49 protein-coding genes, 2 tRNA genes, 1 pseudogene and 1 riboswitch (1 of these 53 cut by a window edge) are annotated in these 56,769 nt (G+C 66.0%); of the genes and pseudogenes, 38 read left to right on the forward strand and 14 right to left on the reverse strand.

The window, feature by feature from the left end; all coding sequences use genetic code 11:
* On the reverse strand, window positions 1–439 hold the 5' portion of the coding sequence (locus AC1DKN_RS14860; protein ID WP_028277864.1) for a vitamin K epoxide reductase family protein. Its footprint begins 233 nt before the window's first position; only the first 439 of its 672 coding nucleotides appear in the window; its start codon is at window positions 437–439; its stop codon lies off the left edge, out of view.
* 483 nt (window positions 440–922) lie between these two features.
* Between AC1DKN_RS14860 and AC1DKN_RS14865 the strand changes: the two genes are divergently transcribed.
* From AC1DKN_RS14865 to AC1DKN_RS14960, 20 genes are all read left to right on the forward strand, one after another.
* Window positions 923–4,195 (forward strand): Rne/Rng family ribonuclease, encoded by a 3,273-nt coding sequence (locus AC1DKN_RS14865; protein WP_476871698.1) that lies wholly within the window; start codon window positions 923–925, stop codon window positions 4,193–4,195.
* A gap of 148 nt (window positions 4,196–4,343) precedes the next feature.
* A riboswitch (TPP riboswitch) is annotated at window positions 4,344–4,441 on the forward strand.
* 69 nt (window positions 4,442–4,510) lie between these two features.
* Window positions 4,511–6,073: a bifunctional hydroxymethylpyrimidine kinase/phosphomethylpyrimidine kinase gene (locus AC1DKN_RS14870; RefSeq protein ID WP_476871725.1), complete on the forward strand. Its 1,563-nt coding sequence runs from the start codon at window positions 4,511–4,513 to the stop codon at window positions 6,071–6,073.
* Between the two features lie 402 nt (window positions 6,074–6,475).
* Window positions 6,476–6,784, forward strand: a complete 309-nt coding sequence (rplU, locus tag AC1DKN_RS14875) for a 50S ribosomal protein L21 (protein WP_018773353.1) — start codon at window positions 6,476–6,478, stop codon at window positions 6,782–6,784.
* Window positions 6,785–6,845: 61 nt separating this feature from the next.
* On the forward strand, window positions 6,846–7,109 hold the full coding sequence (gene rpmA, locus AC1DKN_RS14880; protein WP_009372867.1) for a 50S ribosomal protein L27: 264 nt from the start codon (window positions 6,846–6,848) through the stop codon (window positions 7,107–7,109).
* 117 nt (window positions 7,110–7,226) lie between these two features.
* Complete coding sequence (obgE, locus tag AC1DKN_RS14885) at window positions 7,227–8,816, forward strand: GTPase ObgE (RefSeq protein WP_079555434.1); 1,590 nt, start codon at window positions 7,227–7,229, stop codon at window positions 8,814–8,816.
* Window positions 8,806–9,993, forward strand: coding sequence for a glutamate 5-kinase (gene proB / locus AC1DKN_RS14890; RefSeq protein ID WP_476871699.1), 1,188 nt, complete (start codon window positions 8,806–8,808; stop codon window positions 9,991–9,993). Before obgE ends, proB begins: the two co-directional genes overlap by 11 nt.
* A 26-nt stretch (window positions 9,994–10,019) precedes the next feature.
* Entirely contained in the window at window positions 10,020–11,405 is a 1,386-nt protein-coding gene (locus tag AC1DKN_RS14895; RefSeq protein ID WP_476850134.1) for a glutamate-5-semialdehyde dehydrogenase, read from the forward strand.
* An 80-nt stretch (window positions 11,406–11,485) separates the two neighbouring features.
* The gene (locus AC1DKN_RS14900) at window positions 11,486–11,725 is read left to right on the forward strand and encodes a hypothetical protein (protein WP_230011093.1); all 240 of its coding nucleotides are present in this window, start codon (window positions 11,486–11,488) and stop codon (window positions 11,723–11,725) included.
* Window positions 11,726–11,780: 55 nt separating this feature from the next.
* Window positions 11,781–12,464 (forward strand): nicotinate-nucleotide adenylyltransferase, encoded by a 684-nt coding sequence (nadD, locus tag AC1DKN_RS14905; protein WP_476850133.1) that lies wholly within the window; start codon window positions 11,781–11,783, stop codon window positions 12,462–12,464.
* 7 nt (window positions 12,465–12,471) lie between these two features.
* A complete protein-coding gene (locus tag AC1DKN_RS14910; RefSeq protein WP_476871700.1) occupies window positions 12,472–13,743 on the forward strand; it encodes a hypothetical protein in 1,272 nt (423 codons plus the stop codon).
* Between the two features lie 64 nt (window positions 13,744–13,807).
* Entirely contained in the window at window positions 13,808–14,209 is a 402-nt protein-coding gene (gene rsfS / locus AC1DKN_RS14915; RefSeq protein WP_018773346.1) for a ribosome silencing factor, read from the forward strand.
* A 162-nt stretch (window positions 14,210–14,371) separates the two neighbouring features.
* A tRNA-Ala gene (locus AC1DKN_RS14920) sits at window positions 14,372–14,444 on the forward strand.
* 157 nt (window positions 14,445–14,601) lie between these two features.
* Window positions 14,602–14,677 (forward strand) — tRNA-Ala (locus tag AC1DKN_RS14925).
* 219 nt (window positions 14,678–14,896) lie between these two features.
* Entirely contained in the window at window positions 14,897–15,718 is an 822-nt protein-coding gene (locus AC1DKN_RS14930) for an amino acid ABC transporter substrate-binding protein (protein WP_230008769.1), read from the forward strand.
* Window positions 15,719–15,754: 36 nt separating this feature from the next.
* A complete protein-coding gene (locus AC1DKN_RS14935; RefSeq protein WP_230008768.1) occupies window positions 15,755–16,420 on the forward strand; it encodes an amino acid ABC transporter permease in 666 nt (221 codons plus the stop codon).
* Window positions 16,407–17,204 (forward strand): amino acid ABC transporter ATP-binding protein, encoded by a 798-nt coding sequence (locus tag AC1DKN_RS14940; RefSeq protein WP_476871701.1) that lies wholly within the window; start codon window positions 16,407–16,409, stop codon window positions 17,202–17,204. Before AC1DKN_RS14935 ends, AC1DKN_RS14940 begins: the two co-directional genes overlap by 14 nt.
* An 83-nt stretch (window positions 17,205–17,287) precedes the next feature.
* Window positions 17,288–17,647 carry a zinc ribbon domain-containing protein YjdM gene (locus AC1DKN_RS14945; RefSeq protein ID WP_476871702.1) on the forward strand — a complete coding sequence of 120 codons (360 nt, stop codon included), beginning with the start codon at window positions 17,288–17,290 and terminating at the stop codon, window positions 17,645–17,647.
* Between the two features lie 20 nt (window positions 17,648–17,667).
* Window positions 17,668–18,783 carry an NAD(P)-binding domain-containing protein gene (locus tag AC1DKN_RS14950; RefSeq protein ID WP_476871726.1) on the forward strand — a complete coding sequence of 372 codons (1,116 nt, stop codon included), beginning with the start codon at window positions 17,668–17,670 and terminating at the stop codon, window positions 18,781–18,783.
* Between the two features lie 100 nt (window positions 18,784–18,883).
* Window positions 18,884–20,029, forward strand: a complete 1,146-nt coding sequence (locus AC1DKN_RS14955) for a class I SAM-dependent methyltransferase (RefSeq protein ID WP_476871703.1) — start codon at window positions 18,884–18,886, stop codon at window positions 20,027–20,029.
* A gap of 155 nt (window positions 20,030–20,184) precedes the next feature.
* Window positions 20,185–21,387, forward strand: coding sequence for an ROK family transcriptional regulator (locus AC1DKN_RS14960; protein ID WP_476871704.1), 1,203 nt, complete (start codon window positions 20,185–20,187; stop codon window positions 21,385–21,387).
* A gap of 18 nt (window positions 21,388–21,405) precedes the next feature.
* Here the strand turns inward: AC1DKN_RS14960 and AC1DKN_RS14965 are convergent, their stop codons facing one another.
* On the reverse strand, window positions 21,406–21,603 hold the full coding sequence (locus AC1DKN_RS14965; RefSeq protein WP_018773338.1) for a hypothetical protein: 198 nt from the start codon (window positions 21,601–21,603) through the stop codon (window positions 21,406–21,408).
* Between the two features lie 431 nt (window positions 21,604–22,034).
* Between AC1DKN_RS14965 and AC1DKN_RS14970 the strand changes: the two genes are divergently transcribed.
* Complete coding sequence (locus AC1DKN_RS14970; protein ID WP_476871705.1) at window positions 22,035–23,024, forward strand: methylenetetrahydrofolate reductase; 990 nt, start codon at window positions 22,035–22,037, stop codon at window positions 23,022–23,024.
* A gap of 58 nt (window positions 23,025–23,082) precedes the next feature.
* Window positions 23,083–25,425, forward strand: coding sequence for a 5-methyltetrahydropteroyltriglutamate--homocysteine S-methyltransferase (gene metE, locus AC1DKN_RS14975; protein WP_476871706.1), 2,343 nt, complete (start codon window positions 23,083–23,085; stop codon window positions 25,423–25,425).
* A gap of 193 nt (window positions 25,426–25,618) precedes the next feature.
* Here metE and AC1DKN_RS14980 read toward each other — a convergent pair whose 3' ends face one another.
* The gene (locus AC1DKN_RS14980) at window positions 25,619–26,125 is read right to left on the reverse strand and encodes a DUF2004 domain-containing protein (protein ID WP_026537142.1); all 507 of its coding nucleotides are present in this window, start codon (window positions 26,123–26,125) and stop codon (window positions 25,619–25,621) included.
* Between the two features lie 110 nt (window positions 26,126–26,235).
* Here AC1DKN_RS14980 and AC1DKN_RS14985 point away from each other — a divergent pair, with 110 nt between their 5' ends.
* Entirely contained in the window at window positions 26,236–27,633 is a 1,398-nt protein-coding gene (locus AC1DKN_RS14985) for an aldehyde dehydrogenase family protein (protein WP_476871707.1), read from the forward strand.
* A gap of 113 nt (window positions 27,634–27,746) precedes the next feature.
* Here AC1DKN_RS14985 and AC1DKN_RS14990 read toward each other — a convergent pair whose 3' ends face one another.
* The gene (locus AC1DKN_RS14990; protein ID WP_476858332.1) at window positions 27,747–28,667 is read right to left on the reverse strand and encodes a LysR family transcriptional regulator; all 921 of its coding nucleotides are present in this window, start codon (window positions 28,665–28,667) and stop codon (window positions 27,747–27,749) included.
* Window positions 28,668–28,984: 317 nt separating this feature from the next.
* Between AC1DKN_RS14990 and AC1DKN_RS14995 the strand changes: the two genes are divergently transcribed.
* From AC1DKN_RS14995 to nrdF, 7 genes are all read left to right on the forward strand, one after another.
* A complete protein-coding gene (locus AC1DKN_RS14995; protein WP_476871708.1) occupies window positions 28,985–30,412 on the forward strand; it encodes an NAD(P)/FAD-dependent oxidoreductase in 1,428 nt (475 codons plus the stop codon).
* Entirely contained in the window at window positions 30,409–31,170 is a 762-nt protein-coding gene (locus AC1DKN_RS15000; RefSeq protein ID WP_476871709.1) for a DUF1365 domain-containing protein, read from the forward strand. Before AC1DKN_RS14995 ends, AC1DKN_RS15000 begins: the two co-directional genes overlap by 4 nt.
* On the forward strand, window positions 31,167–32,624 hold the full coding sequence (locus tag AC1DKN_RS15005; protein ID WP_476871710.1) for a class I SAM-dependent methyltransferase: 1,458 nt from the start codon (window positions 31,167–31,169) through the stop codon (window positions 32,622–32,624). Before AC1DKN_RS15000 ends, AC1DKN_RS15005 begins: the two co-directional genes overlap by 4 nt.
* Before the next feature lie 408 nt (window positions 32,625–33,032).
* Window positions 33,033–33,278 (forward strand): glutaredoxin-like protein NrdH, encoded by a 246-nt coding sequence (gene nrdH / locus AC1DKN_RS15010; RefSeq protein ID WP_018773329.1) that lies wholly within the window; start codon window positions 33,033–33,035, stop codon window positions 33,276–33,278.
* Between the two features lie 167 nt (window positions 33,279–33,445).
* Window positions 33,446–33,850: a class Ib ribonucleoside-diphosphate reductase assembly flavoprotein NrdI gene (gene nrdI / locus AC1DKN_RS15015; protein ID WP_476871727.1), complete on the forward strand. Its 405-nt coding sequence runs from the start codon at window positions 33,446–33,448 to the stop codon at window positions 33,848–33,850.
* 62 nt (window positions 33,851–33,912) lie between these two features.
* The gene (gene nrdE, locus AC1DKN_RS15020) at window positions 33,913–36,033 is read left to right on the forward strand and encodes a class 1b ribonucleoside-diphosphate reductase subunit alpha (RefSeq protein ID WP_026537148.1); all 2,121 of its coding nucleotides are present in this window, start codon (window positions 33,913–33,915) and stop codon (window positions 36,031–36,033) included.
* A gap of 90 nt (window positions 36,034–36,123) precedes the next feature.
* Window positions 36,124–37,098, forward strand: coding sequence for a class 1b ribonucleoside-diphosphate reductase subunit beta (gene nrdF / locus AC1DKN_RS15025; RefSeq protein ID WP_223916933.1), 975 nt, complete (start codon window positions 36,124–36,126; stop codon window positions 37,096–37,098).
* A 767-nt stretch (window positions 37,099–37,865) separates the two neighbouring features.
* Here nrdF and AC1DKN_RS15030 read toward each other — a convergent pair.
* Window positions 37,866–39,077 (reverse strand): serine hydrolase domain-containing protein, encoded by a 1,212-nt coding sequence (locus AC1DKN_RS15030; protein ID WP_476871711.1) that lies wholly within the window; start codon window positions 39,075–39,077, stop codon window positions 37,866–37,868.
* Window positions 39,078–39,762: 685 nt separating this feature from the next.
* On the reverse strand, window positions 39,763–40,536 hold the full coding sequence (locus AC1DKN_RS15035) for a DUF6994 family protein (RefSeq protein ID WP_476871712.1): 774 nt from the start codon (window positions 40,534–40,536) through the stop codon (window positions 39,763–39,765).
* 732 nt (window positions 40,537–41,268) lie between these two features.
* Here AC1DKN_RS15035 and AC1DKN_RS15040 point away from each other — a divergent pair.
* The 5 genes and pseudogenes from AC1DKN_RS15040 to AC1DKN_RS15060 all read left to right on the forward strand — a co-directional run bounded on the left by AC1DKN_RS15040 (window position 41,269) and on the right by AC1DKN_RS15060 (window position 44,596).
* Window positions 41,269–42,393, forward strand: coding sequence for an EcsC family protein (locus AC1DKN_RS15040; RefSeq protein ID WP_476871713.1), 1,125 nt, complete (start codon window positions 41,269–41,271; stop codon window positions 42,391–42,393).
* 130 nt (window positions 42,394–42,523) lie between these two features.
* Window positions 42,524–42,628: pseudogene (locus tag AC1DKN_RS15045) on the forward strand (IS5/IS1182 family transposase); the annotation flags it as partial.
* Between the two features lie 16 nt (window positions 42,629–42,644).
* Complete coding sequence (locus tag AC1DKN_RS15050) at window positions 42,645–43,049, forward strand: hypothetical protein (RefSeq protein WP_476871714.1); 405 nt, start codon at window positions 42,645–42,647, stop codon at window positions 43,047–43,049.
* A gap of 797 nt (window positions 43,050–43,846) precedes the next feature.
* Window positions 43,847–44,104: a hypothetical protein gene (locus tag AC1DKN_RS15055; RefSeq protein ID WP_476850104.1), complete on the forward strand. Its 258-nt coding sequence runs from the start codon at window positions 43,847–43,849 to the stop codon at window positions 44,102–44,104.
* A gap of 66 nt (window positions 44,105–44,170) precedes the next feature.
* On the forward strand, window positions 44,171–44,596 hold the full coding sequence (locus AC1DKN_RS15060; protein ID WP_277523299.1) for an acyl-CoA thioesterase: 426 nt from the start codon (window positions 44,171–44,173) through the stop codon (window positions 44,594–44,596).
* Window positions 44,597–45,389: 793 nt separating this feature from the next.
* Here AC1DKN_RS15060 and AC1DKN_RS15065 read toward each other — a convergent pair.
* The 3 genes from AC1DKN_RS15065 to AC1DKN_RS15075 all read right to left on the reverse strand — a co-directional run bounded on the left by AC1DKN_RS15065 (window position 45,390) and on the right by AC1DKN_RS15075 (window position 49,867).
* Window positions 45,390–45,992, reverse strand: a complete 603-nt coding sequence (locus tag AC1DKN_RS15065) for a hypothetical protein (protein ID WP_476871715.1) — start codon at window positions 45,990–45,992, stop codon at window positions 45,390–45,392.
* Between the two features lie 588 nt (window positions 45,993–46,580).
* A complete protein-coding gene (locus AC1DKN_RS15070; RefSeq protein WP_476871716.1) occupies window positions 46,581–47,150 on the reverse strand; it encodes a hypothetical protein in 570 nt (189 codons plus the stop codon).
* Window positions 47,151–47,458: 308 nt separating this feature from the next.
* Window positions 47,459–49,867 (reverse strand): alpha/beta fold hydrolase, encoded by a 2,409-nt coding sequence (locus AC1DKN_RS15075; protein WP_476871717.1) that lies wholly within the window; start codon window positions 49,865–49,867, stop codon window positions 47,459–47,461.
* A 69-nt stretch (window positions 49,868–49,936) separates the two neighbouring features.
* Here AC1DKN_RS15075 and AC1DKN_RS15080 point away from each other — a divergent pair, with 69 nt between their 5' ends.
* Window positions 49,937–50,569: a TetR/AcrR family transcriptional regulator gene (locus AC1DKN_RS15080; protein ID WP_476850100.1), complete on the forward strand. Its 633-nt coding sequence runs from the start codon at window positions 49,937–49,939 to the stop codon at window positions 50,567–50,569.
* 26 nt (window positions 50,570–50,595) lie between these two features.
* Window positions 50,596–51,456 carry a 3-hydroxyacyl-CoA dehydrogenase gene (locus tag AC1DKN_RS15085; RefSeq protein ID WP_476871718.1) on the forward strand — a complete coding sequence of 287 codons (861 nt, stop codon included), beginning with the start codon at window positions 50,596–50,598 and terminating at the stop codon, window positions 51,454–51,456.
* A gap of 85 nt (window positions 51,457–51,541) precedes the next feature.
* On the opposite strand, the gene AC1DKN_RS15090 is transcribed toward AC1DKN_RS15085, so the two are convergent.
* The 3 genes from AC1DKN_RS15090 to AC1DKN_RS15100 form a co-directional block, all read right to left on the reverse strand.
* A complete protein-coding gene (locus tag AC1DKN_RS15090) occupies window positions 51,542–52,348 on the reverse strand; it encodes an SDR family oxidoreductase (protein WP_476871719.1) in 807 nt (268 codons plus the stop codon).
* A 252-nt stretch (window positions 52,349–52,600) separates the two neighbouring features.
* Window positions 52,601–52,981, reverse strand: coding sequence for a nuclear transport factor 2 family protein (locus AC1DKN_RS15095; RefSeq protein WP_476850097.1), 381 nt, complete (start codon window positions 52,979–52,981; stop codon window positions 52,601–52,603).
* A 271-nt stretch (window positions 52,982–53,252) separates the two neighbouring features.
* Window positions 53,253–54,866, reverse strand: coding sequence for a phospholipase D family protein (locus AC1DKN_RS15100; RefSeq protein ID WP_476871720.1), 1,614 nt, complete (start codon window positions 54,864–54,866; stop codon window positions 53,253–53,255).
* A gap of 182 nt (window positions 54,867–55,048) precedes the next feature.
* On the opposite strand from AC1DKN_RS15100, the gene AC1DKN_RS15105 reads away from it, so the two are divergent.
* On the forward strand, window positions 55,049–55,354 hold the full coding sequence (locus tag AC1DKN_RS15105) for a hypothetical protein (RefSeq protein WP_476856884.1): 306 nt from the start codon (window positions 55,049–55,051) through the stop codon (window positions 55,352–55,354).
* A 139-nt stretch (window positions 55,355–55,493) separates the two neighbouring features.
* Here AC1DKN_RS15105 and AC1DKN_RS15110 read toward each other — a convergent pair whose 3' ends face one another.
* Both AC1DKN_RS15110 and AC1DKN_RS15115 read right to left on the reverse strand, forming a co-directional pair.
* Window positions 55,494–56,012: a DUF2087 domain-containing protein gene (locus tag AC1DKN_RS15110; protein WP_476871721.1), complete on the reverse strand. Its 519-nt coding sequence runs from the start codon at window positions 56,010–56,012 to the stop codon at window positions 55,494–55,496.
* Window positions 56,013–56,155: 143 nt separating this feature from the next.
* Window positions 56,156–56,769, reverse strand: a 614-nt coding sequence (locus AC1DKN_RS15115; RefSeq protein WP_476871722.1) for an HNH endonuclease signature motif containing protein, incomplete at its 5' end; no start/stop codon positions are given.

Raw genomic sequence — 56,769 nt, forward strand, 5'->3', positions numbered from 1 at the left:
ACAGGGCCTGGGACCAGAGCCAGACCACGAACGCGAAGCCCAGCGTCACGCCCGCCTGGAGCCCCAGCCAATACCACCGGGAAAACCGGGCGCCGGCGAGGATACCCATGGCCGTGGTGATGATCACGGCGAAGGCGACGATTCCGATGAACATATTGGGGAAGCCGAACACGGAACTCTGCGGTGTCTGCATGACCTGGCCGCAGGAGATCCACGGGTTCACGTCGCAGACCGTGACGTGGTTCGGGTCCTTCAGGACCTCCAGCTTCTCCAGCACCAGGGCCCCGGATGCGAGCCAGCCGATGACGCCGGTGATCAGCAGGAGCCAGGCGAACGGGCGGTCGCGGGTCATCGTGGGAAGGGGCCGCGCCGCGGGGGCCGGGCCGGAACCCGGTTGGTGCACGGTCGCGTCGCCGGCGGTGCTGGAGATGCTGGGCATGGAAATTGAGTCCTTTTTTAGTCGTCTTGACCGGGTGCTTCTTGCCCCGATTGTAACGCCGGAGGCTGAGCAGCGCCGGAGAACGGCCCCGCCCGCCACGCCCGGCCGCGCCTGTTGCACTTCCGGCCCCGCCTGCCCCTGCTTTCACGGCTCCTGTGAGACAATGATCGTGGCTGGAACCCGATCCACATCCGGATTCCGGTCCGGCGATTTTGTTTCAAGACCGCCAATGATGAGCAGGGAGCTGCGGATCCTCTGATTCCAGCTGTCCCGCAATGCCATTGGACGGCACCTGGTTGTGGCGTGTAGGTCAACGGGTTCCAAAACAATCTCGCCGGCCCTCCAGGGCTGCCGCACCCCACTGCCGGTGCGAACCTGAGGGTATCCAATTGACTTCTGTCAATGCCTGCGGGTGTTGACGCATATTTGCCCCCAAGGGGCGCCGAATGTGGCGGCGCATCAGGGGCAGGAGTGTCGCCACATATGGATAATGACCAGGTAGTAGCCGGAAACGAAGAACTAGTAGTCACCGGGGAAGCGCAGGGAACTGCGGAAGCAGAGGCTCCGGTAGCGCCGAAGAGGGCCGTACGGACCCGCCGGAAGGCGCCCGTCGCCAAGGTCAACGCCGCGGAGGCGGCCGAGGCTGTCGCCGAAGCCGCGGCCCTGGCCGACGCGGCCGGTTCAGATGAACCCGTCCGGGGCCGCCGTAAGCCGGCCAACGTCGAAGCAGCCGGATCTAAAACTGTTGAACCCGAAGCTGCTGTATCTGAAACTGCTGCCGCCGGGACTGCGGCCAAGGCGCCCGCGCGGCGCACCCGGACCCGGAAAGCTGTAGCAGCCCCGGAACCGTTGCCTGCCTTCGCCGGCGATGCCGAAACCGGCGCACCTGCCGCGGCAGAGGCCCCCGCAGCAGCTGGCACTGACGCAGCTGCCGCCGCAGAAGCCCCCGCACAAACGGCCGCAGAGACGGTTGCGGAAAAGCCGGTCCGGCGCCGCGTCAGCCGTGCCAAGGCCGCCCCGAAGACCGAAGACGCACCCGCAGCAGTACTCCCGGCCGAAGAGGCCGCCGCTGCGGAAGCACCCACCGCGGAAGCCGCCGCAGCCCAGCCCGAAGAGCCGGAAGCCCGGCCCGAGGAAAGCCCGGCCGCGTCGCTGTTCATGGAACCGGGTGCCCTCACTTCCGTCATCTTCCAGGCCCCGGACCTGAGCACTGTGGTGCGTCCGGCCCCCGTTGCCGCCGCAGCAGCTGAGCCCGAGGACGAGGAAGGCGACGAGGACGAGGACGCCGGCAACCGCCGTCGGCGCCGCAGCCGCGGCCGGCGCGGCCGCACCCGCACCTCTGCCGAGTCCGACACCGAGTCGGAAGGCACCGAAGAAGAGGGCGACGAAGGCTCCGAGGTAATCCTCGAAGACGGTGTGACCTCCCGCCGCCGCCGCCGCCGTCGCCGTGGAGACCAGGACCTCGAGCTGACCGGCGGGGAAGGCGACGATCCGCCCAACACGGTGACCCGCGTCCGTGCGCCGCGTGCCATGGCCGAGGCGCCGGTGAACAACCGCGTCACATCCGTCAAGGGCTCCACCCGCCTGGAAGCCAAGAAGCAGCGCCGCCGCGAATCCCGCGACACCGGCCGCCGCCGTACCGTCATCACCGAGGCCGAGTTCCTGGCCCGCCGCGAGTCCGTGGACCGCCAGATGATCGTCCGCCAGCGCGACGACAGAATCCAGATCGGTGTCCTTGAAGACGGCGTCCTGGCCGAGCACTTCGTGTCCAAGACCCAGCAGGACTCCCTGATCGGCAACGTCTACCTGGGCAAGGTCCAGAACGTGCTGCCCTCCATGGAGGCCGCTTTCGTGGACATCGGCCGCGGCCGCAACGCCGTGCTCTACGCCGGTGAAGTGAACTGGGAATCCGTCAACCTCGAGGGCAAGCAGCGCCGCATCGAGAACGCGCTGAAGTCCGGCGACTCCGTGCTGGTCCAGGTCACCAAGGACCCGGTCGGCCACAAGGGCGCCCGCCTCACCAGCCAGATCTCGCTGCCCGGCCGGTACCTCGTGTACGTGCCCGGCGGTTCCATGACCGGCATCTCCCGCAAGCTGCCCGACGTCGAACGCAACCGCCTCAAGCGGATCCTCAAGGACCGCCTGCCCGAGGACGCGGGCGTCATTGTCCGCACCGCGGCCGAGGGAGCTTCCGAGGAAGAGCTGACGCACGACATCAACCGCCTCCGCGCGCAGTGGGAAGGCATCGAGAGCCAGTCGACGTCCACCAAGATCCTCGCCCCCGAGCTGCTCTACGGCGAACCTGACCTGACCATCAAGGTGGTCCGGGACGTCTTCAACGAGGACTTCTCCAAGCTGATCGTCTCCGGCGAGGAAGCCTGGGACACCATCGAGGCCTACGTCACCTACGTCGCGCCGGACCTCGTGGGCCGGCTCGAGAAGTGGACCAAGGACACGGACATCTTCGCGGCCTGGCGCATCGACGAGCAGATCCACAAGGCCCTGGACCGGAAGGTCTTCCTGCCCTCGGGCGGTTCGCTCGTGATCGACCGCACCGAAGCCATGACCGTGGTGGACGTTAACACCGGCAAATTCACCGGCTCCGGCGGCAACCTCGAGGAAACCGTCACCAAGAACAACCTGGAAGCGGCCGAGGAAGTCGTCCGGCAGCTGCGCCTGCGCGACATTGGCGGCATCATCGTGATCGACTTCATCGACATGGTGCTCGAATCCAACCGCGACCTCGTGCTGCGCCGCATGGTGGAGTGCCTGGGCCGGGACCGGACTAAACACCAGGTGGCCGAGGTGACCTCGCTGGGCCTCGTGCAGATGACCCGCAAGCGGATGGGCACCGGGCTGCTGGAAGTCTTCGGCGAACAGTGCGAAACATGTGCGGGCCGCGGCATCGTCACCCACGACGAGCCGGTGGAGCACCGCCGCGCCAACACGGTCGCCGCGGAGCACTATGTGCCGCGCACCGAGGCGCAGCCTGCTGCCCGCCCGGAACGCAAGAGCCGTCGCCGCGGCCGGGGAGGCCAGGGCGGAGAGACCGCGCCGGCCGCACCCGCGCCCGTCCACGCCGAACCCACCGAGGCCGAACGCCACGCCAAGGCCGAGGCCACCCGTGCCGCGCTGGCCAACATCGCTGCCGCAGCGCACGCCGCGCACCTGCACGACGGGGAGGCAGCCGCAGCCAGCGACGCCGGGGCCCGCCAGGCCGCCGTCGACGCCGTCACGCAGCTCGCAGCCGCCGACGAGGCAGCCGGCCGCCCCGCAACGGTGCTGACGTTTGGCGGCGAGCAGGTGGCCCTGCCCTTCGTCGAGCACGCGGAGGACGCGCCGTCACCGGCCCTGACCCTGGACCTGCTGACCGAGGCCTTCGCAAACCTGGGCGAAGCCGAGGCCGGCAAGCCGGACCAGGCCGCCGGCCTGGCGGCCGGTCAGGCAGCAGCTGTTGCCGCACCGGAAGCCACGGCGCCCGAGGCGCCGTCGGCCGTCCGCGCTGCGGAGGCGCCGGCGTCACGCACAGCTGACACCACGACGCTGCGCGGCCGCCGCGGGCGCCGCAACCGGAGTGCCAGCCGCGCCCAGGGCGCAGCCAACGAAACCTCCGTGGAGCACCGCGAGGCAACCCGGCCGGCCGCGGCCGGATCGGTCCACGAGGCCAAGGCTCCCGCTGCGGCCGGGCCTGCGTCCATCCCGGCCGGCAACGAGCCGATCATCCTCGGCGTCGGCGTGCCGGCGTCGGAGCTGTAGTCCTCCGCGACTGACCACGTCCCCGTCCGGTCATTATTTCGACTGGTCGGGCCGCGGGTCCGGGTCATGGCAGACGTAACATACGTCCGCCCGGGCCCGGGCCCGCTCGTGCGTTAACGGGTCCTCCGGGTGGCAAGGGCTAGGCTGGAACACTGACACGGGGTGCCGGGCATCGGGCCGGCTGAGATCCAGACCCGTTGAACCTGTCCGGTTAGCACCGGCGAAGGGATGTCTTCCTTGTCCGCGAAATCGAATCCGTCCGAGTTCCTCCCGCCCAATTTTCTGCACAACGAGTCTCTGCCGGCCCCGCCGCGCATTCCCCGCGTGCTGGCCATCGCCGGCTCCGATCCCTCCGGCGGGGCCGGAATCCAGGCCGACCTGAAGAGCATCGCGGCGAACGGCGGCTACGGCATGGCCGCCATCACCGCCCTGACAGCGCAGAACACGCAGGGCGTGCGCGCCGTCCACGTCCCCCCGGCGGCGTTCCTCACGGCGCAGCTGGACGCCATCAGCGACGACATCGGCATCGACGCCGTCAAGATCGGCATGCTCGGTGACGCCGCCGTGATCGACGCCGTCCGCGGCTGGCTGGAAAAGGTGCGCCCCGCCGTCGTGGTCCTGGACCCGGTGATGGTCGCCACCAGCGGTGACCGGCTCCTGCAGGAATCGGCCGAGGCCGCCCTGCAGGCCCTCCTGCCGCTGGCGGACCTCATCACGCCCAACCTCGCCGAACTCGCCATCCTGCTCAAGGAACCCGTCGCTGCCGAGTGGTCCGAGGCCCTGGCGCAGGGCAAGCGGCTGGCCGCCCTGACCGGCACCACCGTCCTGGTTAAGGGCGGACACCTCCAGGGCGCCGGGCCGGGGGACGGGCATGCCCACGACGCCGATGCCCACGACGCCGATGCCCACGACGTCGACGGCCACGGCGCCGGCACCGGCTGCCCGGATGCGCTGGTCAACACCGGCGGCCTGCTCGGCCAGGAAACGGTGGTGGTGCCGGGGGAGCGGATCGCGACGCGCAACAGCCACGGCACCGGCTGCTCCCTGTCCTCGGCCATGGCCACCGTGCAGGCCAGGGTGGGGGACTGGGAAGCGGCGCTGCGGGAAGTCAAGCCGTGGCTGCTGGGCGCGCTCCGCGGAGCCTCGGCCCTGGACGTCGGCTCCGGCACCGGCCCGGTCCACCACTTCCACCACCTGCAGCACCTCCAGGCCGGGCAGGGTCCGGCGGCGGGGGAGTTCGCCGCAGCCCTGCGCGCAGGAGCCGCGGGCGATCTTGAGGCGATCTACGCCCTCGACTTCGTCCGCGGACTGGCCGACGGCACCTTGCCCGAGCACGAGTTCGCGTACTACCTCGCCCAGGACGCCATCTACCTCAACGGATACTCGCGGGTCCTGGCCCGGGCCGCGGCGATTGCCCCCACCGAGGCCGAGCAGCTGTTCTGGGCCCGTTCGGCGCAGACCTGCCTGGAGGTCGAATCCGAGCTGCACCGTTCCTGGCTCAGCACCCGCCCCACGGCCTCCACCCTGGGCCCGGTCACGAAAGCGTATGTGGACCACCTGCTGGCCGCCTCGGTCTCCGGCAGCTATGGCGTCCTCGTGGCGGCGGCGCTGCCCTGCTTCTGGCTCTACGCCGAGGTCGGTTCCACGCTGCACCGGGAGTTCCTGGCCGGCGGCGCCCCCGGGGAGCACCCCTACGCCGGCTGGCTGCGGACCTACGCCGACGAGGACTTCGCCGCCGCGACCCGGCAGGCCATCGCGTACACGGACACGGCGGCCGGGCGGGCATCGGAGAGCGAGCGGCAGGCCATGGCCCTGGCTTTCCGGCAGTCATCGCGCTACGAAGTGGACTTCTTCGACGCGCCGCGGCTGTACGCCTGACGCGAGCTGGTCCGGACTACCGGTACGATGGTGGGGCACGGTTCCGGAAGTCGTTGCGGCAACACAGCTCAAGATGGTCAAGATCCCGGCCAAGAACATTGGCAGGGACTTTGCATCAAGATGTTGTGGCGCCTATCACGGACTACCCGCCGGAACCAGCCTCATTTGCGGCCGAAGGCAAAATTAGCGTATTCTAGATCTTCGGTGCTTACGCCAACACTTGGGTTATGACCCTGAGAACGGTCCGCTTGGAATTCCAAATGGATTTGTTCCGGGGATAGCTCATGGGTTCCCCCGAGGAATCCACCGGCGTTGAGGCACAGCGTGAGCCGGTCCAAAGAATTTGGCCCCTGGTTCCGCACGCAAATCTAGTAATAAACGTCGAGAGAAGTGAGTTCCCCAGTGGTGTACGCGATTGTCCGCGCAGGCGGCCGCCAAGAGAAGGTTTCCGTTGGAGACTTCGTTACCCTGAACCGCGTCCCCGGTGGAGCCGGCAGCACCTTTGAGTTGCCCGCACTGCTCCTGGTGGACGGTGACAAAGTCACGTCTGCTGCTGCGGACCTGGCCAAGGTAACGGTTACGGCTGAGATCCTCGAAGACCTCCGTGGTCCGAAGATCGTCATCCAGAAGTTCAAGAACAAGACCGGTTACAAGAAGCGTCAGGGCCACCGTCAGGAACTGACCAAGGTCAAGATCACCGGTATCAAGTAACTCTTCGTTACTGTTCAGGTTCCAGCAGATTCCCCAGAATTTTTGAAGGCAGGCATTTCAAATGGCACATAAAAAAGGCGCGAGTTCCACTCGCAACGGTCGTGACTCCAACGCCCAGTACCTCGGCGTCAAGCGCTTCGGTGGCCAGGTAGTTTCCGCAGGCGAGATCATCGTCCGCCAGCGCGGCACCCACTTCCACCCGGGCGCCGGCGTAGGCCGCGGCGGGGACGACACCCTGTTCGCCCTGACCCCCGGTGCTGTCGAGTTCGGCACCCGCCGTGGTCGCCGCGTTGTGAACATCGTGGCTGCTGCAGCTGCAGAGTAACAATAAGTTCTAAATCGGTGGGGCGGGCCATTAGGTCCGCTCCACCGGTGTTTTAACCGCATTACAATCATCTTGGGCGCCTTTGGGGGTCCGGGGAACAGCACTGAGGAGATCCACGTGGCGAGCTTTGTAGACCGGGTAGTACTGCACGTATCCGGCGGTACCGGCGGCCACGGCTGTGTCTCCGTCCACCGCGAGAAGTTCAAGCCCCTCGGCGGTCCCGACGGCGGCAACGGCGGCAACGGCGGCGACGTCATCCTGCGCGTTGACCCCCAGACCACCACCCTGCTCGACTACCACCACGCGCCCCACCGGCACGCCACCAACGGCGGCCCCGGCATGGGCGACTGGCGCGGCGGCAAAAACGGCGAAACCCTGATCCTTCCGGTGCCGGTGGGCACCGTGGTGAAGTCCAAGTCCGGCGAAGTCATCGCCGACCTCGTGGCCGAAGGCGACGAATACATCGCCGCCGCCGGCGGGATCGGCGGCCTCGGCAACGCCTCGCTGTCCTCCCAGAAGCGCCGCGCGCCCGGCTTCGCGCTGCTCGGCATCGAAGGCGAATCCAGCGACGTCGTCCTGGAACTGAAGTCCATCGCCGACATCGCCCTCGTCGGCTTCCCCTCCGCCGGCAAGTCCAGCTTGATCGCCGCAATGTCCGCCGCCCGGCCCAAGATCGCGGACTATCCCTTCACCACCCTCATCCCCAACCTGGGTGTCGTCCAGGCCGGTGAAGTCCGCTTCACCATTGCCGACGTCCCCGGCCTGATCGAGGGTGCCAGCGAGGGGAAGGGCCTGGGCCACCACTTCCTGCGCCACGTCGAGCGGTGCGCCGCCCTGGTGCACGTGCTGGACTGCGGCACGCTCGAATCGGACCGCGATCCGCTCTCCGACCTCGCCATCATCGAGGCCGAGCTGGAGAAGTACGCCGTCGACATGAGCTACAGCGGGTCCGACGGCGAAGTCGTTCCGCTGAACCACCGCCCCCGCCTCGTGGCCCTGAACAAGGTTGACCTGCCGGATGGCAAGGACATGGCCGAGTTCGTCCGCCCGGAGCTCGAATCCCGGGGCTACAAGGTCTTCGAAATCTCGGCGACGAGCCACGAAGGCCTCCGCCAGCTTGGCTTCGCCATGGCCGAAATCGTAAAGGCCGCCCGCGACGCCGTCGCCGCGACCCCGCCGAAGGTACACGCCCCCGTGCTGCGCCCCCGCGCCGTCAACGAGACCGGCTTCACGATCCGCCGCGAGGAAAAGAACCTTGAGCCGCTCTTCCGCGTCCTCGGCGACAAGCCCGTGCGCTGGGTCAAGCAGACAGACTTCACCAACGAGGAAGCGATCGGCTACCTCGCCGACCGCCTGGCCAAGCTCGGCGTCGAAAATGAACTGTTCAAGCAGGGCGCCAAGCCGGGCGACATGGTGGTCATCGGCGAGGACGACGGCGTCGTCTTCGACTGGGAGCCGACCATGATGGCCGGTGCTGAGCTGCTCGCCTCGCCCCGCGGCACCGACGTGCGCTTCGCCGACATCGGCGACCGCCCGACGCGTGGCCAGAAGCGCGACGAACAGCAGGAACGCCGCGACGCCAAGGCCGCCGCCCGCGCCGAGCTCGAAGCCGAACGCAAGGCCGGCATCTGGACCGAATCCGTCAGCAGCCGCCGCGCGCGGCAGCCGCTCAAGGAGAGTGGACTGGGCGAAGCCGATGACGAGTAAGGCCGTCGTCGAGCACCGGTCCCAGCCGCTCAGCGCTCAAGACCTCAAGGCCCAGACCATCAACGCCCCGGACCGCACCGCGCTGTCCGGGGCGCGCCGGATCGTCGTCAAGGTCGGCTCGTCCTCGCTGACGTCCATCAAGGGCGGGATCTCCGAAGAGGCCCTGACCGGACTCGCCGACGCCCTGGCGCACAAGCGCAACGCGGGCGCGGAGATCATCCTGGTGTCCTCCGGTGCGATCGCCGCCGGCCTCGCCCCGCTCGGCCTTGAGAAGCGCCCCCGCGACCTCGCCACCCAGCAGGCCGCCGCCAGTGTGGGTCAGGGCCTGCTGATGGCCCGCTACACCCACGCCTTCGGCGCGCACGGGGTTACCGTCAGCCAGGTGCTGCTGACCGCCGATGACTTCATGCGCCGCAGCCAGCACACCAACGCGTTCCGCGCGCTGGACCGGCTGCTGAACCTCGGCGTTGTCCCGGTGGTCAACGAAAATGACACCGTAGCCACCCACGAGATCCGCTTTGGCGACAACGACCGCCTCGCTGCCCTGGTGGCTCACCTGGTCCGCGCCGACGCGCTCGTGCTGCTCTCCGACGTCGACTCCCTGTACGACGGTCCGCCGTCGCACGGCGCCAAGCGGATTCCGCACGTCTCCGGCCCCCACGACCTCGACGGCGTCTCGATCGGCAGCACCGGCAAGGCCGGTGTGGGCACGGGCGGCATGGTCACCAAGGTCGAAGCCGCCAGCATCGCCGCGGGGTCGGGTATCCACGCCCTCGTAACATCCACGGCCAATGCGGCCGCCGCGCTGGCCGGCGAGGACGTGGGCACATGGTTCTCCGTCAACGGCGCGCGCAAGCCGATCCGGCTCCTGTGGCTGGCCCACCTGGCATCCGTGCGCGGCACCCTGGTGCTCGACGACGGCGCGGTCAAGGCCGTCCGCGACCGCCGCACCTCGCTTCTGCCGGCCGGAATCGCCGCGGTGAAGGGCGACTTCGAGGCCGGCGACGCCGTGGAGATGGTGTCCGTGGACAACACGGTGATTGCCCGCGGGCTGGTCAACTATTCGGCCGCCGAGCTGCCCAAGATGCTGGGCCGCTCCACCCATGAGCTCGGCAAGGCACTGGGCCGCGGATATGACCGCGAAGTTGTTCATGTTGACGACCTGGTGCTGGTCTAGGTTCCCCCGACGCCTAAACTGGAAGCATGACTGAGGCCCTGACTTCCGCTGCCGTGACTGATGTGCCTGCCGGCACCGTTCCCGCCGGTAACGCCGCGCCCGCCCAAGGGTTCGCCGCGGCGCCGGATCCGGCGGCGGCCCCTGGCACGGCAACGGAGACCGAAGCAGCCGTCCACGCGGTCGCAGACCGCTCACGCCACGCCGCCCACAGGATGGCACGCGCCAACCGGGCCTGGAAGGACCGGGGCCTGCGCGCCGTCGGCAAGGCGCTGGTGGATCACAAGCATCAGATCCTGGCCGCCAACGCCAAGGACGTCGCGGCCGGCCGGGCCGCCGGCACCAGCGCCGCCCTGCTGGACCGCCTGACGCTGACCGAGTCACGCATCACGGCCCTCGCCGCCGCACTGGAAAACCTCGCCACCCTGCCCGACCCCGTCGGGAACGTGGTGCGGGGCCAGACTCTCCCCAACGGGCTGCGCCTGCGCCAGATCAACGTACCCATGGGCGTGGTGGCCGCGATCTATGAGGCCCGCCCGAACGTCACCGTCGACATCGCCGGACTGGCCCTCAAGAGCGGCAACGCCGTCATCCTGCGCGGCGGATCCGCCGCCGCTGCCACCAATGCCGCCCTGATCACCATCCTCCGGGATGCGCTGGAATCAGTGGGCCTGCCCGCCGACGCCGTCCAATCCGTGGACCAATACGGCCGCGACGGCGCCAACGCGCTCATGCGGGCGCGCGGCCGGGTGGATGTGCTCATTCCCCGCGGCGGGCGCGAGCTGATCCAGGCTGTCGTGACGAACTCCTCCGTGCCGGTCATCGAGACCGGTGAAGGCAACGTCCATATCTTCCTGGACGCTTCCGCCAGCGAGGAAATGGCCGTGGACATCCTCCTCAACGCCAAGACCCAGCGGCCCAGCGTCTGCAACACCGTCGAAACTCTCCTGGTGCACTCCAAGTCCACCGTCCTTCCCGCGGTCGCCGCCGCATTGCGGGCTGCCGGGGTCACCCTGCACGTGGACCAGCGCATCCGTGCGGCCCTGCCGGCCTCGGTCCAGTCCGTGCCGGCCACGGAAGACGACTGGGCCACCGAATACATGAACCTGGACCTGGCCGTGGCCATGGTGGACAGCCTGGACGAGGCCGTCAGGCACATCCGCAAGTGGTCCACCGGCCACACCGAAGCGATCCTGACCAACGACCTCGCCAACGCCGAGCGCTTCATCGCCGAGGTCGATTCGGCGGCCGTGATCGTGAACGCCTCCACCCGCTTCACCGACGGAGGCGAGCTCGGCCTCGGCGCCGAAGTGGGCATTTCCACCCAAAAACTCCATGCCCGCGGCCCCATGGGACTGACCGAGCTGACCACGACCAAGTGGATCGTGCAGGGCGAGGGCCAGATCCGGGGCTAGCAACGCTGTAACATGGAACGGAAGACCGGAACGGCGGACACCTCCGCCGTCGTCAAATTTTGAACTCACTAGGGGAGAACATGCTGTCGCAGCAGATCGCCACTTTCGTCGCCGCCGCCGGCGAATCGGGCCACGAGGAACTCGCACCGCTCATTGCACCGCCGTTTGTCATTGGCGGCACCATGTTCGCGATCCTGGTGGTCCTGCTGCTGATCACCCTGTCCTACTCCAACCTGGGACGGCGCCACGTGGCTGTCGAGGAGCACTCGGACCCGCACCGCCAGCACCCGAACAAGCACGATCACGGCCAAGGTCACTAATATTTCCGCCCCCACGAAGCAGCGCGGCGCCCAGCGCCGCCTGCGTCTGGGTGTGATGGGCGGCACGTTCGACCCCATCCACCACGGACACCTTGTCGCGGCCAGTGAGGTCGCGGCCAAGTTCGACCTCGACGAAGTCGTTTTTGTGCCCACCGGACAGCCCTGGCAGAAGATGGCCAAGAAGGTCAGCGAAGCCGAGCACCGGTATCTCATGACAGTCATCGCCACGGCCTCGAACCCGCGCTTCACCGTGAGCCGCGTGGACGTGGACCGTCCGGGACCGACCTACACGATCGACACCCTGCGTGACCTGCGGACCCTGCGTCCGGACGCCGATCTGTTCTTCATCACCGGCGCGGACGCCCTGGCCCAGATTTTGTCCTGGAAAGACATCGATGAACTCTGGTCCCTCGCGCACTTCGTGGGTGTAACCCGGCCGGGCCACGTCCTGGACGGCATGGGCCGCAAAGACGTCAGTCTCCTGGAGGTCCCGGCCATGGCCATTTCCTCCACGGATTGCCGCACGAGGGTGGCCGAAGGCAACCCGGTCTGGTACCTCGTGCCGGACGGGGTGGTCCAGTACATCGCCAAGTACGGCCTGTACCACGCCAGCCCCGACGCCGATCGCCTCGAAGCCGGACACGCCGGGACCGCCAACGCCGGAAACGGCGCGGCAGGGACTGCCCCCGCACAGCACGATCCAGCCTTTGAGATAACCCAACCAGCCAGCACTGAATGAGTTTGCCATGAGTCAGGAACAGCCTCCCATCCGCAGCCGCCGCGAATTGCGGCAGGCCAGAGATGAACGTCTGGACACTCCGGGCCCGGGCGAGCCGACGGAGGCCGAAATCACCGGCCGGAGCCGTCGCGTTGCCGACGCCCCGGTTGACTCTGTGCGTGCTGATTCTGTGCCCGCTAGCACTGAGCGGTCTTCCCAGGTCCGGGCACGGGACCGCGCCGCGCTGCGGACCATCAAGGAACTCGCAGAGAAGGAAGGCCAGCTGGCCGGCGGAGGGCCGCCCACGCGACGCCAGTTGAGGCTTTTGGAGCTGGCGACCGAAACTGCCCCGGCCACCCAGGCCAACACCATTGTCCCGGTGTCGCCGCGGACCCGGGCCACCCCGGTGGTTCCCCCGGCCCCGAAGGACGCCGCCCCGAAGGGCGCCGCCCCGAAGGAGGCTGCCCCGGCTGGGGCGGCCGCCCCGGCGCCCATGGACCCCGCTGCGCCCAAGGCTCCCGCGGCCGACGGCGCCGGACCGGGCGGGGCGACGCCCGAGGGCATGACCCTGGAGCAGGCGCTGGCCGCCCGCGAACTCCTCGCGGAGCAGGCCAAGAACCAAGTGGCCAAGATGGAACACATTGCGGCCACGGATCCGGATGCCGTTGATCCGGCCGTCCTGGCCGAGCAGATCGCCCTCGCCGAGCGTGCCGCGATCCTGAACCGCCGCGCCGCCGCCAAGCAGAAGCTTGCCGAACAAAACAGCCAGCCGGCGGCGCCCCGCAACGATCCGACCACGGCCAACAACCTGGCCATGGTCACACCCTTGGAATTCGAGAAGGTTCCCGGCGTGGAGCGGCCCGTCATGAAGCGCCCTGCCACGTCGTACGTTCCGGTTGTCACCAACCCGGGTCCGCGCGTGGACGCGCCACGGAAACCCGGCCTGCGGCGGCCGGGCATCTCCCGCCAGAAGGCCGCAGGTCCCGCCACGGGCTCTGCCGCTGGCAGGGCCGGCGTCCTGGCCCGTGCGGAGGCAGCCGCGAAAGCCGGAACGGCACGGCCGGCAAACGCTGCAAACGCGGCAAACGCTGCAAACGCGGCGGGGGAGGCCGAGGAAAGACTCGTGGGCGGGGAACCCGTGGCCGCGAATGCCGCCTACGGGCTCGAACCCCTGGATGCCGCTACCGCCGGACTCGGCCGGGCGCGCCGCCTGCGCATGCTCCAGCTCGGCGTCCTGGCGGTGGGGATCGTTGCCCTCATCGCCGGCATCACGCTGATCGTCACCGGGCTGGCCCACTAGGTCTCAGGCCGCCACTGGCGCCACATTTTCATCACCATAATTTTTCATCACTACAAGGAGTCCCGTGACTGCAACCGATTCATCCATCACTACCGCCCGCCACGCAGCCCGCGCTGCCTCGGAGAAGCTTGCCGAGGACATCGTGGCCCTGGACGTCAGCGAACGGCTGGCCCTGGCCGACGTCTTCCTGATTGCCTCGGCCCCGAGCGAACGCCAGGTCAACGCGATCGTGGACGGCATCGAGGACGAGCTCTCCAAGTTTGACCAGAAGCCCGTCCGCCGCGAGGGCCGCTCCGGCGGCCGTTGGGTGCTGCTGGACTACTCCAACGTCGTCATCCACGTCCAGCACGAGGAAGACCGCGTGTTCTACGCCCTCGAGCGCCTGTGGAAGGACTGCCCCGTCGTCGATCTGCAACTCGGCGACGACGCCTCCGCCAAGGCCACCGCCGGCACCGACACGGAGTAGCGCCCGCGTTCAGGCCACCTCCGGACGCCAAACCGGGCCGAATATGCCCGATTTGGAATTTTCCGGAGGGCTGGTCTAAGATATTTGAGTTGCTTCGGAGAAATCCGGACAAAAAACCGGAACATCGCACGTCGGCAGACATGCTCGGAGCAGCGAAAATTCGGGGCTGTGGCGCAGCTGGTAGCGCACCTGCATGGCATGCAGGGGGTCAGGGGTTCGAGTCCCCTCAGCTCCACCGGATTATCCGCCGGAATCGAAAGATTCCGGCGGATTTTTTTGTGCCCCGTTCCGCACCCCTGTTCCATGAGTCAGCGCGCCGATTAGCGCGAACGCGATTTGTGGTTTAGGCTATTCAGGTTGCTTCAGGGAGGACGAAACTTCCAGGCAAATGAGGGGCTGTGGCGCAGCTGGTAGCGCACCTGCATGGCATGCAGGGGGTCAGGGGTTCGAGTCCCCTCAGCTCCACCAGAAAGGGAATCACCGCCATGCGGTGGTTCCCTTTTTCGTACCCTCCGCAGCTATGCGGGACTTCGAAAGTCGCATCCGTCAAGACCGTCTCATGACGGGACGTCATAAACTGTCATTTAGGCTCTCCACCCTGAGCTGGACCTTGCTATCGTCGCTAAGAGACAGCCGCCCTGCGGCTTAGCTGGAAGGCCATTTCCGGCTCCACGACTAAGGAACATCATGAAGCGCACACGACTTTCCGTTATTGGCCTCATCGCCGCTGCAGGACTCGCCCTGGCAGGCTGCGGGTCGGCGTCCACCACCCCGGCCAGCTCAGCGCCGGCAGCCGGTGCGGACACCTCCCTCAGCGACGTCAAGAGCGCAGGCGTGCTCAAGGTCGGCACGGAAGGCACCTACAAGCCGTTCACGTTCCACGCCAACGGCAGCGGTGAACTGACGGGCTACGACGTGGAGATCATGAACGCCGTCGCCGCGAAGCTGGGCGTCAAGCCCTCCTACCAGGAGACGCAGTTCGACGCCATCTTCGCCGGCCTCGACGCCAAACGGTTCGACGTCGTCGCCAACCAGGTTTCCATCACCGACGAGCGCAAGGCGAAGTACGACTTCTCCACCCCGTACACGGTGAGCACCGGCGTGATCGTCACGAAGTCGGACAACGACAGCATCCACTCCTTTGACGACCTCAAGGGCAAGACCACGGCGCAGTCCCTGACGAGCAACTGGTACAAGCTGGCGCAGCAGAGCGGCGCGAACGTCGAGGCCGTCGAGGGCTGGGCGCAGGCAATCACGCTGCTCAAGCAGGGCCGCGTCGATGCCACCATCAACGACAAGCTGACCTACCTGGACTCCCAGAAGACCGACCACGACGCCGACATCAAGATTGCCGCCGAGACCACCGACAAGTCGCTGAGCGCGTTCACCCTGCGCAAGGGATCCACCAGCCTGACCGATGCCATCAACAAGGCCCTCGGCGAACTGGCGGCCGACGGTACCCTGACGAAGATCTCCCAGAAGTACTTCGACGCCGACGTCTCGAAGTAGCCCTGTGCAAGCCGCAGAGAAACGCCGCGTCCGGGCATGAGCATCAACTGGGAACTCGTGTGGTCATCGCTGGGCCCGCTCCTGACGGGTGCGATCTTCGGCACCATTCCCTTGGCGCTGGCCTCGTTCAGCCTGGGCCTGCTGCTGGCTCTGGTGGTGGCCCTCATGCGGCTGAGCCGCAACCGCCTGGTTTCGGCGGTGGCGCGGACCTACATCTCCGTCATCCGCGGAACCCCGCTTTTGGTCCAGCTGTTCGTCATTTTCTACGGGCTCCCTTCCGTCGGAATCACCATCAGCCCCTGGCCCAGCGCCATCATCGCGTTTTCCCTGAACGTCGGCGGCTATGCCGCGGAGGTCATCCGGGCGGCCATCCTGTCGGTTCCGAAGGGCCAGTGGGAGGCCGGCCACACCATCGGAATGTCGCGCCGGCAGACGCTCGTGCGGATCATCCTGCCGCAGGCCGCCCGGGTATCGGTTCCGCCGCTGTCGAATACCTTCATCAGCCTGGTCAAGGACACGTCGCTGGCGTCGCTGATCCTCGTCACCGAACTGTTCCGCGTGGCGCAGCAGGTGGCGGCCTTCAGCCAGGAGTTCATGCTCTTATATCTGGAGGCGGCCGTGATCTACTGGATCATCTGCCTCGTTCTCGCCAGCGGACAGTCCGTCCTGGAGAAGAGATTGGACCGCTATGTCGCCCACTGAACCGCAACCCTCTGACGTTCCTGTCCCGGACGAGCCGCTCCTGACCGTCACGGGCCTGCGCAAGTCGTTCGGCCACCATGTTGTGCTCAAATCCATCGACCTTGAAGTCCGCCGCGGCGAAGTGGTCACGTTGATCGGGCCGTCGGGATCAGGAAAAACGACAGTCCTGCGCTGCCTGAACGGCCTCGAAGTGCCCGACGCCGGCGTCGCCGAATTCGCGGGGCAACTGACCGTGGACTTCGCCACACCGGTGGCGAAGAAGCAGGTGCTGGCCTTGCGCGACCGCAGTGCCATGGTGTTCCAGCACTACAACCTCTTCCCGCACAAGACCGTCCTGGAGAACGTGATCGAGGGCCCGGTCCAGGTGCAGAAGCGGCCCAAGGCGGACGCGATCCAGGACGCCCGGGACCTGTTGGCCCGCGTCGGCCTGACCGGCAAGGAGAACAGCTACCCGTTCGAGCTCTCCGGCGGCCAGCAGCAGCGCGTCGGCATTGTGCGTGCCCTCGCCCTGCGCCCGCAACTGCTGCTCTTCGACGAGCCCACCTCTGCGCTGGACCCGGAGCTCGTGGGCGAGGTCCTGGCCGTCATCAAGGAACTCGCGGACGAAGGCTGGACCATGGTGGTGGTCACCCACGAGCTCGCGTTCGCCCGTCAGGTGGCCGACGAGGTCATCTTCATGGACGGCGGCGTGGTGGTCGAACGCGGCCACCCCGACACCGTTCTGCGGGACCCGCGGGAGGAACGCACACGGCAGTTCGTGGACCGCCTGCTGAACCCGTTCTAGGGCGCCCCGCCAGCGGCGAGAAAAAGCGGCGAGAAATAGGCCGTCAGCACGGGCGGGCACAAGCGGCGACTAAACTTGGTCGGGTGAACGACTCCCTGCCCCCGTGCCCCGAATGCTCCAGCGAATACACCTACGAAATGGGGGCGCTCCTGGTCTGCCCGGAGTGCGCGCACGAATGGTCCGCATCCGCGGAGACTGACACAGAAGCCGACGCCCCAGCGGCCGCCGTCATCAAGGACGCGGTGGGCAACCTCCTCGCCGACGGCGACACCGTCACCGTGGTCAAGGACCTGAAAATCAAGGGCAGCTCCACCGTCATCAAGGTCGGCACCAAGGTCCGCGGCATCCGCCTGGTCAACGGTGTTGGCGACCACGACATCGACTGCAAGGTGGACGGCGTGGGCCCCATGCAGCTCAAGTCCAGCGTCGTCAAGAAGATCTGACCGGGGACGCGACCGTGACCGTGACCGCGGAGACGGTGCGGGCGGCCGACGTCGTCGTGGTCGGCGCCGGCCAGGCGGGCCTGTCGGCGGCCTACCACCTTCAGCGCCGCGGCTTCGTCCCGGCCGGCCCTGACGCGGCCGGCCCGCCACCGGCCGGGACGTACATCGTGCTCGATGCCGAGGACGGGCCCGGCGGAGCCTGGCGGCACCGCTGGAAGAGCCTGCTCATGGCCACGGTGAACGGCATCAGCGACCTCCCGGGAATCCCGCAGCCGGATGTGGACCCCGCCGAGGCCAGCTCCAGTTTCCTCACCCGCTATTTTGGCGGGTACGAGCACGACCTCGGCCTCGCGATTGAGCGGCCGGTCAAAGTGCAGTCGGTGAGCCGCGAGGACGATGACCCCGCCGGGCGACTGAGCATCGCAACCTCCCGCGGCCGGTTCTCTGCCCGCGCCCTCATCAACGCAACCGGCACCTGGACCCGGCCATTCTGGCCCATCTATCCGGGCAAGGCCAGCTTCCGCGGCCGGCAGCTGCACGTCGCCGACTACGTATCCGCCGACGATTTCCGCGGGCAGCACGTCATCGTGGTCGGCGGCGGGATCTCGGCCGTCGGGCTGCTCGATGAGATCTCCAAGGTCACCACCACCACATGGTTCACGCGCCGGGTGCCGGTTTGGCGCGAGGCCGCGTTCGACCGGCAGGCCGGCCGCGACGCCGTCGCCCTGGTCGAGGAGCGGGTGCGCCAGGGCCTGCCGCCGCAGAGCGTCGTCTCCGTGACGGGCCTGATCTGGACCCCGGCCCTGCGCGCCGCCGCCGCGCGCGGTGTCCTGGACCGGCACCCCATGTTCACCGCGATCGAACCCGACGGGGTCCGGATGGCTGACGGCAGCTTCCTGGCCGCCGGGGTCATCCTGTGGGCCACGGGATTCCGGGCCGAACTCGAACACCTCGCCCCGCTGCACCTGCGCGGACCCGGCGGCGGCATCGCGATGAACGGCACCCAGGTCGCGGGCGAGCCGCGGGTGCACCTCGTCGGCTACGGGCCTTCCTCGTCCACCATCGGCGCCAACCGGGCCGGCCGGGCCGCCGTCGCCGGAATCGTCACCCTGCTGGCCCGGTCCGGTATAACGTAAAACGTAAGACCTGCAGAGCAGCGCCGGGGGAGGCCTCACACCCGGCTCCCACTGCCAGCACCCATACCCAAGCCCGAGAAGAAACGGCGGCACAACGCGCGTGGCGGACAACAGCTTCGAATCCCTCTTTGCCCGGCTGAGAAGATTCCCGGACGTCGAGGCCGACAACCTGCAGGCCTGGGACGCCACGGACAGGCTCCTGCTGGACTCTGCCCTTGAGATGCCCGCGGCCGGCCTGCTGCAGCCCGGCGGCCGGCTCGCGGTGGTGGGGGACCGGTACGGTGCCCTGACTCTCGGTGCACTGGCCCTCGGTGCGGACGCTGTGCGCGTCCAGCAGGACCTCATCACCGGTGAACGGGCACTGCGGGCGAACGCCGGGGCCCTGGGCATCGACGGCGGCTTCGAGCAGCTCCCGCTGGGCGCCGAACTGCTGGAGGGAGCCTCCCTGGTCTTGCTGCAGTTGCCGCGGTCCCTGGCGGAACTTGAGGAAATCGCCGACGCCGTGGCCCGCTACGCGGCGCCCGAGGTGGTGCTGGTCGCGGGCGGACGCGTCAAACACATGGGCCTGGGCATGAACGCGGTCCTGGCGCGCTACTTTGAGGATGTCCAGCCCCAGCTGGCGCGGCAGAAATCACGGCTCCTGCTGGCCCGGAGCCCCAGGCCGGTCCCGGCCGCGCTGCCCTTCCCGGTCACTGAGGTCAACGCCGAACTGGGGCTCACGGTCTGCGCCCGGGGCGCCGTCTTTGCCGGCACCGGGCTGGATATCGGGACCAGGTTCCTGCTGGACTTCCTGCCCCGGATGCCGCACGCCACCCATGCCGTCGACCTTGGCTGCGGCACCGGAATCCTCGCCGCGATGTACGCCCGCGCCAACCCCGGCGCCCGCGTCACCGCGACCGACCGGTCCGCCGCTGCTGTCGACTCAGCCCTGGCCACCTCCCGGGCAAACGGCCTGGACGGTCGGATCGACGTGCTTCAGGACGATGCCATGAGCTCCCTCCCGGACGCCAGCGCGGACCTGGTGCTGCTCAACCCGCCCTTCCACCTGGAAGCGGCGGTCCACTCCGGCGCGGGGATCAAGCTGATCGAAGCGGCCGGCAGGGTGCTTGCCCCGGGCGGGGAGCTCTGGACCGTGTTCAACAGCCACCTGCACTACCGGCCGGCCCTGGAACGGCTGATCGGTCCCACCCGCGAGGCCGGCAGGAATCCAAAATTCACGGTCACGGCCAGCACCCGGCGGCCTTGACGCAAGAAACTTTGTGTCGGTAAAGCGCAAGTGTGGGCGCACGCCTGCACGTAACGTACGATTCTGACAACTGCTGTGCGTGGCCAAAACGTTTAGAGGTATCAGTGACCGAGTTCCGGCAACCCTCGCCGAGGCGAGGGACCAACCTACCGAAGATGGGCGACTTCAACCTCACAGTCATCCTCGACGCCATCCGCCGCACGCCCGGCGGGCTGAGCCGGGTGGAACTGGCCCAGATTGTCGGACTCTCGCCGCAGACCATCTCCAACATTTCCCGGCGCCTGCTGGACCAGCACCTGATCGTCGAAGCGGGCAAGGAAGGCACCGGACCGGGCAAGCCCAGGACCATGCTCCGGCTGAATCCCGCGGGGATGTATGCCGTGGGCGTGCACCTGGACCCGGCCGTCCTCACGTTCGTCGTGCTGGACCTGCTCGGCGCCGTCGTCCGGCACTCACGGATCACCACTCCGCCCGGCACCGACCCCAGGGCTGTCATTGACACCATCGCGGGCGAAATCAAGAGGCTCATCCTGGACTCCGGGGTGGACCCGGACCGGATCGCCGGGCTCGGGGTTGCGTCGCCGGGGCCCATCGACCTCAATGAAGGCGCCGTCGTGGACCCGCCGCTGCTGCCGGGCTGGGACCACGTGGGGCTGCGGGATGGCCTCGCGGAAGCCACGGGCCTGTCGACACTCATGGACAAGGACGTCACCAGCGCAGCCGTGGCCGAAACCTGGGCCGGGGGCCCCAGCGGCGAGGGCAGCTTCGTCTTCATGTATATGGGGACCGGGATCGGCTGCGGGATCGTGCTCAACGACGAAGTCGTCCGCGGGACCTCGGGCAACGCCGGGGAAATCGGGCACATCATCGTCGACCCGGGCGGTGCCCTCTGCGACTGCGGGCAGCACGGCTGCGTGAAGTCCTCCGCCATTCCGCAGGTCCTCGTGGCGCAGGCTGAGGCGGCCGGGATATTGAATGGTTCACGCCAGGACAGGAGCGCGCCGGCAGTTCAGGAACGGTTCGCCGAGTTGTGCGCGATCGCCGACGCCGGCAACGACGAGGCCAAGGAAATCATTCGTGGGTCCGCAGTGCTCGTGGCCCGTGCGGTGTCGGTCGTCACCAACGCCCTGGACGTGGACCGGGTAGTGTTTGGCGGCCCGTTCTGGACCTGCCTCTCAGCGGCTTACCTCGAGCTGGTCCCCGGTCTGGTTGAGGCGAACAGTGCCACCCGGAGGATTCATGGGATCGAAGTCGTGGGCACGGGGGTAGGCGAGGACGTCGGCGCCGTCGGTGCGGCCTGCCTGGTGCTCGAACACACGCTGGCTCCGCGTTCCCAGCGGCTGCTCCTGGGCGACTAGACAGGGGCTAACCGGGCGTCAGTCGATGTCCTCAACCACCGTCCCATACGGGATGGTGTCATCCAGATGCGCCTGGTGGCCATGCGGAAGCACGAGAATCCGGACCCCGTGCAACCTCTCTGCGGCCGACTGCATGAGGACTGGCCGGACGGTGTTGATGAAGCTCTCGCTCTTGCCGGCGAGGTACTGCTGGTAGCTGGCTGGAAGCTGGATCATGGCAACAGGATAGTCCTGCCGGGGTGCGTTGGGGAGAGCGGGCCGCGTGGGGCGAAAATGGCGCCTTGGGCGAACATTGTTCTGCCCGGCGCCGCAAACGGCCGTAAAGGTGCGTCTTAATTCGGGGACCGACTTGAAGGGCCCCACGGCCCGGCCTTAGAGTTCTATACAAGTTACCTCAGTAACGTGTCAGCGATCCTCCGCTGAAAGCTGCCCCCGGGCGGCCCAGGAGGGTGTGGGTGCCCCCATGTGGGCCTGACATTTGCTCACGGACAACTTCGTATCAGGCGTAACAGTCGCGGCTGCGCCCTGCTGAAGTTCCCTCCGTGTTCCCCAAACTCAATTCACTGACGACGGAGTTTCCGTTTCTGGTTCCGGTCCTTCGGGGCTTCCGGATCTCCCGGCGGCAGTGTTCAAAGCCAAGGACGCAAATGTCACCACGAAGCCTTATCGATACCCATCCCAATCTTGCCGGCGCGGCCCCTGTTGCGCTGTCCTACGAGCTGTTCCCGCCGCGGTCTCCCGCAGCCGCGGAATCCCTTTGGACCACCATCGGCGAACTGGAAGCCACGGACCCGGACTACGTGTCCGTGACCTACGGCTCCAACGGCTCCAACCGCAGCACCGCCGTCGATCTCGTCAACCGGCTCGTGCAGGAAACGACGCTCCGGCCCCTGGCCCACCTGACCTGTGTGGGGAATTCCCCGCAGGAACTGGCGGAGATCATCGGCGAACTGCTCGACGTCGGCGTCCGCGGCATCCTCGCCCTCCGCGGCGATCGGCCCAAGGATGGAGAAACCCCGCCGCCGGGATCGCTCCGGTACGCCCAGGACCTGATCGAACTCATCCGCCGCGTGGAGCAGCGCCGTTCGGCGCTGTTGTGCGCCGGCAGGGTCGCGGTCGGCGTCGCCGCCTACCCGACCCGGCACCCGGAATCCCCGAGCGAGGCGCACGACGTCGAGGTCCTGCTGGCCAAGCAGCGCTCCGGCGCCGACTTCGCCATCACCCAGGTCTTCTTCCACACCGAGCAGTACGCCGACCTCCTGGCCCGGGCACGCCGGGCCGGGGTGACCATCCCGATCATTCCCGGGGTCATGCCGCTCACCAGCCTCCGGCGGCTCGCCCGGCTCGGCGAACTGACCGGCGTCGAACCGGCCCCGGAACTGATCGAACGCCTCGCGGCTGCCGACACCGACGCCGAACGGACCCGGATCGGGGTCAGCGCCACCGTTGATCTCGCCAACGCAGCCCTGGACGCCGGAGCCCCCGGCATCCACCTCTACACGTTCAATGAGCACGCCGCGGCCCTGGATGTGCTGGACAAACTCGCGCTGCCCCGCCCGCACCGCGGAAACCGGCACAGCGGCAACAAGAACAGCGGCAACCGGCACACGGCCAGCCGCCGCCAGCTCGCCAGCTGAGCGCGCCAAGAGCACACAACTTCCCTCCGCACCACACCACCAACACTTAGGACTTCCCATGACTGCAGTGAACACACTCAACCCCACTCCGTTCCCGGCCGCCTCGATCCTGGGCTACCCGCGCATCGGCCGCCGCCGCGAACTCAAGAAGGCCGTCGAGGCCTACTGGGCCGGCAAGATCGACGCCGCAGCCCTGGACGCGGCCGCCAGGGAAATCCAGCTCGGCACCGCTAAGCGGCTCCAGGGCCTGGGCCTGACCGAAGCCGCCGCGGTGCCCGGCACCTTCTCCTACTACGACCAGGTGCTCGACGCCGCCGCCCACCTCGGTGCTGTTCCGGCCCGCTTCGGGAACCTCCTCAACGCGCAGGGCCAGCTCGACATCGACGGCTACTTCACCCTGGCCCGCGGCAACAAGGACCAGCAGCCACTGGAAATGACCAAGTGGTTCGACACCAACTACCACTACCTCGTGCCGGAAATCGGGCCGGAAACCAACTTCGCGCTGACCTCGAACCGGATCGTCGAGGAATTCGAATACGCCCTCGCCAACGGCGTCGAGACCCGCCCGTACATCGTCGGCCCGGTCACGTTCCTGCTGCTGAGCAAGGCCTCCGACGACGCCCCGGCCGGCTTCAGCCCGCTGTCCCGCCTGGAGGACGTCCTCCCGGTCTACACGGCGCTGCTTCAGAAGCTCGCCGCCGCCGGCGCCAGCTGGGTCCAGCTCGACGAGCCCGCCCTTGTGGTGGACCAGGACACCCCGGCCGTGGAAATCCAGGCCGCCGTCGCCCGCTCCTACGAGGCCCTGGCCGCCGCGGCCCAGCGCCCGCAGCTTTTCGTCTCCACCCCGTACGGCGCGCTCAACGGCCAGCTCGGCACCCTCGCCGCCACCGGCATCGACGCCCTGCACCTGGACGTCTTCAAGGGCGAGGTCCCGTCCGCCGCTGCCCTGGCCGCGCTGGGCAACAAGACCCTCGTCGCCGGCGTCGTGGACGGCCACAACATCTGGCGCAACGACCTCGCCGCCTCCGCGAAGAAGATCGCCGAACTGAAGAAGTCGGTGGCCAAGCTGGCCATCAGCACCTCCACCTCCACGCAGCACGTCCCGCACGACGTCGACGAGGAAGTCCAACTCTCCGAGCAGCTGCGCAGCTGGCTGGCCTTCGCCGACCAGAAGGCCGTTGAAGTCGTCACCCTCGCCGGTCTGCTGACCGACGAGGCAGCCGTCCAGCCCGCCATCGACGAGGCCACCCGCGTCATCGCCTCCCGCGCCGAGGCCGAAGGCGTCCGCCGCGGCGACGTCCGGGCCCGCACCGCCGCCCTGACCGGCGCCGACTTCAACCGCTCCGCCTACGCCGTCCGCGAGGCAGCCCAGGACAAGGCGCTGCACCTGCCGCCGCTGCCCACCACGACGATCGGCTCCTTCCCGCAGACCGGCGAAATCCGTACCGCCCGGGCCCGCGCCAACCGCGGCGACCTCACCACGGAGCAGTACGAGCAGCTCATGAAGGACGAGATCAAGCGCGTCGTGGAGCTGCAGGAAGAGCTCGGCTTCGACGTCCTGGTCCACGGCGAGCCCGAACGCAACGACATGGTCCAGTACTTCGCCGAGAACCTCGAAGGCTTTGACGTCACCGTCCACGGCTGGGTCCAGTCCTACGGCTCGCGCTGCACCCGACCGTCCATCCTGTGGGGCGACGTCACCCGCAGCGCCCCGATCACTGTGAAGTGGGCCGAGTACGCGCAGTCCCTGACCAGCAAGCCGATGAAGGGCATGCTCACCGGCCCGGTCACCATCCTGGCCTGGTCCTTCGTCCGCGATGACCAGCCGCTCGGCGAGACCGCCAACCAGGTGGCGCTGGCCCTCCGCGACGAGATCGCCGACCTCGAGGCGGCAGGCATCAAGGTCATCCAGGTGGATGAGCCCGCCCTGCGCGAGCTCCTGCCGCTGCGCAAGGCCGACCAGGCCGCGTACCTGGACTGGTCCGTGAAGTCCTTCCGGCTCTCCACCGCAGGTGCCGCGGACGCCACCCAGGTCCACACACACCTGTGCTACTCCGAGTTCGGCGCCATCATCGACGCGATCGACGGCCTCGACGCCGACGTCACCTCGATCGAGGCCGCCCGCTCCCGCATGGAGGTCGTCCACGACCTCGAGTCCCACGGCTTCGGCCGCGGCGTTGGCCCGGGCGTCTACGACATCCACTCGCCCCGCGTCCCGGGCGAACAGGAAGTCACCGAACTGCTCAGCACCGCCGTCAAGCACGTCCCGTCCCGCCAGCTCTGGGTCAACCCGGACTGCGGCCTAAAGACCCGCGGCTACGCCGAGACTGAAGAGTCCCTGCGCAACCTCGTCACGGCCACCAGGACGGTCCGAGCCGAACTGCTCTCAGCCGCCAAGTAACAGGCCACCAGGCAAGCAGCCGTCAAGGAGCCCGCTCCAAGCACAAACGACGCCGGCCGGTCACCCTCCAAGGTGACCGGCCGGCGTCGTACGTTCTTGATCATCGATTGCTGGGCAGCCGCGGTTTTGCGCGCCCGGAAGGGCATCTGCGGAGCAGTCGATGAAGGATTACCAGCGACTCAGGATGCCCGGGTCAGGACTCCCAGAGGATTTCGTCGTCGACGACGCCGTCCTCATCCGCGGAAGCGACGAGGACCTCGTCGGTGAAGTGCTGGCCCAGCGTGAAATCGAGGACGAAGTAGCGTTCCGGCTGGCCGGGGTAGATGCCCACGTGGCCGAGCTTGAGCGCCTTGAGGAAGACCTCGTCGGTCAGCTGGCTCTTGTCCTCGACGCCGAAGACCTTCTTGAGGTGTTCGTCCTTGATCGCGTTGCAATGGAAGTGGCGGTACTCCTGCGGACTGGTGCCTTCCTGGTCCAGTTCCTCGGCGATCATTTCGCGGACCTGGTCCACGAGTTCGGGCAGGAAGCGCAGGCGGTAGTCAACTTTATGCATGGCCGCTTCATCGAAATGGTCATGCGCGTTGACATTCAGATCAAGCTCCACGGTCTGGCCCGCCAGCTCATGCGTGGCGGTGAGATTATGCTCCCGTCCGTGGTTGAGCTCGACCTCGCCGAAGTGCTTGCTCGCTACCTTGTTCATATCTTCAACATAGTCCTGAAAACCGGACCATTCCAGCGTTGGCAGGGTTTTCCGTACCGGAGTCACCGGTACCGGACCGGCGGACGGCCGCATGACTGTACATTGATCGGATGCATCATGTAATCTCACCCGTCGGCCGTGCCCGGGCCGCGTTCGACGCCGGGACCACCCGCCCGCTCACCTGGCGGCTGGATCAGCTGCGCCGGCTGCGGCGCATGCTCGCGGAGCGGCACGCGGACTTCGCCGAAGCCCTCGCCCGCGACCTGGGCAAGCACCACACCGAGGCGCAGCTCGCGGAGATCGGGTTCGTGGACGCCGAGGCGGCGCACCTGGAGCGGCACCTCGAAGGCTGGCTGCGGCCCCGCCGCGTGCCGGTTCCTTTGACAGTGCGGCCGGCCCGCGCCTGGACCGAACTCACCCCGCTGGGCGTGGTGCTGGTGATCGGGCCGTGGAACTACCCGCTGCAACTGCTGCTCGCCCCGCTCGCCGGCGCCCTGGCCGCGGGAAACACCGTGGTCCTCAAGCCGAGCGAACATGCCCCGGTCACCTCGGCCGTACTGGCCCGCTGGATTCCCGAATACCTGGCCGGCGCCGCCGAAGTGGTTGAGGGCGGCATCCCGGAGACCACCGCCCTCCTGTCCGAACGCTTCGACCACATCTTCTTCACCGGGGGAGAAGCCGCGGCCAAGGTGGTCATGCGCGCGGCGGCCGAGCACCTGACCCCGGTGACGCTGGAGCTCGGCGGCAAGTCCCCGGCCTACGTCGATGCATCCACGGACCTGGCCACGGCGGCCAAACGCATCGCCTGGGGCCGGTTCATGAACGCCGGGCAGACGTGCGTCGCACCCGACTACGTCCTGGCCCGGGAGGAGGTCCTGGAGCCGCTGCAGGCCGAGCTGATCAAGGCCGTTACGGCGCTCTTCGGACCTGACCCGGCGGCTAGCCCGTCGTACGGCCGGATCGTCGATGACCGCCACTTCGCACGGCTCGCGGCCCTCGCCGACGCCAGCACGGTGGTGCACGGCGGACAGCGCGACGCCGCCAGCCGCTACTTTGCGCCGACCCTGCTGCGCCCGGCGCCCGGCGACGCCGTCATGGCGGAAGAAATCTTCGGACCCCTGCTGCCACTGGTGCCCGTGGACGGGCTCTACGCGGCCATCGAGGAGGTCAACGGGCGCGCCAAGCCGCTGGCACTCTACGTCTTCAGCAACGATCCGCAGACGCGCCGCGCCTTCGCCGGGCGGACCTCGTCGGGGGCCCTGTGCTTCGATGTACCGGCGGCCCACCTGTCAGTCCCCGGGCTTCCCTTCGGAGGGGTCGGCGGCAGCGGCATGGGGGCCTATCACGGGGAACATTCGGTGCGGACGTTCTCGCATGAGCGCCCCACCCTGGACAAGCCGCTGTGGCCGGACACGCTGGAACTGATCTACCCGCCGTACACCCGGACCAAGCACCGGATCATCGACGCACTCGTGGCGCCGGTCGGGAAGCGGGCCAGGAAGCGCTGAACGGCGCCGGCCTAACCGGGCCTCCACGCCGGCCCATTCGACCTCGACCCACCGCTGCCCGGTCCGTTCCGCCTGGTCCTTTCCGTCCGGTTTTTCGGCCCGCGCCCTTCGGCTCAGTCCCTTCCCGTGGTCCCGGGCCGGTGCATCGTCTCGGCCAGCAGCTCCACGAACAGCTGGACCTGGGCCGTCCGCTTCTCGTTGATCAGCAGGGCGAAAACATTCCGTGCCAGCCGGATCTCCGGCACATCGAGGACCACCACGCCGGCAGGCCGGTGCCGCAGGGCGAGGTCGGGGACCAGGGCGGCGCCGAGCCCGGCGGCGGCCATCTCAAGGCTCGCGTGGAAGTCATCGCTGTAGGCCACCACGCGGGGGTGCAGGTTGCAGCTCGCGAAGAGCCGTTCAATCACCGTGGCGTCGGACGTGCCGGGGTGGTGCATGATCCAGGGCATGTCCGATAGATGCGGCGCGGCGACCTTGGAATCCGTGCCGATGCCCCAGGCCGCCGGCAGCACCACGCGGAAGTCGTCGTCGCCGATCCACTGCCGGTCCACGGTGTGCGGCCAGGCGAGGCCGGACTGGCCCACCTGGTACACCAGGGCGACGTCGAGTTCGCCGCCGGTCCGCAGCCCCTGGATGGTCTGGGCCGGTTCCGCGACCGAGACCCGCAGGTCGATGCCGAGCTTCTTCCAGGCCGGGTTCCGCAGGATCGGCGGCAGCACATAGGTGGCGAGGCTCGGGAAGATGCCCAGCCGCAGCTCCTGGCTGGGACTTTCCTGCGCCCGGGAGGCGGCGGCCATCAGCGTCTCGATGTCCGTCAGGACCTTGGCGGCGTGCCGGGTCATGACGACGGCGGCTTCGGTCGGCTGGATGCTGCGGGCCGCGCGCTGGAACAAGGTGACGCCGGTGTCGCGTTCCAGTGCCGACATTTGCTGGGAGACGGCCGAAGCCGTGTAGCCCAACCGGGTGGCGGCGGCCGCAAACGATCCAAGCCGGATCACTTCCACAAGGGTCCGGAGATGGACGGGGTTGATCAAGGGCTGCCCTTCGCCTGGTTGCGGGTCCACGGAGACGGGACCGGAATTCCCGCTTCATTGTGGCATATCCGGCCCTCCGGCGGCCGTGCCGGTCTGCGTGCTGATGTGTCTGCCGGAATGTCCGCACGGAAAGTCTGCGCTGCGCGGCCGGGCCCATGCAGGAGAATCCGAGGAACCCAACTCGAGTGGCAGCTGACGGCGTCACTGGCGAGGGTCTGACAGCAGAACTGAAAAATCCCACATTCATACTCATCCGGCCGCCCGACGGCACCGAATTGCCCATAAGAGACTTCGGGCCAGACAACAGGAGCAGATCAGTGTCGCAAGCAGCAGGGATTCCGGCAGGCCGGCGCGTCGCCGTCATCGGCAGCGGAGTGGCGGGGCTGACCGCCGCGTACGTGCTGAACGGGCAGGACCGGGTAACGCTCTTCGAGGCCGACTCCCGGCTCGGCGGCCACGCCCACACCCACGATGTGCCGCAGCAGAACGGACCCACGCTGGGCGTGGACACCGGCTTCATCGTCCACAACGAACGGACGTATCCCACGCTCCTGCGTTTGTTCGCCGAGCTCGGCGTCGAAACCCAGGACTCCGAAATGAGCATGTCCGTCCGCTGCGACGGCTGCGGGCTGGAATACGCCGGCGCACGGGCCAAGGGGCGCGGGATCATTCCCCGGCCGTCCACCCTGCTGCGTGGCCGCTACCTGCGGATGCTGCTGGAAATCACCCGGTTCCACCGCCGGGCCCGCGCCCTGCTGGCCGAACCCGCCGCAGGCACAGGCACGGCATTCGCCGGACACGAGCTCACCCTGGGGGAGTTCCTGGCCCAGGAGAAGTTCAGCAGCTATTTCATCTCGCACTTTATGACCCCCGTGGTCAGCGCCGTTTGGTCCTGCGACCCCACCACCGCGCTGGCCTACCCGGCCCGCTACCTGTTCACCTTCCTGGGCCACCACGGCCTGCTCGGCGTCAAGGGCTCCCCGCAATGGCGGACCGTCACCGGCGGCTCGCGCAGCTACGTCGACAAGGTCGCCGCGACCCTGCCGGACATCCGGCTCGCCAGCCCGGTCACCACGGTGCACCGGCACGCCGACGGCGTCGACGTCACGTCCGCGCTCGGTGCCGGGACCGTGCGCGAGACCTTTGACGCCGTCGTCATCGCCACCCACCCGGCGCAGGCCCTGCGCATGCTCACCGACGCCTCGGCGGCCGAGAGGGCCGCCCTTGGCGGCATGCCGTATTCGGTGAACCAGACGCTCTTCCACCGTGACGAGGCCGTGCTGCCGGCCAGCCCCAACGCCCAGGCCTCCTGGAACTACCGGCTGCCGTCCTGCGACGCCCGGCCGGACAAGGTCCTGGTCAGCTACGACATGACCCGGCTGCAACGGCTGGAACCCGTCGACGGCGGCCGGTACATCGTCAGCCTCGGCGAATCCGAACTGATCGACGACGCCACGGTCCTGGACCGGATGGTCTACGAGCACCCGCAGTACACCCCGGAGTCGCTGGCGGCGCAGCAGCGGATCCTCGGACTCGGCGACGGGCGGCTGGCCTTCGCCGGCGCCTACCACGGCTGGGGATTCCACGAGGACGGCGCCCTGTCTGGTCTCAAGGCGGCCGCCCGGCTCGGCCGCGACTGGGACCAGCTTCCCGTTAACATCGGCACGGTGGCCGTGGACCCGGACCTCGCCCCGCCCGCAGTCCAGCCGGCCGCAGTTCCGCCGGCCGCGGTGGAGGTGCCATGAGCGGGCCGGCCACCATCCATCCGGCCGGCCTCCACGGCGCGGCCATCTACCGCACTGCCATCGCCCATGTGCGGCGGACTCCGCTGCGCAACGCGTTTACCTACCGCAGCTACAGCTGGTATGTCGACGTCGACCATCTCCCGCAGCTGCCGCGCCTGCTGCGGCCGCTGGCGGGATTCCGGGTGGAGGACCACCTCGGTGATCCGGACGGCACCCTGCGCGGCAACGTGGAAAACTACCTTGCCACCCAGGGGATAAAGCCCGACGGCGGGCGCATCACCATGCTTGCCAGCGCCCGGGTGTTCGGGCACGTGTTCAACCCGCTGAGCGTGTTCTGGTGCCATAGTGCCTCCGGTGAGTTGCGCTGCGTCGTCGCCGAGGTCCACAACACGTACGGGGAGCGGCACTGCTACCTCCTCGAAACCGACGCCACGGGCAGGGCGAGCGTCCCGAAGGCGTTCTACGTCTCGCCGTTCAACGACGTCGACGGCGAATATCGCATGAAGCTCCCCGAACCCGGCGAACGGCTCGCCGTATCGATCGTCCTGGAACGGGAGGGACAGCAGCCCTTCATCGCCACCATGGACGGCGTCCGGCACCAAGCAAGCGTGCGGAACATCGTGTCCGCGGCGCTCGCCGTACCCGCGGCCCCGCTGCGTGTCGCGGCGCAGATCCGCTGGCAGGGCATCAAACTGTGGGCGCGCCGCCTGCCCATCATCAAAAAACCACACCACCCTTCACAGGAGGCAGTTCAGTGACAATGACCGAAGCGACCGGATCCGGTACGGGACGGGCACAGGGCACCACTCACAGCAGCGCAGTAAACGGCAGCGCAGTTGCCGGCAGCGCCGTCGACAGCGGGCTCGTCACCAGCAGGGTGCCGTACACCGTTCCCCAGCCTCCCGCCACCATCGATGCCGCCATCTGGCCCAGCATCGCCACGGTGCCCTCGAGCCTCAAGGCCCGTGTGGCCGGACGCGCTGCGGACGCCATCTTCAAGGCGGCCGTGCGCAGGCTGCCGCTGGAAGTCCGGTACCCGGACGGCACAGTATTGGGCAAAGCAGCACTGGGCACGGCTCCCTCCGACCGGGTACCCGCCGGCACCGCCTCTGACCAGGCTGCCGCCGGCTATCCCGTCATGACCATCAACCGGCCCGTTGCCTTCGCCACCCGCCTCGGCGACGGCGGCCTGATCGGCCTGGGCGAGTCCTTCATGGCCGGCGACTGGGACGCCGATGACCTCACCGCCGTCATGGAGGTGTTTGCCTCCCGCGTCGGCACGCTCGTTCCCGAGCCGCTGCAGAAGCTGCGCGGCCTGTACCTGCCGCGCCAGCCGCGCAGGGAACGGAACACGGAGAAGAACACCCGCTCCAACATCTCCCGGCACTACGACCTCTCCAACGAGCTCTTCGCCTCGTTCCTGGACAGCACCATGACGTACTCCAGCGCCCTCTTCCCGGAAAGCGGCGACGCCCTGCGGCACGTGGCCTGGGACGGGCTGGCCGCCGCGCAGCAGGCCAAGATTGACCGGCTGCTGGACAAGGCCGGCGTGAAGGAAGGCACCCGGGTCCTGGAAATCGGCACCGGCTGGGGAGAGCTCGCCCTGCGCGCCGCCGCCCGCGGCGCCACCGTCTACTCCGTGACGCTCTCCAGCGAGCAGCAGGAACTGGCCCGCCAGCGCGTGGCCGAGGCCGGCTACGCCGACGCCGTCACGATCGAGCTCAAGGACTACCGCGCCGTGGAGGGCGAGTACGACGCCGTCGTCTCGGTCGAAATGATCGAGGCCGTCGGCTTCGAATACTGGGCCACCTACTTCCAGACCATCGAGCGGGTCCTGGCCCCTGGCGGCAAGGTGGCCATCCAGGCCATCACGATCGCCCACGACCGGCTCATGGCCACCCGCACCAGCTACACCTGGGTGCACAAGTACATCTTCCCGGGCGGGGTCATTCCGTCCGTTCGCGCCATCGAGGACATCACGGCGAAGCAGACCGGACTGCGCGTCCGCGAACGCCTCGCCATGGGTGAGCATTACGCCCAGACGCTGCGGCTTTGGGAAGAGCGGTTCATGGCCCGCGAGGACGAGGTGGGGGCCATGGGCTTCGATGCGGTCTTCCAGCGGATGTGGCTGTTCTACCTCTGCTACTCCCGGGCCGGGTTTGAAACGGGCTACCTCGACGTGCAGCAGATCGTGCTCGACTCCGCCTCCTAGCCCCGGTGTTAGAACAATCACGAATCGCTTGAGGCGGGCACCACGGTGCCCGCCTCTTTCGTGTGCCCGGACACCAGATGTAGTGGCCGGCGCCACCAACCCGGGTCCCCGCGGCGGCGCGCGACACGCCGTCTGCGGTGCGACACGCGGGCGTGATTAATGTGGCTAACTACTCCACAGGGTGTGGATTTCGTCCGCCAAAATGGCGGAAATCCGGACATTTGGAGGGCCCCCTCCTGTGGATTAAAGGTGGGTTAAATGACATACTTGTAATACATCATCTTGGGGTCCACATGAGGCTCTTGCACTACATGTAGTATCGACATACAGTTCCAGCAGAGCATCAGCGCGGGACATCCGGAGCCGGGATTGCGCTCCACAGAAGACTTCAACAAAGGGGACAGGACCATGACCGTTACGGTTTACACGAAGCCGGCCTGCGTTCAGTGCAACGCGACCTACCGCGCGCTGGACAAGAAAGGCATCGCCTACCAGAGCGTCGACATTTCCCAGGACGCGGAAGCCCTTGAGCGCCTGAAGTCCCTGGGCTACATGCAGGCCCCCGTTGTCGTCACCGACCAGGACCACTGGTCAGGTTTCCGCCCGGACAAGATCGAAGAACTGGCGCAGGCTGCCGCCGTCGCTGTAGCCTGAAACGCCCTGTCGCCTGAAAAGCCCAGGACGCCGCTACCAGGCAAGAATTCACGGTAGATGAGGTGACCACCGTGGCTGTAACAACTGAAGATCGGGTGGCTGCCACGGCTGACGGCGGGGAAGCGGTCAGCACGGCAGCACCGGCCACCACCACGCACTGCCGGCTCATCTACTTTTCCTCCACCTCCGAAAACACCACACGCTTCGTTGCGAAGCTGGGCGTCGACGCCGCCAGGATCCCCCTTTACCCGAGGGACGCTCCGCTGGTGGCCCGGGAGCCCTACGTTTTGTTGCTCCCGACCTATGGGGGCACCGGGGGAGAGGGATCTGTTCCAAAGCAGGTCATCAGGTTTTTGAACGATCCGGGCAACCGGAAGCTGATCCGCGGAGTGATCGGCGCAGGAAACACCAATTTCGGGGACAACTACTGCATGGCAGGGGACATCATCGCCGCCAAGTGCAAGGTCCCGCACCTATATCGCTTCGAACTCATGGGGACGCCGGAAGACGTCAACCGCGTACAACAAGGATTGGAAGAGTTTTGGACACGACTGTCGCAGACAAAGCAGTAACTGAAGGCGCAGGCCTGCACACGGGCACCGGCACAGCCGCCGCTGTTGAGAAGAAGCACGAGATGCCGGCCGCCTACAAGGGCCTGGGCTACCACGAGCTGAACGCCATGCTGAACCTCTACGGCCCCAACGGGGAAATCCAGTTCGAGGCCGACCGCGAGGCCGCGCACCAGTACTTCCTGCAGCACGTGAACAACAACACCGTGTTCTTCCACGACCTCGAGGAAAAGCTCGACTACCTCGTCAAGAACGAGTACTACGAGCGCGAAACCCTCGACCAGTACACGATGAATTTCATCCGCGAGCTCTACAACCGCGCGTACAAGAAGAAGTTCCGCTTCGAGACCTTCCTCGGCGCGTTCAAGTTCTACACCTCCTACACGCTGAAGACGTTCGACGGAAAGCGCTTCCTGGAGCGCTACGAGGACCGCGTCTGCATGGTGGCCCTGCACCTGGCCCGCGGCGACGAGAAGCTCGCCACCCAGATGGTGGACGAGATCATCGAAGGCCGCTTCCAGCCGGCCACCCCGACGTTCCTGAATGCCGGCAAGCGCCAGCGCGGCGAGCTGGTCTCCTGCTTCCTGCTCCGCATCGAAGACAACATGGAATCGATCGGCCGGTCCATCAACTCCGCCCTGCAGCTCTCCAAGCGCGGCGGCGGCGTCGCCTTCGCGCTGACCAACATCCGCGAGGTCGGCGCGCCGATCAAGCAGATCGAGAACCAGTCCTCCGGTGTCATCCCCGTGATGAAGCTCCTCGAGGACAGCTTCTCCTACGCCAACCAGCTCGGTGCCCGCCAGGGTGCCGGTGCGGTGTACCTGCACGCGCACCACCCGGACATCTACCGCTTCCTGGACACCAAGCGCGAGAACGCGGACGAGAAGATCCGCATCAAGACCCTCTCGCTCGGCGTCGTCATCCCGGACATCACCTTCGAGCTCGCCAAGCGGGACGAGGACATGTACCTGTTCTCCCCGTACGACGTCGAAAAGGTCTACGGCATGCCGTTCTCCGACGTCTCGGTCACCGAGAAGTACTACGAGATGGTGGACGATTCCCGGATCAAGAAGACCAAGATCAAGGCGCGCGAGTTCTTCCAGACCCTCGCCGAGATCCAGTTCGAATCCGGCTACCCGTACATCATGTTCGAGGACACCGTGAACCGGGAAAACCCGATCGACGGCAAGATCATTATGTCCAACCTGTGCTCGGAGATCCTCCAGGTCTCCCAGCCCACCACGTACCACGATGACCTGTCCTACGACCAGACCGGCAAGGACATCTCCTGCAACCTGGGTTCGCTGAACATCGCCAAGACCATGGACTCGCCGGACTTCGGCCTGACCATCGAGACGGCCATCCGGTCCCTCTCGGCCGTCTCGGACATGTCCAACATCACCTCGGTGCCCTCGATCGCCCGCGGCAACGACCAGAGCCACGCGATCGGCCTCGGCCAGATGAACCTGCACGGCTACCTGGCCCGCGAGCGGGTCCACTATGGTTCCGAAGAGGGCCTGGACTTCACCAACATCTACTTCTACTCGGTGGTGTTCCACGCGGTCCGCGCCTCCAACCTGCTGGCCATCCAGACCGGCCAGACCTTCGGCGGCTTCGAGAAGTCCAAGTACGCCTCCGGCGAGTTCTTCGACAAATACACCGAGCAGGAATGGGTCCCGCAGACCGAGAAGGTCGCCGAGCTGTTCAAGAACATCCACATCCCCACCCAGGATGACTGGCGCGAGCTGAAGGCCTCCGTCATGGAGCACGGCATATACAACCAGAACCTGCAGGCTGTGCCGCCCACCGGTTCGATCTCATACATCAACAACTCCACCTCCTCGATCCACCCGGTGGCGTCCAAGATCGAGATCCGCAAGGAAGGCAAGCTGGGCCGCGTGTACTACCCGGCGCCGTACCTGACGAACGACAACCTGGAGTACTACCAGGACGCCTACGAGATCGGCTACGAGAAGGTCATTGACACCTACGCCGCCGCCACGCAGCACGTGGACCAGGGCTTGTCCCTGACGCTGTTCTTCAAGGACACCGCCACCACGCGCGACATCAACAAGGCCCAGATCTACGCCTGGAAGAAGGGCATCAAGACCATCTACTACATCCGTCTCCGCCAGCTCGCGCTGGAAGGGACCGAGGTAGAGGGCTGCGTCAGCTGCATGTTGTAGCTTCAACTAAATCGTGACAGTACGACGGCGGGCGCCCGCCCGCCGTCGTACGCTTTAACTAAGAACTAAACCCAACATTTAGGGGATGACATGACCGAAAAGGTCAAGCTGCTTAGCCACGTCGAGGCGATCAACTGGAACCGCATCCAGGACGACAAGGACGTGGATGTCTGGAACCGCCTTGTCAACAACTTCTGGCTGCCGGAGAAGGTGCCGCTGTCCAACGACGTGCAGTCGTGGGCGACGCTGACCCCGGACGAGCAGCAGCTCACCATGCGCGTGTTCACGGGCCTGACCCTGCTGGACACCATCCAGGGCACCGTCGGCGCCGTCTCGCTGATTCCGGACGCCCTCACCCCGCACGAAGAGGCTGTCTACACGAACATCGCGTTCATGGAGTCCGTGCACGCCAAGAGCTACTCCTCCATCTTCTCCACGCTGGCCTCCACCAAGGAGATCGACGAGGCGTTCCGCTGGTCCACCGAGAACGAGAACCTTCAGAAGAAGGCCCAGATCGTCATGGACTACTACCAGGGCGACGACCCCCTCAAGCGCAAGGTGGCCTCCACGCTGCTGGAGAGCTTCCTGTTCTACTCGGGCTTCTACCTGCCGATGTACTGGTCCTCGCGGGCCAAGCTGACGAACACGGCAGACCTGATCCGCCTGATCATCCGCGACGAGGCCGTCCACGGTTACTACATCGGCTACAAGTTCCAGAAGGGCCTGGAGAAGGTCTCCGAGGAGCGCCGGCAGGAAATCAAGGACTACACCTTCGAGCTGCTCTTCGAGCTGTACGAGAACGAGGTCCAGTACACGCACGACCTCTACGACTCCGTCGGCCTGGCCGAGGACGTCAAGAAGTTCCTGCACTACAACGCCAACAAGGCCCTGATGAACCTGGGCTACGAGGCCATGTTCCCGGCCTCCGTCACCGACGTGAACCCGGCGATCCTGTCGGCCCTGTCGCCGAACGCGGACGAGAACCACGACTTCTTCTCGGGTTCGGGTTCGTCGTATGTGATTGGCAAGGCTGTCAATACTGAGGATGACGACTGGGACTTCTAGTCCTCTCTTCTTCTCCTCCTGTCGTCCTCCTTTCCTTCGTAACCCGAAACGACCCCGCACGGAGACGCGTGCGGGGTCGTTTCATTCAAAGGTCATTTATTGTGTGCTCATGTTCCGACACGAAGACTGGCCTAGTTGGCGGTGTGTGTGAAATTCGGAGCTAGTTGATTTCTTTCGGACCAAGTTGGACCAATTCTGGTCAACCTGACCTCGGTGCAACTTGGTCCGAATCTGGCGCCTCAGGTGAGATGGCGCGTAAGTGGAAGAACCCGTCCCGACCTATGTGGGTGCACTCTTCCTCGTCCAGTCAGAAGTCTTCCACTGAGGGCAAACAGCCATCCGGCCCTGACGATGCCATCGGGGACAACGGCTCTGAGCGGGGGAGCGCGGTGGTGGAATTCACTTTTCTGTCTTTGCTGCTGATGGTCCCGCTGGCCTAGTTCGGACCAATGGTCTGGTTGTCCAGTATGTCCGTAGATTAACAATTCCTTTTCGAGATATTCAGTAACGTAGCAATTGCTAATTTCGAACCGGCGGAGCATTCCACTTGCTACTCGGCGGCGCTTCCGCGGGAGCAGAACTGGCGGATCGCCGCGCTGCAGGCGTTGCGGTAAGGACGATGACCGTGGCGGTGGCGGAACCGGCGCGAGTGGCGCCTGGGCTGGGATTGTTGGGACGGGATAGGCCCGCGTGCCGAGCGGCCTCTGGCTGAGGTTGCCGCGTTCACGGTGGGAAGACCTCCCTCAACTCCCGGCTGTGCAATCAGCTCAGTGGCAGAGGTTGTCGAGGGTTTCCTGGGCAGCCTGTTCCATCTGCGTACCGAGCAGGTCGATGCGGCTTGCGGTTGCCGGGTCCTGCCAAGGCATCGGCCGAACTGCCATGGCCATCGTGACCTGGCTGCCGCCGTCGGCGCTCGTGACGGAATTACTCATGTAACCGAATATCGCCCCGTGATGGCCGTAGCGGAATTCGCCGGAACATGCGTCAGGAAACCGGCTTAGACCGAGCCCGTATTCCGCGAAGCCGGCCTTCTTCTTCATTTCCTCCAGCATGGCGGGGGAAAGCAGCTGGCCCTGGAGGAGGGCCCGGTAGAAGGTGTTGATGTCCTGCGTGGTGGAGATGACGCCGCCTGCGGGGGAGCCGACCCAAACCTCGGCCTGGGTGACATCGACCCGTTCGCTGCCATCCATGATGTAGGCGTGGATGTTGTCCGGAGCCCCGCGGTCTGGTTCGGCCAGCGACGTGTGCTGAAGTCCCAGAGGGGCAAAGATGTCTTGATTGAGCACGTCGGCGACGGGACGTCCGCGGAGCTTTTCGATCAGCTGGCCAAGAGCCAGGTAATTGGAGTTCGAGTATGAAAAGCGGTCCACATTCTTGGACTCCCACGGGAGCGTGGCGGCCAGCTCGAGTCCCCGCTGCAGGCTGAGCCGCGTGTTCATAACCTGCTGCAGTGGTTCCGCCTCGTGTTCTGCGTCTCCGTAGTCGGGCATGCCGGAGTTGTGGTCCAGCAACTGGCGGACGGTGATCGGTCCGGGCGGCCGCAGCGTGGTCCGGAAACTCTCCAGGACGCCGTTCACCGGGTCATCGAGCCCAATGAGTCCCTGGTCGACGAGTTTCAGGACGGAGACGGCGACCATCGACTTCGTAATGCTGGCTACCGATACCCGGTCCTGCGGCTGGGCCGGGTCATTGGTATCCAGGCTTCGCACCCCGTAGGCCTTGGACCATTCCCCGCCAGGCCATCGCAGGTGCACAACAAAGGCCGTCGCCCCGCCATCCATGAAGTGCTGGACCCTGCGTTCCAGAGAATCAGTCGCTGCCTGGATCGCGGCGGCGCTCGGCGGAGTCGGCCCGGAAGGGGCCGGGCCGGGAGGGGCTCCCACGCAACCGCTCACAGCGACAAGCAAAACCGCGGAAAACGCGGCACCGATCAGACGAAGACGCGTCCGCCACCAAGCAGGCAAGGCACCCATGAACATCCTTTTACGCTCAAATGTGTCTTCTGGATAGGCATGGCTCTCAAAGTCCCTCCGCAGGCAGCCTGCTGAGTCGGCCAAGCCCGGTCTGAGACCGCCTCCTGGTCAGGGCGTTGCTGAGTACCATGGCGATCAAAGTTCTTCGCTTTGGCATCGATGCAGATCAGCGCGCAATGGTCGCCGGTTTCGTCAGGAATCTGGACGGGCATCTCAACAGTTTGAAAGGAAATGCTGCGCCTCCTAGTCGTAGAGTCGAGCCTTCCGCCGCCCAGGTCCGATTTGCTAACTTACAGGCGGAAAGCCGGTCTGACAGGTTGTTAATGTCCGCGTGAAAAGGCCGTAACCACAAGGACCGATTGTTAATCTTTGGCCGTATTGGACACTGGTTGTCCAGTACGCCCGAAGATTAACAGTTCCGCGTGTAGATTTTCCGCACTTTAACAATTGTTAATTTCGGACCGCCTGGAAGCGGCAGCAGGCTAGTTTTCCGCCTGCTCGGTTCCTGGAATAGGGGAGACAACTACCACGCTTCGAGGCTTCTCCTGCAACCGAATTGCAGCACTTGCTCAAACGAGAGGCCAGCTAGGCGAACTGGCCGATCTCCTGGGGAGATTCCTAGATGCTGTGACAGGCGGAGCGCCTGATTCGTCGCCTGTTCTCGCATCCTCGGGTAGGGACAGGCCGGTGTTTATTGCCGTCGGACCTCAATGTCGCGGTGGTTCTTCTCGACCCAGTCGGCCATCCGGTTGCCCCGCAGCGCTATGAACTTCAGCGAGGCTTCCTGAACCCTGATGTACTCGTCCTTCGTGACCGGGACGCCGAGGCGCGTGAAGACCTTGTCCTCATCCTCCTCGAGGAAGAAGTCGATCTTCCCCTCCGGCGTCACGAGATCCTGGAAGTGGAAGAACTCCACGAACTTCTCGAACGTACAGAAGAGTTCGAAGAAGTCCCCATAGTTAGTGGTGACGTCGGCGAGGGGGCTGCCTGGCTCCTTGGCGTAGTGGCGCCGGATGCATTCCAGAGTCAAGTCCATCCGGTCCGCAATCCGTATCCGCATTCCCCTGGCGGTGTTGAGGGTGGGCAGGTGTATCGTCCTGACGGGCCAGATCATGGCGCTGCCGATCGTGTACGGCGGGTCGAAATAGCGGCGCTTCTGCTCCTCACTCAACTCGGCCTTAGCCTCGACCAAGGCCTTGGGCTTCCCCCACCTGGTGTAGGAGTTCGTGATGGCGTCACTGCCGACCGTGAACCACTTGTCGGGCGTCTGCTCGAACATCAGGTAGTTTTTCCGACGCACTTTGGGAACTTCCGAGACCGCCAGTTCGAACAGCTGCCCCTCGCATAGCTCCTTCTTCCAGAGCAGCTGATGGTCAGCCTTGAGCCGCGGACTATGGGAGTCCGGGTCCCTTCCCGGAGGCGTGGTGTCGAGCAGGTAGTTGAAGGCAATGTCGAAGACGCGCATGGAAGGAAGTCTATGTGCCCGCCTTTTGCGAACCGCGGAACCTGCAGCTGAAACAACTGCACGGTCGCGCAAGCACTTGGGTCTGCCCCAGCCTCTTCCGCCCCATCTCGACATATCGCGGAGTTATTCTGACTACGACGCCGCGTTTGCAGCTGCCGCACCGATGCCTGCGGCCGACCGTCACGCCCTGAGAATTACGGGCCATGCCGTTCGCGTGGACCTTCCGGCTCTCTATAGCCAGAATCTTCCAGAAGCACCAAAAGAAGCCGTAATGCCTTTCTGGCTACCCTCTCCGATGCCGCTGCGGTCGAGTTATTCGAGCGTTTCATGCGCGTAAGTGCAAACCGAGGCGAACGGAACGGTGTGGATTACTTGCGGCGGAAGCTAGCTTCGTACTAACGACGAAACGAAGGATGCCCTGGTAGGTTTGATCGGCGCGTGGCCCTGTGAAGACTGGCGGCGCAGACGGCCAGCATCTGAGCCCCGTGTGGAAGCAACCACGGCTGCGGGCGGTGCAATTAGGGTCGGCAACAACCTGTGCCTGCCGTAGTCCGCTTGTCCGCGCTACCGACGAAATTCCCACGCTCAAGATTGAGCGGTGTGCATGCGCCGGCCGCTCCGCACTTGCGGAGGGGAGTCGGGGGTTGTCATATCCGGCTCTGTCAGCCGAGCCGCTCGGGAGCAATCGCGTGTCGGAGTTCTTCACACCTGATGGTGGGGCACAATGGCGGCATGACAGAACCCTCGGCCTATGAGCTCGATGCATGGCGTAACGTCCAACGGTTCCAGGGCCGCCCACTCTCACGAGCGATGAGGGACGCCGGCGAGCAAGTGGCCAGCGGTGCCGCGGAACTCGGCAAGCGTGCTACGAAGTACCTGGAGGAACGCCCAGGAGCCCAAGCTGCCGTTTCGCGTGGGCAGGAAATGGTGGCCAAGGGCGCTCGGACAATGGGCGCCGGGGCCCGCAAGGCTGCCGATGCCATACCCGACGGCGTGGCTAACTGGAGCGGCCCTGCTTTCGCGTCGATGCGGCAGACGGTGGGACGGGTCTCAAGGGCGGGACTCTCACCCAAACAGGTCGTGAAAAAGCACAGGAAGCGCGGACACGACGTTGCATCACATTCCGACCTCCGACGCCTCGACCTTCAGCAGATCGACGCTGTCCGTGGAGGGGGAGCGAGCTGGGGGTACCCGCTTGCTGCGGCAATTTCTGGGGCGGGTGCAGGGCTCGCGATCTCCGGAGGAGAACTCGCCGTCCCCCTCACCGGCGGAGCCGCGGCAGCGCCTTCGGGCGCTGTAATCGCCGGCGCTTTCGTTGGCGACGCCGCATTCGTTCTGGCACTCGGGTCCCGCTGCGTCGGCGAGGTGTCGCTGCTCTACGGTTACGATCCGGAAGAACCTGCCGAGAAGCTCTTCATAATGTCGGTCGTCAGTGCCGGAACGGCTGTGTCAGCCGGCGCGAAGTCCGCCGCAATGGCCGACATCTCGCGGCTCACCCAAGCACTTGTCCGCAAAAAGACCTGGGAGATTCTGGACAGGTCCGTCGTCGCTCAGGTCTCGAAACAGTTCGCGAGGGCATTCGGCGTTCGCCTTACCAAGCAGGGGCTCGGCAAAGTTGTACCCGTAGCCGGAATCCTCGTTGGCGGCACCCTCAACTGGACCACTTTGGAGGGGATCGTTGACGCCGCCAACATGGCGTACCGGCGGCGGTTCCTCTTAGAGAAGTACCCACACCTTGGCGACGAGGAAGCGCCCGGATTGTTGCCTGATGTCGATCAGGACAGCCGAGACGAAGTCGACGAGGCGATCAGCGTGATCGGCGAGCTCGCCGTGGCGGGTGGACCCGACCTCCGCTGACCCGGGGCAGTTCACTCCGACCAAGCGTTCAACGAGTCGCGACTGCCACCGCAGCGCCAGATACTGCGCCGATGCCCGGGTCCTGGTTCCTCTGCTCTAACAGCCGACCTTCAGACGCCACCGCTGCGGCCTGGAGGCCTATGACCGCATCGTCGGCATAGAATTCGCGGACCTGGCCGTGGACGGATGCATCGTCAGGGCCCCCTGCGGCGGCGAGGCCGCGGGCCGGTCCCCTGGTCTCCTCACTTGCCATGAGCGGGGGCATCACTGACGCTCAGGCGGCCGCTCTGGTTACCGGACTTGACTCGCTCGGCGGCCCAAGTCTGTTTGGCATATTTGAGTTGCTCAGCGGTGTCCCAATCTGGCCTTTGAAACAGCCGGAACTGGCCCGCCAACTGCTCGAGCGGGCAAACTCGATTGCGGCCGACGATTCTCAATCTATGCTTCGACAGCTCAGTGAGGCTATGAACCTCACATATTGGACGTACAGCAACGGTGTCTCGCAGGAACTCGAAATAGCCCTCACGGCCGCTGCTCGATTGGCTGAGACGGAACCCAACGCCACCCTACGAGCGGCCTACTCAAAGGTTGCTGATGGGCTTCGATCCGACATAGCTGAAGCACAACGACACCACGAAGAAGACGACGACTACTGAGGTCGTTGTCCCCGAACAACGTGCGACGGCGCCCGTGAGGCAGAACTCGCAGGAACTGACGGAGGCGGGCGTCCCGACAGCACTGCGGAGTTGCTTTGCCCTGTTTGGCACGCTTACCCCCAGCAATGCCCCGCCACGGCGCCAACGCCTAACGCCGTGGAAAAAGTCGAGCCAACGAACTCGAGGATGAGCCGGCGTGCTGGCGACCGGCTTCGGGAAACGGCCAACTAGGTTGGAATAAGGGCGTCTTCAGGTGAGCGAAAACTTCCCGCGAACACTGGGGCCAGCTATGAGGAAGGGGCCAGATAGATCGGAATCTCACATCGACCTAGTAGTTGGAAGAATGGCACCCTATTTGGAAGAAACGCATCGCCTAGTTGGAAGTCTTCCAAATAGCTACCACTAAAGCGGGCCTTGCACGGCAAATCGTGCAGGGCCCGCTTTGTGCGCTCTCAGCGGCTCTTGGCTTGATGACGACTGCGCACGGAGTCGGTTCCAGCGGACTTTTTGGAGTGCAGGCAGCGCATCGCTCGCTCCTGTTGTGCTCATTGAAACCTGGACGGCCCCGCACGCCATACGCGTGCGGGGCCATTTTTGCGGGACGCGACCCCAACATTTCCGCTTCATGGGCAAAGCACACCCTTCAGGCGCTCACCGCTCGGGCCGGTGGCGCGCCGGTCCTACTCCGCCGTCCGTTACGGGTTCCCGTCCGGCTCGAGGAGGGCCTAATTGGCGGCGTCGCAAAGCCTCGATAGCCGGGCGGCGCTGGTGGAGTGTGACGGGTTTACCCTAGTTGCATGGAGAACCAGAGGGGCCCGTTGTATCTGGACGTCGCGGCGAAGGGCCTGTCCCTGGCGGGCGTTGTGATGATGGTTTTTGGGCATGGCGGTTGGTTCACCGTCGGTCTTTCCCTCGTGTTCATCGGCGTGCTGATTGGGGCATGTGCCGTGGTGGCCGTCCGTCGGGTGCGGTCGCCTGCCGGTCCCGCCCGCCCCACACTTTTCGGCTCGTGGGGCCGAAGGGGCGGCTCCTCAGACGAAGATACGGGCTCCTGAACCGCGGGGCGGATCGGCTGCTTGCGGCTTCGCGGAGCAGTATTGTGGCAAGCTAAGGGGCGCTGAATGGCGAAGGTACCGATTGTTTACAAGAGCACGCACCGGGTCAAGTTCTCCGAGCTCGACCCCTACAACCACGTGAGCACGGGGGAATACGCGACCTATTACGCAGATCACCGGATGGAGGGCCTGCGGGACTATGTCGGTTGGGATCTGGAAACACTGGGCACATTGCCGTTCATGGTCTGGGTCCGGAGAATGGAGATCGACTTTCTGCGGCCTGCTCGGGGCGATCAGGAGATCACCATCACGTCGTTCGTGCGCGAGTTCCGCGGGCCCGATGCGCTTATCGAGTGCGCCATGGTCGATTCCGGCGGAACGAACGTGTCGCGCTGCGTCATGACCGTTGCCCACGTCGACAAGGAAACGAGTCGCGCGACGGACTGGCCGGCCGACGTCATGGCGCTGTTCTTCGAAAAAGAAGCCCCATGAGCGCTTCGGGTCGGTCTATGAACCATTTATCGGTGACGAATGGTAACCACTCTCGGAACCAGGGACGAACAGGACCTTGGTTGACTACCTAGAGGCCGGAGTCGCCATCTCCAAGTGTCTTCGCCAACTAGGTCAGTTATCCGACAGTGTTAGAGGCTGGAGAAAACCACGGAATGACGGTGATTAGTTTCTGGCAATTTCCGCCAACTAGCCTCGGGTCTCACACTTCCCCGGGTCTATTCTCCTTTCTTCCTCTCTTCTGACCGGTTCCGGTCTCGACGTCCATCCAGCTCGAAGGCCGTCGGCCGATCTAGTTAGTTTCGGCCGTGATCGCCCCAGCAGGCCCCGTACGTCTTTTAGTGCGGGGCTTGTTGCATCGGGGCCCAATGCGAAACCTTGCACAAGTCCGTCCATGCAAAGTCGGAGCACGACGTGGCACGTTCGAAAAAGCGTCTACGTTTCGCAGGCCTGCCTTAGCTGGTTCAGGAACCTGGTCGCTTCGACATCGAAAGTGCGTTGTCCTGAACCGCGGGCAAGGATGGTTTCCACATTTGCATGTTCTTTGGCCACCAGGTCCGCGGCCATGGCCGGAGGCGCGATGAGTGGAAATGAGGCTATGACTCCAGCGAGTGCCGCAGCGGTAAGATCTGCAGGGTTTTTAGGCGCACAACTGTTATCCCCCATAGTGCTGAACGGAATGCCGCCTTGTTCTGCGGCCAAAAGCGGTGGATGCGGCCTGGATGCTCTCACAGCAGCCATTGGCTAGATATATTCACCGGGTATTTTCTGCCGGTTATTGGTGGGGCCGCACTGTGAGAATAGCGAGGTCGGATTCGTTTTTGTCGGGGCTGATGACATTGATCAGGTAGTCATACTCTCCGTCATTGCCGGATGAACTGCAGACCGTTGCGACCCCAATGTCGTTGGAGCGCCTCGAGCATTTCCCGTCGGTTTTCATATCGACTCCCGCTTTCGAAACCACAGCTTTGAGGTCATCGGCGGTGATTTCCTTACCGGTGTTCCACCTGCGGTAGATGCTCGGGCACGGGTTGGTATCGAAGCAGAGGAACATCTCCCCCCGCGCGACGTTGTCCTCCAGCTTCCAGTCTGCCGGAATGGAGAAACGCTCAGTCCGGGAGACCACATCGGCGGTGACCTTGTCTTCCGCAGAGCGCATAAAAATGACACCCGCGGCTGCAGTGACAAGCACCGCCGCAAGGATGATCCATATTTTTCGCTGCACTGTGTTCCCCCAAGACTTCAGTGCCGGCACCGTATCGTCCAGCGGCCGGCGGCTGCTGAGTGCATCGTATCTGCATGCGGATCGCTTGTCTGTCGGGGTCAAGTGCCAGTGCGCCGCCTGGCCTGGCACGAAGAAATTCCGGATTCGCGTCATCCGGGCACGCGTCTGGCGCCAGATTCGCCGCACACATGTATTCGCTTACGTCTGCCGTATTCCGGTGCAGACGGTCCATCGAGTAGACGAGGACGAATTCCACGACCCGGCTTATCATCAGCTGACGGAGTTCGGGTACGCGGGTCGCAGTTTTAACCGCTGGCGGAGATGTCGTTGTCTTGTAGTTCGGCCCCAACCTCAAGGCGTGATCTGGGCGCCGGTCCACGGATTCGTGGGAGAGCTTGATGGGTTGATCGAACTCCACCCGCACTCGCACGAGGATTTCTCGGTCCCTGGCTTTGAGCGGCATCGGAGGCTCCGAGTTTGGTGGGCTGGTAGAGGAACGCTACCTGTGTCCGGCTCAGTGGGATAGGGCCGCGCCGTGCCCTTATTTGGCCAGCGAGAACTTCAACGATGCCATCCGGGCCTTGGGCTCCGGTCGATCTGGCGCGTCTGGAATGGATTGAGCCCAAACCCTGCGGCGGCCATCTGCCCGTGGGCTCTGGTTCGGCCTGTTGAAGTGTTCGTGGACCCTGACCTAAAGGTCCGGCCCGGCCGCCAGTGAGGCGGCCGGGCCGGGTCCGACGGTCAGGTGTAGCTCAGGCTGAGCAGCAGCGCTTTGAGTTGGGTGTATTGGTTTGTCGCCATCCAGGCTTTCGCGGCCTCCCTGTTCGGGAACCCCGGGTCGCCGAAAAGGACCCGGGTGAACAGTCCGCCGTTGGCAGTGGGGACGAGATTGCACCATGATGCGACGCCCTCGCCCTCCTTCAGCGACCGGGGATCAGTTAGCCCCATGAAGTAGGCATCGCCGTCACCAAAGGATTCCACAGCGAATCCGAAGACGGGCTTCCTGCCGTCCGGCGCCGTCATACCGGAAACTGCCTTGTGATCGAACACATGACGCGTCACGGGACCGCCAGTACACCCTGCAGTGACGCCGTTGGCCAGGAAGAGCAGATCGTTTCCCGCACCGTCAGCAACGATGACCTCAACGCCGGGGAGGCCGGCGGGCGGGTGCACGGTTCGCACGGTCCACGTCTCCGGATAGGCGAACGAGATGTGTCCGTCCGGGAACGTGAAGGTCTTCAGCGCGGCAGACCCGTGCTTGGCCGCTGAGGCGGGAACCTCCGACGCCGGTACCGCCCTGGCGGCAGGCACCGTCGGTCCTGCAGTGGAAGCAGGTGGGAAAGTTAACGTCGCCGTGCGGTCTGCCATGGTACTCACGGCAAGGCTCGAAGCGGCGGCCGGAGCCCCTGGCTGTGGCCCACAGCCGGCAAGGGCGAGGCCGATGGAAGAACCTGCGATGGTGACGGCAGTGAAGAGTCTGGCGCGATGTGAATGCATTGTGTAGCCCCCAATTCTTATGACGGCGGGCCGAATGTCCCGCTTGAAAGCAAAGTTTCCGGGACGCTGCCAGTAATTACAGCCAGGGCAAGTTATTTATGCCTTCCGATCGCCCACACGCCTCAGATGGCCGCCGCCTGCCTCCCCGCCGGCACCCGTGACAGGAAGTCCTCCACCACCGCGGCGAACTCGTCGGGCCGTTCGATCTGCGGCATGTGCCCCGTCTTCGAGAATGTGTACGACTCGGCGTGTGGCAACGCTGCCACTGCCGCCTCGAGGTGGCTGAACGGGAGGATGTGGTCGTGGTCGCCCCAGACCACGAGCGTGGGAGTCTCCGATTGCGCCAACGCCCCGAGGAGGGCTCTCCGCCACCCGGCCCTGACGCCAAAGATGGTTCCGAGGTCGCGGGCGACGTCGAGGAGGGTTTGGCGGTGGGACGCCCGCTGCGACAAAGCGAACGCGTGGTCAATGCGGGCGTCGGTCACCAGTGCTTTGTCGTAGAAGATCGACTGGACGGTGCGGCGCGAAGCCACTGGATCCGGACGCAGCAGCAACGCCGCGAGCGGCCCGACCGCGAGCAGGCGCAATACCAGTGCAACCTCCTTGCCAAACCCGGCACTGTTCGCAAGAACCAGCGCCGAAACACGGTCCGGGTGTTCGGCAGCCAGTTTCATGGCGACGGCCCCGCCCAGCGAGTTTCCAATCACGGGGAGCGGCTCGTGCACCCCGACGGCGTCGAGGAAAGCCGGCAGGACGTCGGCCAGCTTCGCCAACGTCGCCGGCCCGGAAAGCCGTTCCGAGTAAGCAAATCCGGGCAGGTCCACGCTGTAAACGGCGTGGCGTGCCGAGAGCCGCTCGTGCTGCCCGTTCCAGTCCTCCAGGCTCTGGCCGATCCCGTGCAGGACCAGCACCGGGTCGCCGCTGCCGGTCTTCCGGTATCGCAACCGCGTGCCTGCGACGTCGACGTATCCCGTCCCCGGGAGCGCCAGGGGATCCCGGCGCACACATGGCGCCCCACCGGACGCCCGCACCCGTTGTCCGCGCCGACCGAAACGGACCCGGTCGGTCAACCTGCCGGCCCTCAGGAGGGCAAAGTCTCGGAAGTAATTCTGGTGCAGCCGCCACGGTGAACCGGCACCCTGCCGGGGCAGCTGATCGGCCCCGCGGAAAATGTAGCCGGCCTTCAGGTCAATCAGGGAGGACAGCTCACCGTTGGCGACAGCGGCGGGCGCCGCGGGCACCACCCAATGCAGTCCCCGCCGGTCAAGATGCTTCAGCAGCCGGCAGACGTAGCCTGCGACCAGATCCGCCTTCAGGGTCCACGATGCATTGGTGTACCCGATGGTGAGCGCAAAGTTGGGCACGCCGTCGAGCATCATGCCCTTGTAGGTCAGGGTCTTGCCCACGTCCACGGGCTCGCCGTCGACGGTGAGCGTCATCCCGCCAATCACCAGCAGATTCAATCCCGTCGCCGTGACGATGACGTCGGCCGGGATCGACCCGCCCGAGACCAGATCAATCCCGTCCGGCGTGATCCGGGAGATCCTGTCGGTCACGATGTCGGCAGTGCCTGCGCTGATCGCGCGGTAGAGGTCCCCGTTGGGGATCGCGCAGACCCGCTGGTCCCACGGCTGATACGACGGCGCCAGGTGCGTGTCCACCGCAAAGCCCTGCGGCAGCTTGGCCACCGCCGATTTGCGCAGGATCGCTTTCATGGTCTCCGGCCGCCGTCGGCTGAGCTGGTACGTGAACATCGAAAAGAGAATGTTCTTGACCCTAACGACGTCGTACGCCAGTTGCGCGGGCAGCTTGCCCCGGAGGCGGTCGGCCAGATGGTCGCGGGACGGCACGGGGGCAATGTACGTGGGGGAGCGCTGCAGCATCGTCACCTTCGCGGCTGACTTCGCCATGGACGGCACAAGTGTCACCGCGGTGGCCCCGCTGCCGATGATCACCACCTGCTTGCCCTCGTAATCGAGGTCGGCCGGCCAGTGCTGCGGGTGGACGATCGATCCGGCGAAGGTGTCGGCGCCCTCAATGGCAGGGGTAAACCCCTCGTCATAGCGGTAATAGCCCGAGCACACAGACAGGAAAGAGCATGTGAACGTGACCGCCTCGGCGGTGCCGGGTCCCGGGTCGCCGTGCCGGTATTCGCCCTCGGATGTGCGGACGGCCGTCACCGTCCACAGCGCGGTGTCGCTGGACCAGCCGGCAGAGACCACCCGGGTGTTCAGCCGGATCTGCGGAGACAGGCCCTCGTCCGCAATGGTCGCCTCGATGTAGTCGCGGATCGAATCGCCGTCGGCGATCGCCTTGGCACCGGCCCAGGGCCGGAAGGAATAGCCGAGCGTGTACATGTCGCTGTCGGAGCGGACGCCCGGGTATCGGAAGAGATCCCAGGTGCCGCCCACCGTGCCCCGGGACTCCAGGATCGCGAAGGTCTTCCCTGGTGTTTCGCGTTTCAGCCGGCTCGCGAAACCTATGCCGCTCAGCCCGGCTCCGACAATCAACACATCCACGTGCGCGCTCATCACGCCAAGCTATCGACTTAAAGTCGAGAGAGTCAACACCGTGTTGATACCTCGCGTTAGGATGGACGCATGGCTCCACGTGGAAGACGTACAGCACGGGTCTCGGGGGATGAACGCCAGGACGCGATCCTCACAACTGCCGAGGCGCTCCTTGGCGAGCGGTCCTTCGACGACGTTTCGATCGAGGAGCTGGCCCGCGGCGCCGGCATCTCGCGCCCCACCTTCTACTTCTACTTCTCGTCCAAGGATGAGATGCTGCTGGCCCTTCTGGACCGGGTGATCTCCGAGGTAGAGCACCGTGTCAGTGAGTTGCCGCGAAATTTCGAAAGTGACCCCGCGGGAGCCTGGACGCGCTCCATTGGCATGTTCGTTGAGGTGTTCGTGGCGCATCGCGGCGTCGCCACCGCGGCGATTGCAGCGCGGGCCCGCAACGACGAGGTGCGCGCCCTCTGGTCCAAATCGATGCAGTCCTGGGTCGATTTCTCGAGCGATGTCATCTCGTCGGAGCAAGCCCGAGGGGCCGCGCCGGACGGCATCGACGCCCATGACCTGGCCGTAAGCCTCAATCTCATGAACGAGCGGGTGATCACCGCCGTCCTCAACCGGGAGATTCCCGCGATCGCGGAGTCCCATGCCCTGGACGTGTTATCCACCATCTGGATCCGCAGTATCTATGGGTCCGTCAACCCCGGCCGTTCCTAGCGCCCGGGTGGAAAGGAAGAACCCGCATGCCCCACCAGATCAAGACCCTGACCGTGCTCGGCACCGGAGTGCTCGGTTCCCAGATCGCCTATCAGGCCGCCTTCCACGGATTCGCTGTCACCGCCTACGACGTCGACGGCGACGCCCTGGAGAAGGCCCGGGCGCGCTTCGCCCGGCTTGTCGGCATCTACCGGGCGGCCAACGTCGGCGGTGCCGGAGAGAGCAAAGCCGAGGCAGCTCTTGAAAACCTCCGCCTCACCGCCAACCTCGGGGACGCCGTCGCCGATGCAGACCTCGTGATCGAGGCCGTTCCTGAGCTGCTCGAGGTGAAGCGGGACGTCTACCGCACGCTCGCAGATCTGGCCCCCGCCAAGACCATCTTCGCCACGAACTCATCAACTTTGCTGCCCAGTGATCTTAAAGATTCCACCGGCCGCCCCGACCGCTTCCTCGCCATCCATTACGCCAACAACATCTGGGCGCAGAACATCGCCGAGGTGATGGGCACCGCCGAAACCGATCCCGCAGTCTTCGACGCCGTCGTCGACTTCGCGCGAAACAGCGGGCTGGAGCCGATCGAGATCAGGAAGGAGAAGGCCGGCTACGTGCTGAACTCCCTGCTGGTCCCGCTCCTGAACGCGGCCGCCGGCCTGCTGCTGCAAGGCGTCGCCAGCCCGGAAACGATCGACAAGACGTGGCGCATTGCCACCGGAGCGCCGAGCGGTCCGTTCCAGATCTACGACGTCGTCGGGCTGGGAACCGCCTACAACATTGCCGCCTCATCGCCAGACCCCGGATCTCAAGCCTTCGCTCGGTACCTCAAGGCCAACTACATCGACCATGGCAAGCTCGGCGTCGAGACGGGCGAGGGTTTCTATACCTACTAGGTCTTCGCATGGGCTGACGGACGGTGCTGACGGACGGTCTAGCGGAGGGGGAGTGGCTGCGGAACCGCTTTTTACACGGACCCGGTCAGCCCTGGCGGTTCGAGTCCAGGACGGTGACGTCCAGAGGCATGCGCCTGGCGCGACGGAGGCGTCCGGCCAGCAGGTTGCGCACCCCGCGGGTCACCATGGTCGTCTTGGTCAGATACCGGAACTCGGCGGTGTCCGACGTTACGAGGTCCAGGAGCGGGCGCGCGGCGTCGTCAGGGGTCTGCCCCCACAGCCCGACGACGACCTGCAGCCCGCCCAGTCGATGCTCGTACCCGGGCTGGGACGTGACGTGCCCCAGCATGTCCGTGATCACCAGGCCCGGATTCATGCCATGCACCCGGACGCCGGTGCCCTTGGTCTCCACCCGCAACGTCTCGGTGAACTGCCGGACCCAACGCTTGCTTGACGCATACGCGTTCTGCAGCGCCACCGGCCCCTGGTCGCCGTGGCCGTACACGTTGACGAGGTCGCCGCGACCTTGGCCGATGAACACCGGCAACGCCACCCTCGACCCGTGGAACGTGCCGAGGATGTTCGTGCGCACCACTTGCGTGAAGTCCTCGACCGGCGTGGACGCCGTCGGCCCGAAGACACCGGAAGCTCCGGCGTTGTTGACCCAGATGTCGAGCGTCCCGCGGCTAAGGGCCTCGTCGCGCAGGGCCTCGACGTCGGCCAGATCACCGGTGTCGCACTGACGCCCGGACGCCGCGATCCCTTCCGCATGCAGCCGCTCGACGGCGGCCTCGACGTCGGCGGCCGACCTGGACGCCAGCACCACCGTCGCACCCTGATGCCCCAGCAACCGGGCCATGGCCAACCCCAGGCCGCGCGTCGAGCCAGTCACGACTGCCACGCGACCGCGGAGGACATCTCGTCGCGAACCCATGCTTCTCTCATACGCGTAGTGACCGGGGAGAGCAAGGGCGCAGGCTTAGTGACAGTTCCGAGGTGGTTGTCCGCCGGGTGGTTCCCCGGCGGCGCTGTTCCATCGCATAGGGGCAATTGCCGGGGGTCTGTCGTCGACGCCGCGGACGGATTTAGACTGAATCATTCCGCGACGCCGGCGGGCTGGCGATGCTGAGCGGGCAACCGAAGATCAGCGGCCGCCTTGTCGTACGTAGTCGGCGGGATCGTAGTGGATCCGGAGTGTCGAGATCTTGCCGTTGTCGAAGCGGAAGAACTCTGCGAGCCGGACAATCCCTGCCGGCATGCGGGCGTCGTAGAGTATCGCGGAGCCATCTGCGCCGTGGACCTCTTGGAGGATCTCGAGGTCCGACACCGTGGCGATGAAGCCTTTTACGCCTTGGCAGAATCCGGCGGCCCCTGTGCGCTTCCCTGCGATCGGACCTTCAAATTCGAGGTCGTCGACGAGCAAAGTGCGCAGCTCGCCGTCGGGGTCGAACGCATCTATGCCGGCGGCCAGGATCCGGTAGTAGCGCTGGAGTACGTCTGGCGCAGCCTTGCTCAGCGTGGACATCGGCAGCTCCTCCCTAAGATTGAAATCTTCAAGCTCTGCACATCGATGAGGCGGAGAACGCGGTTCAATTTGGACCGGATCGTCGCCGGTCAGGTTATAGCCGTTGAGTACAGAAGTCACGACGTCGAGGAGGGCTGCCGCTGCGGCGTGGTGCTGGCCGTCGTCTGCCTGGGATGCACGAAGGCTGAGGCGGAGACGCAGCGGCGGGGCGGGGCTGCAGTCCCCGGAGTTGTTCAGGCGTTCTGCTGGTTCGCGGCCGTCAGCGTCGTGCCTAGAACTGGGTAGTGCCGCGCAGCCGGCGCGGGCGGCCGTCTGGGTCCATGAGAAGACGGCTCATCGGATCGGCCCAGAGGCGTTGGCGGACCGACACCGGCTCTGGAGTGTGGTGGCGCGCGTGTCCCGCGGGTCGGGGGGAGCGGCGGCCGGCTTCATGCCAGCGGTCGAGAGCGTCTGCGGTGGTGTTCCAAAGTTGGAGCCCGGCCGCCGGGTCGATGAGCTGGGGATCGTTCTGCTCCAGCCCCAGGTGTTCTGCCCAGAGTTGGAGCCGGAGCCCGTGGGCCAAAGGCCGGAAAGTGTCGCGGCTGTTGTCTGTGCCGGGCGCCTCCCGGTTGTCGACAGTCGTGTCGAGTACGGCGCAGGTGAGCTCGCTGTCGTTGGTCCAGGACCGACGGTTGAAGTTGTCTGAGCCGCAGGTGAACCAGGTGTCGTCGATGATGCAGATCTTGGCGTGGACATAGATCGGAGTTCCCGCGCGGTTCTCCAGGTCGAACACGCCGACCCTGTCGGGCGCGACCAGACGCAGCATGCTGATGGCACGCAGTTGCCCGATCCGGGCCGCCGGCCCTGCGAGAGGCCCGTCAGCGTCGGGGTAACGGGGTACGACGGCGATCACGTTCAGGTTGGGATTCCGGTCGAGGGCCTCCGCGATTCCGGCTGCGACCTCTTTCGACCACAGGTACTGATCCTCGACGTAGATCAGCGAGCGGGCGCGGGCGAAGGCTTTCGTGTAGGCGCGGGCAATGCTGCGTTCCCCGTCGGGCGCGAACGGAAACGGGGGACGTTTCACCCCGTAGGTGCGCAGCAGCTGCACGGCGTGCTTGCCCGCCGGTGGCGGTGGCGGTGCAGTGGCCGGGAGCGGTTCGGGGTGCCGGGGCATGCGGGCCAGACGTTGCAGCAGCATCCGGTAGGGGGTGCGCCGGTCCAGAGGATGCGGGTCGTTCCACCGTTCAGCAAATACTGCCAGGACATCTGCGACCACGGGGCCACGCAGTTCGAGGGCGGCATCGTGCCATGGCGGTCGTTTCCCGTACCGGGAATCCATGCTCACGGCTTGCGGGTCTCCCGCGTGGTCGGCATCGTCCCGACGGCTGTGCGAAAGGTCGATCCCGCCAACGAACGCGACATCCCGCGACGGGTTGTCACGACGGCGGATGACGAAGATTTTTTGGTGATGGGAGCCAAACAGGCGTACACGCTGATCCAGCAGCACCTCTCCGCCCGCGTCGTTGACCTGACGGCTGAGGAGCTCATTGGATCGGCCGCTGATCGGGGCCGACACGCGCTCTCCATGGGATCTCCAGACAAGGCCCCGCACTTCCACTCCCTCACGGGCCAAGCCAGCGAGCACCTCACCGATCGACGGTCCGTCCGCCAGCAGCCGCTCGTCGGCGTCGCCACGCCAGTCGGTGAACCACACGCGGTCCCCGGCCTGCAGAGCCGTCAACTCCTCATGCAGCCGGGCGAAGTAGGTCGCGCCATGAATCAGGGGCCGCACAAGATTGCCCTCCGACCACGGCGGCGATCCGGCACCGCCCGTGTGTACGTCTGTGGCCAAATTCCCCCGCTCGGCGCGGCTCAGAAACCACGTACCAGCATCACTGTCCACTCAGTCCTTCTTTCGGCGCCCGAGCCCAGGGCACTAGTGTCCGGTCTTCAACGTAGCGACTGTGCTGCCCAATGTCACCGACCGGGTCGTAAGCACCGGATCAAACTCGCTCTCCGGCCCTACCGGGATGACGCTGGACGGCCTATCGTGGTCCTGACATAGCCCGAGGGAAAGGAACGACGATGTTCACCCTGCAGATTAGCTATCCGGTCCGGGACTACGAGGCCTTTAAGAAGGTCTTCGACAGCGATCCCGCAGGCCGAGCCGCCTCCGGCGCCCGGTCTGTCCGCCTGTTCAGGGATACGGAGGACCAGAACAGCGTGGCCGTGCTCCTTGACTTCGACACCAGGGACGCCGCGACCGGCTTTCTGGATAAGTTGCGCAGCCAGGTGTGGGACAAACCCGAGGTGATCGGGCAGCTGATGACGGCAGCGCCGACAGCCAGGATTCTGGAAGAAGTGGCCCGCGAGGGCCAGGGCGCGGGCTGACCGCTGGGAATCATGCTGGACTCGCGGTGGCACAAGAAACCGCTGCATCCCGTGGGTGCCAATGTTGGCTCTCGGGCAGGTTTGGGCGCTATGAGAGCGTCGAGTTCAAAGCCCACGTAATGCCCGCATGGAGCCCGCGTTATGCCTGCCGGGAGTATGAGGAACCCGAGGCCGTCCGTTCCAGTAGTCCGAAGTCGATCATGTAGCGGCGCAGCATGACGACGTCATCGGTATAACTGAGCAGTCGTTCATTAACCTGCTTTTCCGTTAGGTGTTCGCCCGGCTCAAAAGCTTCGCTGACGATCCAGGCCAGGAGCTCCCGCCGTTCCGTCATGTTGGCTGGATACCTCTCGATCCGCCCCAAGCGCATGAAGCGGGCCAATCCGGTCTGCGGCTGCCGCCGGGGTTGCTGCCTGAGGAGGTCGCGGAAGATCGCCTCGGGTGCCTCAAGGTCACTGGCGGCATTGCTTTCCACGAGTCCTGACTCAAGGAGGGCAGCGATAGCCCGGTTTCGCCGGTGGTCATTCAGGTCAGCAAGCACGTCGGGGAGCTTGGCGCCGAGCACTATCTGCGCGTAGGCGGTCCGAGCGTCCGTGTTAGCGAGGGCTGCCACTACACGCCGCCAGTGCGGTCCACTCACCATCGTCGTTCCGGTCACAGCGTTTTCCTCACTCTGCATTTGCCCCCGCCTGTGCTGGTCACGGGTACTTGGCCAACAGGCAAAATCGTAGTCCTGCGCGGGTGTGGCGGACAGGGCCTGCCGACGGCAGGCTGATGGCCCGGACATTGACGGTTGGCCGTTCAGATGGGTTGCAGCAGGCGGTATTCCGGCACTGTATCGGGCAATTGGTGTCCGGCGATGAATTGGTGCCAGTCCGGGAAGGGGTCCGGGGGCAGGCCTGGGCCCGGATCCGCGGGCTGGCCTTGATCGGGGTCGGGTTCCGGGCCGGGTTCGTCCGTGGCCGGGATGTGGGGCAGCCAGTCTTCGGGCCAGCGGGGTGGGTCCCAGTCCTCGGGCCAGCGGGGTGGTTCCCAGTCCTGGTGTTCGCTGGGGTAGTGCCGTCCGGACGGTGAGGTCCAGCCGGGCGGGTGGTCTTTGCTGGCCCGGTCCGGTGTCCAGGCGGAGGTGTGTTTGAGCCGGTGGTGTTTCGGGCAGGGCTGGCCGAGGTTCGAGATGCCGGTGGTGCCGCCGTCGGCCCAGGCCAGGAGGTGGTCTGCCTCGTTGTCCAGGGAGTGGTTGCTGCAGCCGGGGAACGGGCACCGGCCGTCGCGGAGCCGGAGCCAGTGGCGCTGGGCCGTCGTGAGCCGGTAGCTGGTCCGGCCGATTTCGAGCGGGGCGCCGTCCCGGGGGTCGGTCAGGACGCGGTGGAAGGAACCGGCGCCCTCGGCGATGAGGCGGCGGGCCATCGAGGGCG

It is taken from the genome of Arthrobacter sp. 01N444 (assembly GCF_056399305.1).

Excerpts from the sequence above, each read along its gene's own strand:
- proB (WP_476871699.1), top strand. The coding sequence starts at position 8,806 with ATGACGAGTAAGGCCGTCGTCGAGCACCGGTCCCAGCCGCTCAGCGCT.
- AC1DKN_RS15000 (WP_476871709.1), top strand. The coding sequence starts at position 30,409 with ATGAGCGGGCCGGCCACCATCCATCCGGCCGGCCTCCACGGCGCGGCC.
- AC1DKN_RS14895 (WP_476850134.1), top strand. The coding sequence starts at position 10,020 with ATGACTGAGGCCCTGACTTCCGCTGCCGTGACTGATGTGCCTGCCGGC.
- nadD (WP_476850133.1), top strand. The coding sequence starts at position 11,781 with ATGGGCGGCACGTTCGACCCCATCCACCACGGACACCTTGTCGCGGCC.
- AC1DKN_RS15105 (WP_476856884.1), top strand. The coding sequence starts at position 55,049 with ATGTTCACCCTGCAGATTAGCTATCCGGTCCGGGACTACGAGGCCTTT.
- AC1DKN_RS14980 (WP_026537142.1), bottom strand. The coding sequence starts at position 26,125 with ATGAACAAGGTAGCGAGCAAGCACTTCGGCGAGGTCGAGCTCAACCAC.
- AC1DKN_RS14935 (WP_230008768.1), top strand. The coding sequence starts at position 15,755 with ATGAGCATCAACTGGGAACTCGTGTGGTCATCGCTGGGCCCGCTCCTG.
- AC1DKN_RS14965 (WP_018773338.1), bottom strand. The coding sequence starts at position 21,603 with ATGATCCAGCTTCCAGCCAGCTACCAGCAGTACCTCGCCGGCAAGAGC.
- AC1DKN_RS14930 (WP_230008769.1), top strand. The coding sequence starts at position 14,897 with ATGAAGCGCACACGACTTTCCGTTATTGGCCTCATCGCCGCTGCAGGA.
- AC1DKN_RS15060 (WP_277523299.1), top strand. The coding sequence starts at position 44,171 with ATGGCGAAGGTACCGATTGTTTACAAGAGCACGCACCGGGTCAAGTTC.
- AC1DKN_RS15035 (WP_476871712.1), bottom strand. The coding sequence starts at position 40,536 with ATGCGCGTCTTCGACATTGCCTTCAACTACCTGCTCGACACCACGCCT.
- nrdH (WP_018773329.1), top strand. The coding sequence starts at position 33,033 with ATGACCGTTACGGTTTACACGAAGCCGGCCTGCGTTCAGTGCAACGCG.
- AC1DKN_RS15075 (WP_476871717.1), bottom strand. The coding sequence starts at position 49,867 with ATGAGCGCGCACGTGGATGTGTTGATTGTCGGAGCCGGGCTGAGCGGC.
- AC1DKN_RS14960 (WP_476871704.1), top strand. The coding sequence starts at position 20,185 with ATGGGCGACTTCAACCTCACAGTCATCCTCGACGCCATCCGCCGCACG.
- AC1DKN_RS15095 (WP_476850097.1), bottom strand. The coding sequence starts at position 52,981 with ATGTCCACGCTGAGCAAGGCTGCGCCAGACGTACTCCAGCGCTACTAC.
- AC1DKN_RS14985 (WP_476871707.1), top strand. The coding sequence starts at position 26,236 with ATGCATCATGTAATCTCACCCGTCGGCCGTGCCCGGGCCGCGTTCGAC.
- AC1DKN_RS15030 (WP_476871711.1), bottom strand. The coding sequence starts at position 39,077 with ATGTTCATGGGTGCCTTGCCTGCTTGGTGGCGGACGCGTCTTCGTCTG.
- nrdF (WP_223916933.1), top strand. The coding sequence starts at position 36,124 with ATGACCGAAAAGGTCAAGCTGCTTAGCCACGTCGAGGCGATCAACTGG.
- AC1DKN_RS15085 (WP_476871718.1), top strand. The coding sequence starts at position 50,596 with ATGCCCCACCAGATCAAGACCCTGACCGTGCTCGGCACCGGAGTGCTC.
- AC1DKN_RS14910 (WP_476871700.1), top strand. The coding sequence starts at position 12,472 with ATGAGTCAGGAACAGCCTCCCATCCGCAGCCGCCGCGAATTGCGGCAG.
- AC1DKN_RS14940 (WP_476871701.1), top strand. The coding sequence starts at position 16,407 with ATGTCGCCCACTGAACCGCAACCCTCTGACGTTCCTGTCCCGGACGAG.
- AC1DKN_RS15065 (WP_476871715.1), bottom strand. The coding sequence starts at position 45,992 with ATGACGCGAATCCGGAATTTCTTCGTGCCAGGCCAGGCGGCGCACTGG.
- AC1DKN_RS14900 (WP_230011093.1), top strand. The coding sequence starts at position 11,486 with ATGCTGTCGCAGCAGATCGCCACTTTCGTCGCCGCCGCCGGCGAATCG.
- AC1DKN_RS14865 (WP_476871698.1), top strand. The coding sequence starts at position 923 with ATGGATAATGACCAGGTAGTAGCCGGAAACGAAGAACTAGTAGTCACC.
- AC1DKN_RS14970 (WP_476871705.1), top strand. The coding sequence starts at position 22,035 with ATGTCACCACGAAGCCTTATCGATACCCATCCCAATCTTGCCGGCGCG.
- AC1DKN_RS15050 (WP_476871714.1), top strand. The coding sequence starts at position 42,645 with ATGAGCGGGGGCATCACTGACGCTCAGGCGGCCGCTCTGGTTACCGGA.
- rpmA (WP_009372867.1), top strand. The coding sequence starts at position 6,846 with ATGGCACATAAAAAAGGCGCGAGTTCCACTCGCAACGGTCGTGACTCC.
- AC1DKN_RS15055 (WP_476850104.1), top strand. The coding sequence starts at position 43,847 with ATGGAGAACCAGAGGGGCCCGTTGTATCTGGACGTCGCGGCGAAGGGC.
- metE (WP_476871706.1), top strand. The coding sequence starts at position 23,083 with ATGACTGCAGTGAACACACTCAACCCCACTCCGTTCCCGGCCGCCTCG.
- nrdE (WP_026537148.1), top strand. The coding sequence starts at position 33,913 with ATGCCGGCCGCCTACAAGGGCCTGGGCTACCACGAGCTGAACGCCATG.
- AC1DKN_RS15080 (WP_476850100.1), top strand. The coding sequence starts at position 49,937 with ATGGCTCCACGTGGAAGACGTACAGCACGGGTCTCGGGGGATGAACGC.
- AC1DKN_RS15040 (WP_476871713.1), top strand. The coding sequence starts at position 41,269 with ATGACAGAACCCTCGGCCTATGAGCTCGATGCATGGCGTAACGTCCAA.